This is a genomic window from Acinetobacter sp. NBRC 110496, from assembly GCF_000876115.1.
Lineage (GTDB): Bacteria > Pseudomonadota > Gammaproteobacteria > Pseudomonadales > Moraxellaceae > Acinetobacter.
This window is the reverse complement of record NZ_BBTF01000017.1, coordinates 1-57042: the sequence shown is the minus strand read 5'-3', so window position 1 is coordinate 57042 and position 57042 is coordinate 1. Positions and strand designations below refer to the sequence as shown.

63 protein-coding genes, 2 tRNA genes and 1 pseudogene (1 of these 66 only partly in view) are annotated in these 57042 nt (G+C 43.0%); 20 read left to right on the top strand and 46 right to left on the bottom strand.

All coding sequences use genetic code 11. The features are described 5' to 3' along the window. The 12 genes from Aba26S_RS10475 to Aba26S_RS10420 form a co-directional block, all read right to left on the bottom strand. Positions 1-325 carry the 5' portion of an ABC transporter permease gene (locus Aba26S_RS10475; RefSeq protein ID WP_005240382.1) on the bottom strand. 593 nt of this gene lie to the left of the window's left edge, so 325 of the gene's 918 nt are visible here — the first part of the coding sequence; it begins with the start codon at positions 323-325; the stop codon falls past the left edge of the window. A 9-nt stretch (positions 326-334) separates the two neighbouring features. Continuing rightward, positions 335-1441 (bottom strand): ABC transporter permease, encoded by a 1107-nt coding sequence (locus Aba26S_RS10470; RefSeq protein ID WP_005240384.1) that lies wholly within the window; start codon positions 1439-1441, stop codon positions 335-337. Positions 1442-1469: 28 nt separating this feature from the next. Next, positions 1470-3077, bottom strand: a complete 1608-nt coding sequence (locus tag Aba26S_RS10465) for an ABC transporter ATP-binding protein (RefSeq protein ID WP_005240387.1) — start codon at positions 3075-3077, stop codon at positions 1470-1472. Positions 3078-3175: 98 nt separating this feature from the next. Then, positions 3176-3682, bottom strand: coding sequence for a nucleoside deaminase (locus Aba26S_RS10460; RefSeq protein ID WP_005240389.1), 507 nt, complete (start codon positions 3680-3682; stop codon positions 3176-3178). A 97-nt stretch (positions 3683-3779) separates the two neighbouring features. Beyond that, positions 3780-4688, bottom strand: a complete 909-nt coding sequence (locus tag Aba26S_RS10455; RefSeq protein ID WP_005240392.1) for a hypothetical protein — start codon at positions 4686-4688, stop codon at positions 3780-3782. Positions 4689-5000: 312 nt separating this feature from the next. Further along, positions 5001-5942 (bottom strand): LysR substrate-binding domain-containing protein, encoded by a 942-nt coding sequence (locus tag Aba26S_RS10450; protein WP_005240395.1) that lies wholly within the window; start codon positions 5940-5942, stop codon positions 5001-5003. 118 nt (positions 5943-6060) lie between these two features. After that, positions 6061-6678, bottom strand: a complete 618-nt coding sequence (locus Aba26S_RS10445; protein WP_005240397.1) for a glutathione S-transferase family protein — start codon at positions 6676-6678, stop codon at positions 6061-6063. Next, a complete protein-coding gene (locus Aba26S_RS10440; protein ID WP_005240399.1) occupies positions 6675-7589 on the bottom strand; it encodes a hypothetical protein in 915 nt (304 codons plus the stop codon). Before Aba26S_RS10440 ends, Aba26S_RS10445 begins: the two co-directional genes overlap by 4 nt. Continuing rightward, a complete protein-coding gene (locus Aba26S_RS10435) occupies positions 7582-8238 on the bottom strand; it encodes a Rieske 2Fe-2S domain-containing protein (RefSeq protein WP_005240401.1) in 657 nt (218 codons plus the stop codon). Before Aba26S_RS10435 ends, Aba26S_RS10440 begins: the two co-directional genes overlap by 8 nt. Before the next feature lie 42 nt (positions 8239-8280). Next, the gene (locus Aba26S_RS10430; protein ID WP_005240403.1) at positions 8281-9459 is read right to left on the bottom strand and encodes a BMP family ABC transporter substrate-binding protein; all 1179 of its coding nucleotides are present in this window, start codon (positions 9457-9459) and stop codon (positions 8281-8283) included. A 352-nt stretch (positions 9460-9811) separates the two neighbouring features. Then, positions 9812-10726 (bottom strand): DMT family transporter, encoded by a 915-nt coding sequence (locus tag Aba26S_RS10425; RefSeq protein WP_005240405.1) that lies wholly within the window; start codon positions 10724-10726, stop codon positions 9812-9814. Positions 10727-10831: 105 nt separating this feature from the next. Then, a complete protein-coding gene (locus tag Aba26S_RS10420; protein WP_370538958.1) occupies positions 10832-11485 on the bottom strand; it encodes a TetR/AcrR family transcriptional regulator in 654 nt (217 codons plus the stop codon). A gap of 136 nt (positions 11486-11621) precedes the next feature. On the opposite strand from Aba26S_RS10420, the gene Aba26S_RS10415 reads away from it, so the two are divergent. The 5 genes from Aba26S_RS10415 to Aba26S_RS10395 all read left to right on the top strand — a co-directional run bounded on the left by Aba26S_RS10415 (position 11622) and on the right by Aba26S_RS10395 (position 16556). After that, on the top strand, positions 11622-12854 hold the full coding sequence (locus tag Aba26S_RS10415; protein ID WP_005240408.1) for an MFS transporter: 1233 nt from the start codon (positions 11622-11624) through the stop codon (positions 12852-12854). 266 nt (positions 12855-13120) lie between these two features. Next, entirely contained in the window at positions 13121-14335 is a 1215-nt protein-coding gene (locus tag Aba26S_RS10410) for an MFS transporter (RefSeq protein ID WP_005240411.1), read from the top strand. A 14-nt stretch (positions 14336-14349) separates the two neighbouring features. Beyond that, positions 14350-15123, top strand: coding sequence for a helix-turn-helix transcriptional regulator (locus Aba26S_RS10405; protein WP_005240413.1), 774 nt, complete (start codon positions 14350-14352; stop codon positions 15121-15123). Between the two features lie 118 nt (positions 15124-15241). Beyond that, positions 15242-15787 (top strand): glutathione peroxidase, encoded by a 546-nt coding sequence (locus tag Aba26S_RS10400; RefSeq protein WP_005240415.1) that lies wholly within the window; start codon positions 15242-15244, stop codon positions 15785-15787. A gap of 169 nt (positions 15788-15956) precedes the next feature. Then, positions 15957-16556 carry a hypothetical protein gene (locus Aba26S_RS10395; protein ID WP_043971796.1) on the top strand — a complete coding sequence of 200 codons (600 nt, stop codon included), beginning with the start codon at positions 15957-15959 and terminating at the stop codon, positions 16554-16556. Between the two features lie 78 nt (positions 16557-16634). On the opposite strand, the gene Aba26S_RS10390 is transcribed toward Aba26S_RS10395, so the two are convergent. The 10 genes from Aba26S_RS10390 to Aba26S_RS10345 all read right to left on the bottom strand — a co-directional run bounded on the left by Aba26S_RS10390 (position 16635) and on the right by Aba26S_RS10345 (position 24811). Further along, complete coding sequence (locus Aba26S_RS10390; RefSeq protein WP_004773226.1) at positions 16635-17054, bottom strand: F0F1 ATP synthase subunit epsilon; 420 nt, start codon at positions 17052-17054, stop codon at positions 16635-16637. A gap of 28 nt (positions 17055-17082) precedes the next feature. Next, positions 17083-18477 carry a F0F1 ATP synthase subunit beta gene (gene atpD, locus Aba26S_RS10385; protein ID WP_004656517.1) on the bottom strand — a complete coding sequence of 465 codons (1395 nt, stop codon included), beginning with the start codon at positions 18475-18477 and terminating at the stop codon, positions 17083-17085. A gap of 30 nt (positions 18478-18507) precedes the next feature. After that, on the bottom strand, positions 18508-19377 hold the full coding sequence (atpG, locus tag Aba26S_RS10380) for a F0F1 ATP synthase subunit gamma (protein WP_005240419.1): 870 nt from the start codon (positions 19375-19377) through the stop codon (positions 18508-18510). 77 nt (positions 19378-19454) lie between these two features. Then, positions 19455-20999, bottom strand: coding sequence for a F0F1 ATP synthase subunit alpha (atpA, locus tag Aba26S_RS10375; RefSeq protein ID WP_004773229.1), 1545 nt, complete (start codon positions 20997-20999; stop codon positions 19455-19457). A 42-nt stretch (positions 21000-21041) separates the two neighbouring features. Then, positions 21042-21578, bottom strand: coding sequence for a F0F1 ATP synthase subunit delta (locus Aba26S_RS10370; protein WP_005240421.1), 537 nt, complete (start codon positions 21576-21578; stop codon positions 21042-21044). 11 nt (positions 21579-21589) lie between these two features. Further along, positions 21590-22060 (bottom strand): F0F1 ATP synthase subunit B, encoded by a 471-nt coding sequence (locus Aba26S_RS10365; RefSeq protein WP_004656525.1) that lies wholly within the window; start codon positions 22058-22060, stop codon positions 21590-21592. Between the two features lie 39 nt (positions 22061-22099). Next, positions 22100-22345, bottom strand: coding sequence for a F0F1 ATP synthase subunit C (gene atpE / locus Aba26S_RS10360; protein ID WP_000424060.1), 246 nt, complete (start codon positions 22343-22345; stop codon positions 22100-22102). An 82-nt stretch (positions 22346-22427) separates the two neighbouring features. Beyond that, a complete protein-coding gene (gene atpB / locus Aba26S_RS10355; protein ID WP_005240424.1) occupies positions 22428-23303 on the bottom strand; it encodes a F0F1 ATP synthase subunit A in 876 nt (291 codons plus the stop codon). Positions 23304-23402: 99 nt separating this feature from the next. Continuing rightward, positions 23403-23801, bottom strand: coding sequence for an ATP synthase subunit I (locus tag Aba26S_RS10350; protein WP_005240426.1), 399 nt, complete (start codon positions 23799-23801; stop codon positions 23403-23405). 170 nt (positions 23802-23971) lie between these two features. After that, positions 23972-24811, bottom strand: coding sequence for a metal ABC transporter substrate-binding protein (locus Aba26S_RS10345; protein WP_005240428.1), 840 nt, complete (start codon positions 24809-24811; stop codon positions 23972-23974). A gap of 220 nt (positions 24812-25031) precedes the next feature. Between Aba26S_RS10345 and Aba26S_RS10340 the strand changes: the two genes are divergently transcribed. Genes Aba26S_RS10340 through znuB form a run of 3 tightly spaced genes read left to right on the top strand, consistent with a single transcriptional unit; the run spans position 25032 to position 27103 of the window. Beyond that, the gene (locus Aba26S_RS10340) at positions 25032-25529 is read left to right on the top strand and encodes a transcriptional repressor (RefSeq protein ID WP_004656533.1); all 498 of its coding nucleotides are present in this window, start codon (positions 25032-25034) and stop codon (positions 25527-25529) included. Beyond that, on the top strand, positions 25502-26290 hold the full coding sequence (gene znuC / locus Aba26S_RS10335) for a zinc ABC transporter ATP-binding protein ZnuC (protein WP_005240430.1): 789 nt from the start codon (positions 25502-25504) through the stop codon (positions 26288-26290). Before Aba26S_RS10340 ends, znuC begins: the two co-directional genes overlap by 28 nt. A 3-nt stretch (positions 26291-26293) precedes the next feature. Then, positions 26294-27103, top strand: a complete 810-nt coding sequence (gene znuB / locus Aba26S_RS10330; protein WP_005240432.1) for a zinc ABC transporter permease subunit ZnuB — start codon at positions 26294-26296, stop codon at positions 27101-27103. A 6-nt stretch (positions 27104-27109) separates the two neighbouring features. Here the strand turns inward: znuB and Aba26S_RS10325 are convergent, their stop codons facing one another. Then, on the bottom strand, positions 27110-27736 hold the full coding sequence (locus tag Aba26S_RS10325) for a LysE family transporter (RefSeq protein WP_005240433.1): 627 nt from the start codon (positions 27734-27736) through the stop codon (positions 27110-27112). A 157-nt stretch (positions 27737-27893) separates the two neighbouring features. Here Aba26S_RS10325 and Aba26S_RS10320 point away from each other — a divergent pair, with 157 nt between their 5' ends. The 3 genes from Aba26S_RS10320 to Aba26S_RS10310 all read left to right on the top strand — a co-directional run bounded on the left by Aba26S_RS10320 (position 27894) and on the right by Aba26S_RS10310 (position 31781). Next, positions 27894-28814: a Dyp-type peroxidase gene (locus Aba26S_RS10320; protein WP_005240435.1), complete on the top strand. Its 921-nt coding sequence runs from the start codon at positions 27894-27896 to the stop codon at positions 28812-28814. Positions 28815-28986: 172 nt separating this feature from the next. Then, the gene (argS, locus tag Aba26S_RS10315) at positions 28987-30777 is read left to right on the top strand and encodes an arginine--tRNA ligase (protein ID WP_005240437.1); all 1791 of its coding nucleotides are present in this window, start codon (positions 28987-28989) and stop codon (positions 30775-30777) included. Between the two features lie 389 nt (positions 30778-31166). Beyond that, entirely contained in the window at positions 31167-31781 is a 615-nt protein-coding gene (locus Aba26S_RS10310; RefSeq protein WP_005240439.1) for an SPOR domain-containing protein, read from the top strand. Between the two features lie 56 nt (positions 31782-31837). Here Aba26S_RS10310 and Aba26S_RS10305 read toward each other — a convergent pair whose 3' ends face one another. The 11 genes from Aba26S_RS10305 to Aba26S_RS10255 all read right to left on the bottom strand — a co-directional run bounded on the left by Aba26S_RS10305 (position 31838) and on the right by Aba26S_RS10255 (position 40965). Then, the gene (locus Aba26S_RS10305; protein WP_005240441.1) at positions 31838-32491 is read right to left on the bottom strand and encodes a glutathione S-transferase family protein; all 654 of its coding nucleotides are present in this window, start codon (positions 32489-32491) and stop codon (positions 31838-31840) included. A gap of 97 nt (positions 32492-32588) precedes the next feature. Next, positions 32589-32987, bottom strand: coding sequence for an OsmC family protein (locus Aba26S_RS10300; protein ID WP_005240443.1), 399 nt, complete (start codon positions 32985-32987; stop codon positions 32589-32591). Further along, the gene (locus Aba26S_RS10295; RefSeq protein ID WP_005240445.1) at positions 32984-33931 is read right to left on the bottom strand and encodes a pirin family protein; all 948 of its coding nucleotides are present in this window, start codon (positions 33929-33931) and stop codon (positions 32984-32986) included. Before Aba26S_RS10295 ends, Aba26S_RS10300 begins: the two co-directional genes overlap by 4 nt. A gap of 170 nt (positions 33932-34101) precedes the next feature. Further along, positions 34102-34374 (bottom strand): DUF2798 domain-containing protein, encoded by a 273-nt coding sequence (locus Aba26S_RS10290; protein WP_005240447.1) that lies wholly within the window; start codon positions 34372-34374, stop codon positions 34102-34104. 144 nt (positions 34375-34518) lie between these two features. Beyond that, positions 34519-34827 (bottom strand): DUF3861 domain-containing protein, encoded by a 309-nt coding sequence (locus Aba26S_RS10285; protein ID WP_005240449.1) that lies wholly within the window; start codon positions 34825-34827, stop codon positions 34519-34521. A gap of 144 nt (positions 34828-34971) precedes the next feature. Then, positions 34972-35505 (bottom strand): PadR family transcriptional regulator, encoded by a 534-nt coding sequence (locus Aba26S_RS10280; RefSeq protein ID WP_005240451.1) that lies wholly within the window; start codon positions 35503-35505, stop codon positions 34972-34974. A gap of 197 nt (positions 35506-35702) precedes the next feature. Further along, positions 35703-36968, bottom strand: a complete 1266-nt coding sequence (locus Aba26S_RS10275) for an OprD family outer membrane porin (protein ID WP_370538959.1) — start codon at positions 36966-36968, stop codon at positions 35703-35705. A gap of 68 nt (positions 36969-37036) precedes the next feature. Then, a complete protein-coding gene (locus tag Aba26S_RS10270; RefSeq protein ID WP_005240455.1) occupies positions 37037-38380 on the bottom strand; it encodes an aromatic acid/H+ symport family MFS transporter in 1344 nt (447 codons plus the stop codon). A gap of 108 nt (positions 38381-38488) precedes the next feature. Further along, the gene (locus tag Aba26S_RS10265) at positions 38489-39190 is read right to left on the bottom strand and encodes a fumarylacetoacetate hydrolase family protein (RefSeq protein WP_005240457.1); all 702 of its coding nucleotides are present in this window, start codon (positions 39188-39190) and stop codon (positions 38489-38491) included. Between the two features lie 35 nt (positions 39191-39225). Next, a complete protein-coding gene (maiA, locus tag Aba26S_RS10260; protein ID WP_005240459.1) occupies positions 39226-39861 on the bottom strand; it encodes a maleylacetoacetate isomerase in 636 nt (211 codons plus the stop codon). Positions 39862-39909: 48 nt separating this feature from the next. Then, a complete protein-coding gene (locus tag Aba26S_RS10255) occupies positions 39910-40965 on the bottom strand; it encodes a cupin domain-containing protein (protein ID WP_005240461.1) in 1056 nt (351 codons plus the stop codon). Between the two features lie 154 nt (positions 40966-41119). On the opposite strand from Aba26S_RS10255, the gene Aba26S_RS10250 reads away from it, so the two are divergent. Further along, positions 41120-42013: a LysR family transcriptional regulator gene (locus Aba26S_RS10250; RefSeq protein WP_005240463.1), complete on the top strand. Its 894-nt coding sequence runs from the start codon at positions 41120-41122 to the stop codon at positions 42011-42013. Between the two features lie 80 nt (positions 42014-42093). Here the strand turns inward: Aba26S_RS10250 and Aba26S_RS10245 are convergent, their stop codons facing one another. From Aba26S_RS10245 to guaA, 4 genes are all read right to left on the bottom strand, one after another. Then, positions 42094-43551, bottom strand: a complete 1458-nt coding sequence (locus Aba26S_RS10245; RefSeq protein ID WP_005240465.1) for an aldehyde dehydrogenase family protein — start codon at positions 43549-43551, stop codon at positions 42094-42096. A gap of 347 nt (positions 43552-43898) precedes the next feature. Then, the gene (locus Aba26S_RS10240; RefSeq protein ID WP_005240468.1) at positions 43899-44828 is read right to left on the bottom strand and encodes a LysR family transcriptional regulator; all 930 of its coding nucleotides are present in this window, start codon (positions 44826-44828) and stop codon (positions 43899-43901) included. Between the two features lie 127 nt (positions 44829-44955). After that, positions 44956-45738 (bottom strand): ANT(3'')-II family aminoglycoside nucleotidyltransferase, encoded by a 783-nt coding sequence (locus Aba26S_RS10235; protein WP_005240470.1) that lies wholly within the window; start codon positions 45736-45738, stop codon positions 44956-44958. A 55-nt stretch (positions 45739-45793) separates the two neighbouring features. Next, entirely contained in the window at positions 45794-47362 is a 1569-nt protein-coding gene (gene guaA, locus Aba26S_RS10230) for a glutamine-hydrolyzing GMP synthase (RefSeq protein WP_005240472.1), read from the bottom strand. 441 nt (positions 47363-47803) lie between these two features. On the opposite strand from guaA, the gene Aba26S_RS10225 reads away from it, so the two are divergent. Continuing rightward, positions 47804-49030: a DUF445 family protein gene (locus Aba26S_RS10225; protein WP_171057836.1), complete on the top strand. Its 1227-nt coding sequence runs from the start codon at positions 47804-47806 to the stop codon at positions 49028-49030. 47 nt (positions 49031-49077) lie between these two features. Here the strand turns inward: Aba26S_RS10225 and Aba26S_RS10220 are convergent, their stop codons facing one another. Together Aba26S_RS10220 and Aba26S_RS10215 are read right to left on the bottom strand one after the other, a co-directional pair. Continuing rightward, complete coding sequence (locus Aba26S_RS10220; protein ID WP_005240475.1) at positions 49078-49449, bottom strand: NirD/YgiW/YdeI family stress tolerance protein; 372 nt, start codon at positions 49447-49449, stop codon at positions 49078-49080. A 141-nt stretch (positions 49450-49590) separates the two neighbouring features. Further along, positions 49591-50007 (bottom strand): DoxX family protein, encoded by a 417-nt coding sequence (locus tag Aba26S_RS10215; protein WP_005240476.1) that lies wholly within the window; start codon positions 50005-50007, stop codon positions 49591-49593. 238 nt (positions 50008-50245) lie between these two features. Between Aba26S_RS10215 and Aba26S_RS10210 the strand changes: the two genes are divergently transcribed. Beyond that, positions 50246-50884 carry a DedA family protein gene (locus Aba26S_RS10210; RefSeq protein WP_005240478.1) on the top strand — a complete coding sequence of 213 codons (639 nt, stop codon included), beginning with the start codon at positions 50246-50248 and terminating at the stop codon, positions 50882-50884. A gap of 13 nt (positions 50885-50897) precedes the next feature. Here the strand turns inward: Aba26S_RS10210 and Aba26S_RS10205 are convergent, their stop codons facing one another. The 5 genes and pseudogenes from Aba26S_RS10205 to Aba26S_RS10185 form a co-directional block, all read right to left on the bottom strand. Continuing rightward, the gene (locus tag Aba26S_RS10205) at positions 50898-51488 is read right to left on the bottom strand and encodes a LysE family translocator (protein WP_005240480.1); all 591 of its coding nucleotides are present in this window, start codon (positions 51486-51488) and stop codon (positions 50898-50900) included. A gap of 209 nt (positions 51489-51697) precedes the next feature. Continuing rightward, a complete protein-coding gene (locus Aba26S_RS10200) occupies positions 51698-52087 on the bottom strand; it encodes a hypothetical protein (RefSeq protein WP_005240482.1) in 390 nt (129 codons plus the stop codon). A gap of 13 nt (positions 52088-52100) precedes the next feature. Beyond that, a pseudogene (locus Aba26S_RS10195) lies at positions 52101-52944 on the bottom strand (ParA family protein). Positions 52945-53025: 81 nt separating this feature from the next. Next, positions 53026-53418, bottom strand: coding sequence for a SirB2 family protein (locus Aba26S_RS10190; RefSeq protein WP_010589820.1), 393 nt, complete (start codon positions 53416-53418; stop codon positions 53026-53028). 9 nt (positions 53419-53427) lie between these two features. After that, positions 53428-53736, bottom strand: a complete 309-nt coding sequence (locus Aba26S_RS10185; RefSeq protein WP_005240489.1) for a BolA family transcriptional regulator — start codon at positions 53734-53736, stop codon at positions 53428-53430. 190 nt (positions 53737-53926) lie between these two features. Between Aba26S_RS10185 and Aba26S_RS10180 the strand changes: the two genes are divergently transcribed. Both Aba26S_RS10180 and Aba26S_RS10175 read left to right on the top strand, forming a co-directional pair. Continuing rightward, a tRNA-Gly gene (locus Aba26S_RS10180) sits at positions 53927-53999 on the top strand. A 41-nt stretch (positions 54000-54040) separates the two neighbouring features. After that, positions 54041-54116: transfer RNA gene (locus Aba26S_RS10175), tRNA-Gly, on the top strand. 325 nt (positions 54117-54441) lie between these two features. Here Aba26S_RS10175 and Aba26S_RS10170 read toward each other — a convergent pair. After that, a complete protein-coding gene (locus Aba26S_RS10170; protein ID WP_004674114.1) occupies positions 54442-54669 on the bottom strand; it encodes a helix-turn-helix transcriptional regulator in 228 nt (75 codons plus the stop codon). A 115-nt stretch (positions 54670-54784) separates the two neighbouring features. Here Aba26S_RS10170 and Aba26S_RS10165 point away from each other — a divergent pair, with 115 nt between their 5' ends. The 4 genes from Aba26S_RS10165 to Aba26S_RS10150 all read left to right on the top strand — a co-directional run. Then, entirely contained in the window at positions 54785-54994 is a 210-nt protein-coding gene (locus tag Aba26S_RS10165; protein ID WP_000122748.1) for a hypothetical protein, read from the top strand. 19 nt (positions 54995-55013) lie between these two features. Next, on the top strand, positions 55014-56195 hold the full coding sequence (locus tag Aba26S_RS10160; RefSeq protein ID WP_005155352.1) for a site-specific integrase: 1182 nt from the start codon (positions 55014-55016) through the stop codon (positions 56193-56195). Then, complete coding sequence (locus tag Aba26S_RS10155) at positions 56188-56439, top strand: hypothetical protein (RefSeq protein WP_001084945.1); 252 nt, start codon at positions 56188-56190, stop codon at positions 56437-56439. Before Aba26S_RS10160 ends, Aba26S_RS10155 begins: the two co-directional genes overlap by 8 nt. A gap of 65 nt (positions 56440-56504) precedes the next feature. After that, a partial coding sequence (locus Aba26S_RS10150; protein WP_043971785.1) for a DUF1376 domain-containing protein occupies positions 56505-57042 on the top strand: 538 nt, incomplete at its 3' end.

The window sequence follows — 57042 nt, the reverse complement described above, 5'->3', positions numbered from 1 at the left end:
GCCCCACGAAAGCGGATAACCCTACACCGAAAATGGTTAATGCAAGCCCACATGCAGCCTGATTAGCTGCGAGCGAAAGGGCCAAAATTGCAAAAATGAGTGCAGCACTCGCACCTGCAATGGCCCCTGCCAAAAGTCCTGCCGCAGGCCCTAGACCTGTGCTTGCACAAAAAGCAAAACCCGCAATGGCACCAATCAACATCATGCCTTCAACACCCAGATTAATCACCCCTGTTCGCTCTGCAACCAACTCACCCATTCCTGCAAAAATCAGGGGTGTGCCTGCGGCTAGAGTACCCGCCAAAATTGGAACTAAATCAATCATGTCTAACTCCTAAGCTGTTTCAATGGATGCAATCGAAGATGTATGCTTTTTCATTGTTTCAGACCTGCCAAACCGATAGCGATTTTCGATGAAAGCATCCGCAGCCAATAAGAAAAACAACAACATTCCCTGAAATAATCCTGTAATTGCCGCAGGAAGCTGTAGATTTAGCTGTGCGGTTTCTCCACCAATGTAGAGCAAGGCCATCAAAAATCCTGACAAAACAATCCCGATCGGGTTTAATCGTCCCACATACGCCACAATAATTGCGGCATAACCATAACCTGGGGAAATATTTGGATTGAGTTGTCCAACCGGACCTGCAACCTCACCAATGCCTGCAATACCTGCCATAAAACCTGAAATCATAAGACTAAACCAGATAGCCTGCTTTGCAGAAAACCCCGCGTAGCGTGCAGCATCAGGTGCTTGACCACCGACTTCAAGCTGATATGCAAGAAAACTGCGTTTACTAAACAGCCAGAATGCCAACACTGCAAAAATGGTCACCCCAATCACAGCATTGATTCGTGTGCCTTCAAATAAAATAGGAAATAAAGTTCCACCGTCGAACATAACCGATTGTGGAAAATTCATGCCTTCAGGATCTTTCCACGGCCCGTTAATCAAATACAGTAAAATAAATGTCGCAATATAATTCAGCATTAATGTGGTCAGAGTTTCTTGCGCATTAAAATGGGTTTTTAGTAATGCAGGAATAGCTCCCCATAAGGCTCCGCCAATTGCACCCGCAATCACCATAGAGGGTAAGACCCAGAATGCGGAGGTTCCCTGACAGGCAATGGCTAAACCACCGCCAAAAATTGCCCCCATAATAAGCTGGCCTTCAGCACCGATATTAAAAATACGGGCTTTAAATCCAACAGATAGGCCTAATGCAATTAAAATTAAGGGGCTGGCTTTAATAATCAACTCACTCCAGCCATACCAACTGGATAAGGGTTCAATAAAGAACACCAGAAATGCTTCAAGCGGATTTTTGCCTAAAATCATAAATAATAGGCCACCAATAGAGAATGTTGCCACCAAAGCAATTAAGGGAGAAAGCCACTTCATTAAAATCGATGGATGATCACGCGGTTCGAGTAAATGCATATGTAACCCCAGTTCAAATGATATAGACCTAAGCGGATGCGTCTAAAACGCTTGGACTTTGCGATTGCCGATGCAATCCGGACATCATCAAACCAATCGTTTCAGCATTGGTTTCATTCACAGGTTGAGCTTCACTTAGGCGACCTGCGGCCAAAACAGCAATTCGATCACTGATCTCAAATAACTCTTCCAATTCTTCAGAAATTACAATAATGGCGACACCCTGACGCGACAGATCAATTAGTGTTTGACGAACAAAGGCGGCTGCACCGACATCGACCCCCCAAGTGGGTTGGGCCACCAGCATAACTTTAGGCTGTTGCAAGATTTCACGACCTACGATGAATTTTTGTAGGTTGCCACCCGACAAAGAACGCGCGACAGCCGCCGTTCCAGAGGCCTTTACCGCAAATTTCTGCATACAGTCTTGTGCAAAATGACGCGCTTTTTCGTAATTGACCAATCCATAACGCACAAAACCTTGTCGAAATGCGGTCAGTAAAGCATTTTGAGTTAGACTCATCGCGGGAATAGCGCCTCGTCCCAAACGTTCTTCAGGCACAAAACCAAAACCCAGTGCGCGGCGCTGTCCCGCATTTAAATGGCCGATCGCCCGTCCCTCTAACATTACGCAGCCTTTTGCAGTCGTTATTTCGCCAGACAAGGCCGTCAACAGTTCGGCTTGCCCATTTCCTGAAATACCTGCAATCCCCAGAATCTCTCCTGTTTTCACACTAAGCTGAATATGTTCGAGCGAGGTTCCAAAAATATCAAGTGCCTGAACATTGAGCTGTTTCACTTCAAATATAGGCTTACTCTCGCCTACATAAACAGGATGTTCATAAGCAGGAAGATCACGCCCAATCATCATCTTAGCCAGACTCACGGTACTTTCCTGTTTAGGAATAGCAGTTCCTGTCACGGTTCCACCCCGTAAAATAGTAGCGCAATCACATAAGCTCTGTATCTCATGGAGTTTATGACTGATATATAAAATTGATACCCCTTCACTGGCTAAACGGCGTAACGTTTCAAACAAGATTAATACCGCTTGAGGCGTGAGTACCGAAGTAGGTTCATCTAAAATTAACAATGATGGGTTTTGCAATAAACAACGTACAATTTCAACACGTTGTCGCTCTCCAACCGATAAACTATAAACGGTTCTTTTCGGATCAATGGGCAATCCATACTTTTCAGAGACTGCAATGACGCGCTTGGATAATACGTTTAGATCAAATTTTTCATCCAGACTCAGGGCAATATTTTCCACTACCGTCAACGTTTCAAATAAAGAAAAATGTTGATACACCATACCGATTCCCAAACGTCGGGCCGCAGCAGGACTTTCGATCGTGACAGAGCGACCATTCCAGACAATTTCTCCTTCATCAGCCTTGACTGCCCCATAAATAATTTTCATCAGGGTACTTTTGCCTGCCCCGTTTTCACCCAATACTGCATGGATTTCACCGGGTGCGACCTGTAAATTAATATGGTCATTGGCCACTAAACTGCCATACTGTTTCGTTATATTGATTAACTCCAGACGATTTTTCTGCAAGATAGGTGCAGGTCTGCTGGTGCTCATATTCAAGTCTGGATTAACAGAGATTTTATCGGTCGGTAAAGCCATCAGGTCATCTCTTTAGCTCATGTGATTAGAGAGAAGCAAGGGGCATGCCATGCTGCAATCACTTTATTTTGTGGATCATATTTAAATAAAAAATCTGTTTAGTGACTTAATTCAGTCCAAAACCCTTGATGTGCTTGCGCTGCTTCTTCACTCAAACACGGCCCAATGACCCTGATTTCGCGTTGTCCACTAGCAAATACCTGACGACAAGGTAAAGATAATGTCGGGTTTTCTGGGTGATTCCCTGTAATTTCGAGGAGTTGTGTTTCACTCATGCCATAGACGACCCGACCAATGCCGGTCCAATAAATCGCACCAGAACACATCGCACAGGGTTCAGCATTGGTATATAAAGTACAGTTACGCAACTGTTCCAATGACAAAAGTCGTGCGGCCTGCCCTGCTGCAACAGTTTCAGCATGACGGGTGGGATCACCCGTCGGAGGTAATGAATTATTGCCTGCCTGAGTGACAACCTCGCCTAGTGCATTCACCACAATTGCAGCAAAGGGATGCAAGCCTTGCAATTTAGTTTGTTCTGCCAATTCAAACGTTTTTCTTAGAAAAAACAGATCTTGCGCTGTTGCCTGATCATTTAATGTCATTTTGATGTCTCTTTTAATTCAATAACGATTGATCTTAAAGACGGAGCGTAAGTAAAAATTTTCTATTTAGGCTCTATCTGCATCATTGCCGATATTTTTAAAAATGATAGTCAACCCGAACCATTGGTGTACTGGCCGTGGCACCTTTTCCTGCAAAGCCATCGCTGTCACTGCCAAATTTATTTTTCCAATACTCATAGCCTGCGCCTGCGCGTAACTTGCTGCCTTTTAACCCAATAACTGGGCCCAAGTCATACATCACACTTACATCAATATGGGTTTCAGCTTTTGTATCACCACCAGACTCATTTTTTCCTTTTGAATCAATCCAAAGTGCATATCCTTCAAAAGATAGCGGTGTTTTTCCAATTGGAATGCCCCATGTAAACTGTGCAGCAGCATGAGTGTCATAGGTGTAACGCCCCGAAGAATACCCAAATCGCGGGGTATCTGATGAAGGATCATTACTTTCAAATAATGCCAATACGCTAAAATCTAGAAAACCAGGCACATCAAATTGAATAGTTGGCCCTACGACCCACATACGTTTTTTTGAACCATAACTATCATTTTTAGTGTTCCAGTCCAGCCCCAATGTTAAACCTGCACCACGAATGTAACCTGGTACAGATAAATTTGTTTTAGTAATGGCGCCAACATCCAGATAACGACGAATGACCACATAGGCTTCCTGAGTTCCTTTAGCATTGGATTGAGTGCTATTCGGTTCATCATCTGACTGAAGCAAATCGACATTAAAGAAATTTGAACCATACTTATCACCACTGGCATGGGTCAGATTAAAAATTTGTTTGGTGATATCGGTACGACTGCCATCTGAATCATTTTTATACGGTTCTGCAAATTGTGATCCATAACGCCATCCAATAGAGGTATCGCTCCATGTGGAAGCCTGTACAGATTGCATGGTTCCAATTCCCCCCAGAATAGTAGCCATAGCAGTCATTAGCGTTTTTAATGCATTCTCTTGTTGGAATACCTTCATTGCACATTTCCCCTTATCATGTTCTCAAGATCAAAGCTCACAATATTCATCTCAAGACTCATAATGATGGCTTTTCAAAAATCACGTTTGCCCAATGCAAAACGATCTGACCCTGTGATAAAGGCAAATTTCCTACCAAAGATTGGCATATTAAAAATGTGCAATGTTGCTTATGTTAAAACAGATATAAACAATAAGATGATTGTTTTGAACCGATGTCATGAAATCACAGACAGAATTTAGCACAGGAAAATGAGCGTTATCTTCCTGTGCTTAAGCAGAAGTAATTGAGACAATGAGCTTAGATATTGGTTAATTGACCACATGACTATCGTTTCTCAGAACCGAAATCACCAACTCTCTGAACCAGCGAAACTCAGGAGAACGATGCTGACGTTCATGCCAAAGTAGATAATAGGAAATTTTGGGAAACTGGATTGGCGCATCGGAAATAGTCAAAGGCAATAATGCACTATAATGGCGAGAAAATGAGCGCGGCGCAGAAAAAATCGCGTCAAGTTGTAGCAGCATATAAGGAATCATTCCAAAGTACGGAATAAATGCCACAATATTACGTTTTAGGCGTTCTTTGGATAAATGTAAATCGATAACTCCACGTTGCCCAACGGTATAAGGTGTTGGAGCAATATGATCAGCATTAAGATAATCATCCATCGACAAGGTCTTATGCGCCAGAGGATGTGACTTACGCAGCAAACAGACCACTTCATCCTCGAACAATGGAGCAAGCCGTAAATATTCAGGAGGCTGTGGCCAGTTACCAATCACCGCATCGTACATACCACTTTCCAATGCGTGTGCATAATCTACATTATGTCCCATGGAATGCATGATGACCGTGCAATGGGGTGCTTCAACATGAATCCTGCGAAGAATTTCACCAATCGCGATGGGGTTTAAATAGTCCGATGCTGCCAGATTAAATATCTGACGCGATTGTGCCGGATCAAAATTAACTTGTTGGGTGGCAATTAATTCAAGCTGGCTTAATACCTGACTCACTGGCTCGAGTAAGGATAAACCACGCTCAGTAGGGGTCATGCCATTACGGCTACGCACCAAAAGCTGATCACCTGTGATCTCCCTTAATTTTTTTAAAGCGGTACTAATGGCCGGTTGTGATTGATTTAGTCGTTTGGCTGCATTAGAGACACTTTTTTCTGTTAAAAGCATATATAAAACTTGCAGCAAATGTGCATCTAATGCTTCCCATTTATTTGTAGGATGAATCACCAATCTGTCCTTATCTAAGATCACCCGAGTCCATAGGCAAAATTTATACCATCTCTGGGCTACAATAAGGCAGAACGATTCATAATGATGAAAATAAAAACGATTTTTACGATTTATCTCAGTTGATAGCCAATAAACCAGCCATTGGAATAAATTTTGGTTGATGGCGAATATGATTGATCCAACGACGAATGTGTAAAAAAGGCAGCAAACTTACACCCGCATCCCAAGCCAATGCAACTTGAGGAAATACAATCAAGTCAGCGGCCGTCAGTTGCCCACGCAATAAATAACGGTGTCCGCAAATGGTTTGCTCACATAAATGATCATCCAGCTCACGGAACTGCTGCGCTGCCTGCTGAAGTAATCTTTTCTCATCTGTCAAAAATTGATCCATTGTCAGACCGGCCTGACGTAATTGTCCCAAACTCAGTTTGAGTTTCTCATTAAAATCATGCCACTCCTGTATTTGCGATGACAAATAAACTGGTATCCATTGAGATTGTGTTCCTGTTAATTCAATTAAATATTGAAAGATAAACATCAGCCCAGATATGTTTGAAGAAGAATCTAATAAAACTGGCGATTCAAATTGATTATCGAACTGTTCAACATCTGCATATACAGACTGGTAAGGAAGTTGTAAAAACTCAAGTAACAAACGTACGCTATAGCAATCTGTCGATAATGGATCATCGGCAAAATTTAGAGGCAATGTTGATAGATTCACGTTCATACCACTTGCTCCGTTTGTATGCTTTTATGTACTCCATAGCTCCAATTCTTGGTGATCAGCCATTTGCGATATGCAGTCGCCAGTGCATCAGCTTTGGTCGGAATTTCCAGTTTGTCCAAAGGAAGTTTTAAAGGCACATGATTTTCCAGAATCGGTTTGTCCTGAGTAAAAATTTTCTGCTGAAATAAAACCATATCGGTCATGCTGCTCGTCTGATCATCCAAAATCATCAGCAAATGCGCCCGAATATGAGTTTCACTCAGGGGTTGAATAAAAAGACACACTACATCAGCAGGAATAATCCCCTTAGCCGCAGTATTCACTTTATATAAAATCGCGTTTAAGGGGGAAGCAACGCGATAGATATATTCAGTTTCCTGCGGCTGGGGTGAACTCGGTGCGGCAAGTGGTTGCGTAAAAAAACACTCCGTTGCCCAGATTTCATCGACATCTTCACGCCATTCAACGTGATAGGGTTTGACTGCAGTTTCTGGTTCAGCTCCCAAAATACCAGTATGGACATACGGAAAATGTGCCATATCCAGAAAATTTTCTATGCCACGTAGTGGTGAAGTGCGTACCCCGTAAGCACCACACGGCACACGGCGTGCCTCTACAACCTCATATTCATCAAGCTGAAATAATGGTTTTTTTTCAGTTCCGACACATAACCATACAAACCCAAAAGCCACTTGCACAGCCAAATTCAACATGTCTACATCGAGTGAATCGAACTTCACCTGATAAACATGGACATCATTGATGATATCTCGATGGATCGTTAAAATTTGTCCATCCAGACATGTTTTTATCTGCTGGCACCGAACGAATTCCTGCTCTGACGCAACCACAATCCATTCCCCCATCAAACTAGATGAAATCATCTGCGAATACTGCTGTGTATTAGGCATGGCTGAGTTTCTCCGACTCCAGATTTTCTCGCATCTGTCTTAATAAAGGATAACATTGAGTAGGCTTTGCGCTTTGTAATAGCATGGCATGTACCGTTACAACATTGGTCTGTGTCGGCGTGAGATAAATACGCAATCTACGATCTGCTGCATCATCTCGCCAACTCAATCCATTATGCATAGCGCATTCAGTCAAACCCGCTTCCAATAAATAATCTTGTACTTGAGGGAGTGTGACCGAGATAGTGACAGACCCTGCATAGACTAATTGTATTTCCTCAAATAAAGGATCAATGTCAGGTAAAGCATCTTCGCCATACCAGATCAGGCCTGAATTTTCCATGACTGCATAAGATCTTGCACATACACTTTTCGGTGCGCGCTGTTCAGGCTGAGCAGGAATACGCTGACAATGCCCATCTTCTGCGGCAAACTGCCAACCGTGATAGGCACAGACCAGACTTTCACCCTGTACCTGCCCCAAACTTAAACGCACACTACGATGTGGACAACGGTTTTCCCAGATTTGAACATGACCCTGCATGGAACGCCAGACAGCAACATCTTTCCCCCTCACCAGAACCTGCTCTACCTCACCTGTTTCGATCAGTATAGAAGGGACTAACGGAATCCATTGACCTGTAATCATGCCCATTTTCCTCAATATAACTTAAACCACTTTGCCCAATTTTTATTTTGGCAATACACCTTGCACGCCTTGTACATAGAAGTTCATTTTGTCGAGTTGCGCTTCGGTATAAGCACTCCCCGCCTTAACAAATTCTTTACCTGCCTGTGTATATAGAGGGCCAGCAAATGGATTCAATTTGCCTGCTTTAATCGCATCACGACGAGCTAATACCATCTTTTTGGCATCCGCAGAGACCGCTGTGCCAATATTTTCAACATTGATCGTGCCTTCTTTTACACCAGAGTAGATCGGTGCATTGCTCCATTTTTTCGCAGCAACATCTTTCAGCACTTTGTCGTAAATCGGATCCCAATGTAGTACCGCAGCACCCAATTGCGCATCGCCACCAAATTTACCCATATCTGAGTTCCAACCTAAGCCCCAAACACCTTTTTGTTTGGCTGCCTGAACAACTGCTGGCGAATCAGTATTTTGTAATAACACATCACAACCTTGTGAAATCAAAGCCAATGCAGCATCACGTTCTTTACCCGGATCAAACCATGAACTCACCCAAACCACCTGTGTCGTGATTTTTGGATTAACACTACGCGCGCCAATGGTAAAAGCATTGATATTACGCACTACTTCTGGAATGGGGTAAGAACCGACAAATCCAATTTTATTGGTCTTACTTTTGCTTCCTGCCAATACACCCAGTAAATAAGCCCCTTGATAGGTACGGATATTGTAGTTACCCATATTCTTACCAGACTTATAGCCCGTCGCATGCATAAATACGGTATTCGGATAAGTACGTGAAACTTTTTCCATCGCATTCATATAGCCAAATGACGTTCCGAAGATCACTTTATTGCCTTGCTGTGCTAGATTACGAAATACTCGCTCCGCATCTCCTGTTTCAGGCACATTGGCAACAAAGGTGGTTTTTACTGCTCCTTTCAGATCTTTTTCGGTGCGAATGCGAGATTGGTCATGTGCATATGTCCAGCCATGATCACCTGGCGGACCAATATAAACAAAAGCTGCTTTGAGTGGATCAGCCGCATAAGCTGCAGTCACCATTGTTGCTGTTGTCGATAGAGCCCCTACGGTGAGTAAACCACTACTAGCCGCACAAAATGCGGTCTTTTTAAATTTTGAGAATAATTTTGAAAATAAACCCTGCGGGCTTTGATCGTGTAACGTATTTGGATTTTTGTTCATTTCAATAGGCATCGCATTACCCCAATTTTGTTATGGTATAAACGCCAGAAAATAAAATTGCTCGAATCACAATGATCTATTTTCCAGAATACATAGAGGTAAAATGCAACGTTTGCGCCAACATTCAGTTTAATATTTTTAATTGATCATTTTTAAATAAAGGTTATACAAAAATTAAAATAGATCACTCTTTAAATTAAAAATAAAATTCATAACAATCAAATTGTTAAAATAAATTTTTTTAGCAACCGCTACTTTCTCTTACGGCGCAATAATCGCTCCAAAAAGTAATTTCTTGATCGTGATAATTATTTTGCACAAGTGTGGAACATCTAGGACCCACACCTGCTTCAAAATCGTATTTCTAATTCCGAAGTAACTGCGCTACCTTTGCAGGAGTTTTCTTCTGTGCCATGACAATACCGATCAGAATCATGATCCCACCAATGCTATGATAAACAGTCCAATGTTCCGACAACCACAGGCTGGCAATAATTGCGGTAAATACAGGCATTAAATTCATAAAAATACTGGTACGGTTTGGGCCAATCGCCTGTACCGCCACCATCCATAATAAAGGTGCAATCAGCGATGGAAACACCCCTGCATAGAAAACACTGGCTGCATTTTCAGCATTAATCCCATCTAGGCCAAGCCAGAGTAGAAATGGCAGGTGATACAACAATGCAAACGCAATTTGTACATATAGACTGGTCAGCAATGGCAATTGCAGCTGCCATTTTTTTAGAAAAACCCCATAAAAGGCATAGAACCCGACAGCGAGTACCATCACCGCATCGCCCCAGTGTCCGCCCTGTGCAAACAAACTGGAAATATGCCCTTGGCTCATGACATAGATCAAGCCAGCAAAGGACAACAGACTGCCAAAAATCGCAAAACGGTTTGGTGCATCTTTTAAAATGAAATAAGAGATAAAAATGGTAAATATCGGGACAAAGGCATTCACAATGCCCATATTGGTTGCGGTGGTATAATGCGCTGCGGTATAAGAAAGACCTTGATACAACACCATCCCAAAAGCACTCAACACCGCTAATTTAGGCAGGTATGGCACAATTAAACTGCGCTGTTTCCATACCTTGGGCAACATGAATGGTGTTAAAATCAGAAAAGCCACAAACCAACGATAAAAACTAATACTGACGGGTGAAATATAATCAGCCACATAACGAGTCACCGCAATATTCAGCGACCAAATCAAGACGGCAATCAAGGGCAAGACAAAGGCCCATTTTTGGTATTTACTCAACTGACCCATCATTTTCTCACAATATCTCAGCAATGCTATATTGTGAAAGATGTCCAAAATAATTGAAATATTGAATTTCAGACATTTATATCGCGCTCACGACATCTGTTATGCTTAGAATAGCTCCCAAGCACGCATGGCGTGTTCAACCACCCGATGCAATTGTTCAACCGTCGCACCATCGCGTGCCTGAATAGTTAGCCCCTGCACAACCGTTGCATAAAAGTCTGTCATTTCCTGTAAAGGCGCTGTTGCTGGCAAATCCCCGTTGGCAACGCCCTGCTCTAAACGTTCAAACAGTTTTTGCTTGGTCTGCAAACGTTTTTCCAGAATATTGTGTTGCACCGCCTGTGCATTGTCCGAGCAGTTCATGGTTGCAACCACCAACATACAGCCTGCTGGTTTATTGGGTTGAGCCAAACGTTTGACGTTGTCATATAAATAAAGCTCAAATGCAACTTTGGCGGTTTTGGCTTCTAAAAAAATAGGAATTATCGGGCAAGCTTCATGTGCCAAATAATAATCGATGCATTTATAAAACAGCCCAGCTTTATCACCAAAACTGCTGTATAAACTCGGGGCAGTCAGCTCTAGCGCTTGTGTCAAATCACTGATTGACGTAGCTTCATAACCATGCTCCCAAAATAACAACATTGCTTTTTCCAAAGCCTGCTGCTCGTCAAAACACTTCGGACGACCACGCTTCTTTTTCAAGCTATCATCACATGGTGTTGGCAGAGGATCAGGTGCATTTGTCATAACAGTCACAGGTATTTTCATAACGATCACTATCAAACTAATTGACGCAGCAACATTAATCAACTATTTTATTTTATAGCGATCATTATAAAACTTATTATTTTTAAATTTTATTGTTATCCGACTAACAATAAACGGAATTTTTATGGAAAACTCATCTGCAACTGAGATCAGCTCACTGGAGTCAAACCCTTCGCAAGGGAACTGGCTCGCGCTGCTTTCAGTGACATTCAGTGCCTTTGCTTTAGTTACGGGTGAATTTCTTGCCATTGGCGTACTCAACGACATCGCACGGGATTTCCAGATCTCAGTGGGAACAGCGGGTCTCACGGTTTCGTTAACTGCAATTGTGGGTATGTTCGCTGCTGTGCTGATTCCAATTTCAGCGAAGACACTCGATCGACGTAATTTGCTCTTGCTGCTCACTCTGTTCATGATTGTTGCCAATCTTCTTACTGCATTTGCGCCTAACTTTCTCCTGCTTTTAGTCGGGCGCATTATTTTGGGCGTTGCTGTTGGAGGCTTCTGGGCCACTGCGGTTGCTTTAAGCGGCCGTCTTGCACCCCCTCATTTACCCATTGCCAAAGCTACCGCATGGGTCGCGTTCGGAGTCACTTTAGCCAGTGTATTGGGTGTTCCCATGGGCACCTGGCTGGCTCAATATAATGGCTGGCAAACCTCTTTCACGGCGATTTCATTGATGGGGATATTCCTGTTTATATTCCAGTATCTATACCTGCCTCAATTGAAACCCGCATCTTCCCTACGCTGGAAAGAGCTTCCGATCCTGCTACAACATCAGGCTGCACGTAAAGGACTGATTATCTTTCTTTTTATGGGTTTCGCACATTTTGCAGCTTATAGTTATTTTTCTGCCTTTTTTAAGCATGAACTGGATTTCTCTGAGGGCTTGATTAGCCGTTTACTGCTGGTCTATGGGATCGCAGGGATTTTTGGCAATATTTTTGCGGGCTACCTCGGACAGATCAATATTCGTTATACCTTCGCAGTGAGTGGTATTGCCTTCTTGTTTGCCTTTCTCAGCCTGCCGCTGTTTGGCACCCATATCATCTCTGCAATCATATTGACTGCCGTGTGGGGCTTCGCTTATGGCATTATTCCAACTGCAGTCAACATCTGGATGTTTACCCATGCACCCGAAGCCGTTGAAAAAGGCATGCCTATGGTAACATTGACCTTTTTAATCCTGATTGCGCTAGGCAGTATGTTTGGCGGCATTATCGTTGATTATTTTAATGGTACGATCTTATTTTTTGCCATGCTGCCCTTGGTCTTCTGTTCTCTGGTATTGATCTTTACGCTGGCACGCGGCTTAAACAATCCTAAAAACCATTATCAAAACAATAATACAGGCTGAGATGGAACCTGTCTGTGATCAATGATGAATGGTCGCCGCTATAGTACGATAAGTTAAGGCGACCGTATTGATTGCTTTCTGTTCCAGCATCCATTTCCCCGACCATGCAAATTTATAATAAGCCTTACAGATATTTTTATAATGATCACTATAAAAACATTTGACGACCTTCTATTTATGCACTATTTTATTTTATAGCGATCGTTATAAAAAATTAATCAATTCTTCACCCTTTTGTCATGCTACTGACAAATAAGGATATTCACATGGAACAATCCACCTCTTCAGACACCCGACCCACTGAAACTACACAAGGAAGCTGGTATGCAATTTTAGCGGTAGCTGTTGCTGCCTTTGCACTGGTCACCAGTGAATTCTTACCTGTGGGCGTCCTCAATAGTGTCGCGACCGACTTGAATATTTCAGTAGGCACAGCGGGATTAATCATTACCTTACCTGGTGTTATGGCTGCAATTGCAGCGCCGCTCTTGCCCATTTCCGTGAAACAGCTTGATCGACGCTATGTATTGATCTTGCTGACCGCAATTATGGTGATCGCCAATACCATTACTGCTTTTGCAGATAGCTTCAATGTGTTATTGCTTAGCCGCTTGGTACTGGGGATTTCAATTGGCGGCTTCTGGGCCACCGCCATCGCGTTAAGTGGCAAACTTGCACCCGCACATTTGCCAATTGCCAAAGCTACTGCGATTGTCATGGCTGGTGTTACTTTTGCTACTGTACTCGGTGTTCCAATCGGGACTTGGCTCAGTGAATTCTATGGTTGGCGCAGCGCCTTTGGAATTACCGCTGCCATCGGCTTAGTGGTGTTAGTACTGCAACTGATTTTCTTACCTGCACTAAAACCTGAATCTGCCATTCATTTACATGATCTGCCCGCCCTACTCCGTACACCAAAGGCGCGTAGTGGTATGTTGATTGTCCTGTTAATTGGTCTAGCTCACTTCTGTGCCTATAGTTATTTAGCGCCTTTCTTTAAAAATATTGCAGGCTTTGATGGTACCACCATCAGTTCATTGTTGTTGCTCTACGGTATTGCAGGTATTTTTGGTAATGCATTTGCTGGCTATAGCGGCAATTTAAATGTGCGCTATACGCTCGCCTTTGTCGGGATCTGTTTTGTAATCGTATTTTTCGGCTTCCCGATTTTCGCGACTCACCAGTTTGGGGCAATTGTATTGACTGCTTTATGGGGGTTTGCATTTGGTGCTTTCCCGACTTCAGCCAATATCTGGATGTTCGTGCATGCCCCTCACGCTGTTGAAAAAGGTATGCCGCTATTTGTAGGGATGTTCCAAGTGATGATTGCCACGGGTTCATTACTCGGCGGCTATGTGGTTGATCATTTCAATGAAAATATCTTAATTTATGGTGTAATTAGTTTTGTTGCCTTGGCATTGATCAGTATCTTCACTTTGGCCAAAGGCTTGAATAACCCCAAAGTGACTTTCGAAAATTAGCATGAGATCCTCAAATGAAGCGTGATGTTGCTGAACAATTTCCATTCTTGCACGGTATAGAAGTCCATGAATTTCTGTATCAAAAGGATGATATTGTCACACCTCATTCTTCACTTTGGGGCGATTTCAATTTCAGTCTGAATGGGACTTTAGAGTTTGATATTGAAGGTAAATATTACCTATCACCCCCCTGTTATGGATTATGGTTACCCCCACGAACCGAACATCAATCACTGCCGGTTGAGCATGAAATTCATTATATCTGTATTCGTCTACATCCGAAGTTTGGCGATTTTTTGGGTGCTGAATGCCGTTGTTATAGTATCGAACCATTTTTGCGGGCCTTGGTACTGCAGATCCTTGAGCAGCAAAAACAGGCTGCTGCGCCTGAATATCGTGAACATCTGCTTCAAGTTCTGTTGGATCAACTGAAACAAGCACCCGCTTATTCTCATTACCTCCCACAAAGTAGCCACCCGATCTTGGCTCCTATTCTGGAAAGACTGGCAGATCCAGATCAATTTAATCAAAGCCTGCAACAGCTCTTACAACAGTTTCCAGTCAGCGAACGACATGTATTACGCCTTAGTCAGCAGGAATTACAACTTTCATTATCTGAATGGCGTAATCGCGCCAAAATCATTTTTGCCATCAATCAGATTCGGCAAGGCATGACCATCAAGCAACTGGCTTTTACGCTGGGCTATCATCATAGCTCCAGCTTTATTGAATTCTTCAAACGCTATACCGGGCAGACGCCAATTCAACTCAAAAATTCAGCAGTCTAAAACAAATCTTTGGTTTTACTTATTATTTGTATGGATTCATATCAAGAGGATTGCACTCTGAAGCAATAGCAGTTAAAACAAACAGGTCTTGTCACAACAACAAATTAGGACGCATTCCATGAGCCAGTCGGTTTATCACATTCCTGTTAAGGACATCAAAGGTCAAGAGGTTGATCTTGCTCAATATCAAGGCAAAGTTCTGCTTATCGTTAACGTCGCATCAAAATGCGGTTTAACCCCACAGTATGAAGGTTTAGAAAAACTCTATCAGGCCAAGAAAGAACAAGGCTTGGAAATTCTGGGTTTCCCTGCCAATAACTTCTTGGAACAAGAACCAGGTACGAATGATGAAATTCAACAATTCTGTTCTTTGAATTATGACGTGCACTTTCCGCTATTTGCCAAAATCTCGGTTGCAGGTGATGACAAACATGCATTATATCAAACCCTTACTCAAGCCATTCCTGAACGTATTGGCGAAGGGCCATGGTGGAAAGATCTCGTGGATTATGGTTTAACCCCAAATAATCCGCCAGAGGTGTTATGGAATTTTGAAAAATTTCTCGTGAATAAACAGGGTGAAATTGTCGCTCGTTTTGCACCAGACATCACTGCAGATGACGAGCGTATTGTCAGTGCCATTGAAGCTGAATTGGCCAAATAAACTTTAAAAACATATAAAAAAGAGCAGTTGATCTGCTCTTTTTCTATTTGAATTCCCTCTCTCCATATGATCGTCTGCCATCAAACTGTTGCAGAATTGCAAAAATCACTTTTTTCTCCACACTTTCTCACTATAGTGACTTCCCTCTTATAATCTGGTGTGTTCAGCCATGATGGAAAAGCGATCTATCAAAGCCATTCTCACAACATCTACACTTGCCGCAGTGCTTGCCTTGGTCGGTTGTGACCAAACACCACAGGACAATCAACAGGCTGAACAATCCACTGAGCTGGAGCAATCCATCAGCACACCAGAAGATCAACAAGGTCACAGCTCAACTGCGCAGCAAAGCCAGAATTTAAGCCGTGGCAATATGCTCAATATTGCCCGTGATATTGCCAAGCTTCAGATCGAAACCGATGACTATGTCACGCTGCTGAAACAATCGCAAAGCAATCTAGAGCAGGCGATCCAGGATAAGAATGCACAGAAGTTACAAAGCACCACAGGTGAGTTAAATCAGCAACTGCATAACTTGCACGACGCCTTATTGTCATTGAATCTCAGAAGTGATGAAGTCGATCAGATCCGCCAAAGCCTATTGGCTGCCAATCAGCAGCTGTTAAATATGCCTCTCTTGCATGGTCAAACCGACCTTTCAAAAATTGATTTTGCCAAGATCGAGAAACAGTTTAATAGCATTCAAATGGACATGGTGAAACTGGCCACTTTGATATTGGGCAATCATAAAGCCGATTCGAATGCCTAGAGATTAATTCTTTTAATTTTCAATTTGCGATAAAAAAGCCACCTGACGGTGGCTTTTTTAATCTCGAACCTGCAGTAATTAAAGTGCGCGGTTTTTGATTTTACGAATTGTTTCAAGCTGGCCTGAGATCTCTGAAAGAGATGCCAATGCCGCAGCTGAGTCCAAATCACTCTTTTGATTGGCTAACAATGCTTCAGCTTGTTTACGAGCTTCCATAATTGCAGCTTCATCCAAGTTGTCAGCGCGAATTGCAGTATCTGCAAGTACGGTCACAACGTGAGGTTGAACTTCTAACACACCGCCTGATACATAAACGATTTCTTCTGTACCATTTTCCAACTGAACACGAATCGGGCCCGGTTGGAGCAAAGTTACGAGTGGCGCATGTCCTGGTAAAATACCAAGCTCACCGCCCGCACCTTTTGCGATTAACATCGTAACTTGTCCAGAGTAAATCGACTCTTTAACACTTACAACATCACATTGCATAGTCGCCATGAGAATCTCCTTAAATTAGAGTTGCTAATTAAAGTTTCTCGGCTTTAGCAATCACTTCGTCAATACCACCAACCATATAGAACGCTTGTTCTGGGATGTGATCGTATTCACCAGCTAATAGACCTTTAAAGCCACGAATCGTTTCTTTAAGTGGTACTAATTTACCAGGCGCACCCGTAAATACTTCAGCAACATGGAACGGTTGAGAGAAGAAACGTTGGATTTTACGTGCACGGTAAACAACCAATTTATCTTCTTCAGCTAACTCGTCCATACCCAAGATTGCGATGATGTCTTTAAGCTCTTTATAACGTTGCAATACGTTCTGTACAGAACGTGCAATTTCATAATGCTCAGCACCAACCACTAATGGGTCTAACTGACGTGAAGTTGAGTCAAGTGGATCGATCGCTGGATAAATACCAGAAGATGCGATGTCACGGCTCAATACAACAGTAGCATCTAAGTGAGCAAACGTTGTTGCAGGCGATGGATCTGTTAAGTCATCGGCAGGTACGTATACTGCTTGGATCGATGTGATCGAACCAGATTTAGTCGACGTAATACGCTCTTGAAGAACACCCATTTCCTCTGCAAGTGTCGGTTGGTAACCTACTGCAGATGGCATACGACCTAACAATGCTGATACTTCAGTACCCGCAAGTGTATAACGGTAGATGTTGTCGACGAATAATAATACGTCACGACCTTTACCATTTTCGTCTTTTTGATCACGGAAGTATTCAGCCATGGTCAAACCAGTCAACGCTACGCGTAAACGGTTACCTGGTGGCTCGTTCATCTGACCGTAGACCATTGCTACTTTGTCAAGAACGTTAGAATCTTTCATTTCGTGATAGAAGTCGTTACCTTCACGAGTACGCTCACCAACACCAGCAAACACAGATAAACCTGAGTGAGCTTTCGCGATGTTGTTGATCAACTCCATCATGTTAACGGTTTTACCAACACCGGCACCACCGAACAGACCAACTTTACCACCTTTCGCGAACGGGCAGAGTAAGTCGATGACTTTAATACCAGTTTCTAAAAGATCAGTCGAAGCTGCTTGTTCAGCATAAGAAGGGGCTTGACGGTGAATCGGCAAACGCTCTTCAGTCGCTACAGGACCTGCTTCATCGATAGGGCGACCCAATACGTCCATGATACGACCAAGTGTCGCTGGACCTACTGGAACAGAAATCGGTGCATTTGTGCTAGTTACATTTAGGCCACGTTTAAGACCTTCTGTAGAACCCATTGCGATGGTACGAACAACACCATCGCCAAGCTGTTGCTGAACTTCTAATGTAGTTTCAGTACCGTCAACTTGGAGAGCGTCATAGATCTTAGGAACGCTATTGCGCTCAAACTCGACGTCGATAACCGCGCCGATGATCTGAATGATACGACCGCTACTCATTGCTGTCTCCTCAATTCAAACTTAATAATGTTAAACGGCAGCGGCACCGCCAACGATCTCGGAAATTTCCTGAGTAATCGCGGCTTGACGCAGCTTGTTGTAAATGAGCTGTAGGTCTTTAATCAATTGTCCTGCGTTGTCTGTCGCTGCTTTCATCGCGACCATACGAGCTGACTGCTCACATGCAACGTTTTCAATCACACCTTGATAAACCATAGACTCGATATAGCGAACCAACAAACCATTTAACAATTCTTCTGCTTCTGGTTCGTAGAGATAGTCCCAACCATAAGTACGGTTGAGGTCATCGCCTTCTTCTGCCGGTGCTAAAGGAACAAGTTGTTCAACTTTAGGCTGCTGAGTCATTGCATTGACAAAGCCATTTGATACGAGGTAGATACGATCTAATTCGCCCTTATCAAATGCATCAAGCATAACCTGCACTGAGCCTGTTAACTGTTCCAAACTCGGCGCATCGCCAAGTTGGGTCGTTGCACCAAGCACTTTACCGCCGTAATTCTTAAAAAACGAAACCGCTTTTTGACCAATCAAAGCAAATTCAACTTCAATTGACTGCTGTTGTTGTGCTTTGACATGCTGCACAACTTTCTTGAACAAGTTAATGTTCAAGCCACCTGCCAAACCACGATCTGAAGACACTACGATATAGCCAACACGCTTAACTGGGCGTTCAACCATATAACGGTGTTTGTATTCAGGGTTTGCTTGGACCAAGTGAGCAATTACACGGCGCATATTATCGGCATACGGACGGCCCTGAGCCATGCGCTCTTGCGCACGACGCATTTTCGAAGCAGCTACCATTTGCATCGCGCGAGTAATCTTTTGCGTGCTCTTGATACTAGCTACTTTGGCGCGAATTTCTTTTAAATTTGCCATACGCTTAACCTAGTATTCGAAAGCTCTTTCGAGCTTCCGAAGGTTGATCCGTGAACCAAACTTAACTAAAGATAAACTTAGTAAGTTTGAGTCGCTTTGAAGCTCTCAATACCTGATTTGATTGCTGCTTCGATGTCTTTGTTGTAATCACCAGTTTCATCGATCTGTTGCATTAACGCAGCATATTCAGAGCGGAAGTAAGAGATTAACGCAGCATCAAAGTCTACGATTTTCTTCACTTCTACGTCAGCCATATAGCCTTCGTTCGATGCATATACAGAAACAGCTTGGTCAGCAATTGAGTATGGAGCATATTGTTTTTGCTTCATTAACTCAGTTACACGTTGACCATGCTCAAGTTGCTTACGTGTTGCTTCATCAAGGTCAGAAGCAAACTGAGCAAACGCAGCCAATTCACGGTATTGTGCTAGAGCAGTACGGATACCACCAGACAATTTTTTGATGATCTTAGTTTGAGCTGAACCACCAACACGTGATACCGAGATACCCGCGTTCACAGCAGGACGAATACCTGCGTTGAATAATGATGTTTCTAAGAAGATCTGACCGTCAGTAATCGAGATTACGTTGGTTGGTACGAATGCAGATACGTCACCAGCTTGAGTTTCAATGATCGGTAATGCAGTTAAAGAACCAGTTTGACCTGTTACAGCACCGTTCGTGAATTTCTCAACATAATCAGCTGAAACGCGCGAAGCACGTTCAAGAAGACGCGAGTGAAGATAGAATACGTCACCTGGATACGCTTCACGACCTGGTGGACGACGTAACAATAATGAAATTTGACGGTAAGCAACAGCTTGCTTAGACAAATCATCATAAATGATTAACGCATCTTCACCACGATCACGGAAGTATTCACCCATTGTACAGCCAGAATACGGAGCTAAATACTGCATTGCTGCAGGATCAGCGGCCGCAGCTGCGACAACAGTTGTATACGCCATAGCGCCAGTTTCTTCTAGCTTGCGTACTACGTTTGCAATTGTTGATTGTTTTTGACCAATCGCAACGTATACACATTTAATGCCAGAGTTTTTCTGAGCGATGATCGCATCGATCGCCATTGCTGTTTTACCAGTTTGACGGTCACCAATAATCAACTCACGCTGACCACGACCTACAGGGATCATGGTATCAACTGATTTATAACCAGTTTGAACAGGTTCGTCGACAGACTGACGCCAAATTACACCTGGTGCTACTTTTTCAACAGCATCCGTTAGTTTTGCATCAATCGGGCCTTTACCATCAATTGGGTTACCCAAAGCGTCTACGACACGGCCAAGAAGTTCAGGACCAACCGGAACTTCTAATACACGACCTGTGCAACGAGCTTTTTGACCTTCTTGCAGGCTTAGGTAGTTACCTAAAACAACGGCACCCACTGAATCCTGTTCTAGGTTCAGTGCCATACCAAATAAGCCGCCGTCGAATTCGATCATTTCACCGTACATTGCATCTGCAAGACCGTGAATACGCACGATACCGTCAGATACCATGACGATGGTACCTTCATTCTTCGCGGTCGCGCTGGTGTCCAGATCGCCGATACGCTGTTTAATGAGCGCACTGATCTCGGATGGATTCAGTTGTTGCATTGCGCTATTCCTCAATCTTTTTTAAGTTCAGTCTTTTTGCTATTAGGCAAGAAGACGAGTCCGCATTTTTTCAAGCTTGTTAAGCGCAGAGTCATCTATCACTTGGTCGCCTGCACGAATCACAACACCTGCGATTAACGCTGGATTAACGTTAACAGTGACATGAACTGTTCTGTTAAAACGTTTTTCAAGCGCGTGAGCTAAAATATGCTCTTGTGTCGCATCCATTGGAAAAGCAGATTCAATCTCTACTTCCAATGTGTTGTTGTTCTGCGATTTAAGTAATTCGTATTCTGCTGCGATTTCAGGCAATAAAACCAAACGATCGTTGTCTGCAAGCAAGGTCAAGAAATTTGACACTGATTGAGACTGATCTTCACCTAAAACCTTCGCAAAAAGACCTACTTGTTCCGCAGGAGTCAGCTCAGGGCGATTTAAATAAGCGGAAAATGCTTCGTCTTGCACCGCAGCACCGAGCAGTTGTAACGCATTTGACCAAGCGTCAGTTGCATTCTGCTCAGATGCATAAGCAAATGCTGCTTTGGCGTACGGGCGTGCTAACGTCAAGAGTTCAGCCATATTCGCCTCGCTTAAAGTTTAGCAGCCAGCTGATTCAGCATGGCATTATGAGCTTCTGCGTCAACTTGTTGGTTCAGAATTTTTTCTGCGCCAGCAACTGCCAAAGCAGCAACTTGTTGACGTAATTCTTCGCGAGCAGAATTGATGTCTTGATCAACAGTTTCTTTCGCCTGTTGACGAATACGCTCACCTTCAGCAGATGCTTGGGTACGCGCTTCTTCGATCAATTGTGCTGCACGACGGTTCGCTTGTTCGATCAATTGAGCCGCTTGTGCTTTTGCTGCGTCTAATTCTGCCTTAACTTGTGCTTGCGCATCAGCAAGGTCAGCTTTTGCTTTTTCAGCAGCATTTAAGCCATCAGCGATTTTACGCTGACGCTCACTAATCGCATTGATTAGTGGTGGCCAAACAAACTTCATGCAGAATGCGACAAAGATCGCAAATGCAATTGCCTGGCCAATCAATGTGAGGTTGATATTCATTTCGCTATTCCTCAATATGTGGATTTAGGAATTAAGCTATTAACCTACAAATGGATTAGCGAAGATGAAGAACAAGCCAATACCAACACCGATCATAGGCACAGCATCAAGAAGACCCGCAATTAAGAACATACGAGTTTGAAGTTGTGGAGCCAATTCTGGTTGACGAGCAACAGCTTCTAAGAAGCGACCGCCTAAAAGACCGAAACCAATCGCAGTACCTAAAGCACCGAAAGCGATCAAGATAGCAGATGCAATTGCAACTAGACCTAAAGTGAGTTCCATGAAAAATTCCTCAGAGGTTAGGTTATTACCAAATTAAACTAAAATTTAAGCCCAACTGTCAGGTGACAATCAGGCAATACCATTAATGCTTTTCGCTTGCCATGCTCAAGTAAACGATGGTCAGCATCATAAAGATAAATGCTTGCAGCGTGATTACGAGAATGTGGAAGATAGCCCAAGGCACAGATAACGCCCACTGGATCCAGAACGGCAATAATGCGATCAAGATGAAGATCAACTCACCCGCATACATGTTACCGAACAGTCGTAGAGCCAACGAAACTGGACGAGCAAGGAAAGTTACTAATTCCAAAATTAAGTTCACTGGAATCAATAACGCTTTTGCAAATTTGTTACTTGGGTTGAATGGGTTAAGTGCCAATTCACCGACGAAACCGCCGATCCCTTTCTCACGAATACTATAGAACAAGATTAAAACAAATACAGACAACGACATACCAAGGGTAATGTTCGGGTCAGTAGATGGAACGATCTTGAAGTAAACGTGGTGAGGGTCCATGCCAAATACGTTTGCACCAATCAATTGAGCTGTATACGGGATCCAGTCAACTGGGATTAAGTCCATTGCGTTCATGAGGAAAATCCACACGAAAATGGTTAATGCCAAGGGTGCAATTAAGCGTGATTTGCCGTGGAAAGTATCACGAACACTTGAGTCAACAAACTCGATAATCATTTCAATCGCTGACTGAAATTTAGTTGGAACACCTGCATTCGCAGCTTTCGCAACTGTCCAGAACAACAAACAGAAAATAACACCAAGTCCGATAGACCAACCCATTGAATCCAAGTGAATTGCAGTGAACCCCATCGAATGAGCTTCTTCAGCAGTCTCAGCCAATTTCCATGTACCGTCAGGCATTTTGCCATAGGTCATATTGGTCAAGTGATGCTTGATATACTCGGTCGAAGTCAGGGCATGTTCTTCAGCAGCCATAAATCACACCTGGTCAATGTCAATCATTAAAAAGAAGAGAAACGAATCATGCGGATGGCCATAATTCCGCTTCTACTTCCAAAAATCTCAAAATGTGCCTTACCCTCGTTTTTGTAGACGTGCCACCCAAAATGGCGCGACCCACGACATCGCTTGTACGAGAATAAATCCACAAAACAATGCAACCGGTGACAGCGGTTTAACATTGCTCAAAATTAATATAAAACCCACGATCACAATCGCAAACTTACCGAGCATTCCTCGGTACATATTCAGCATGACTTGTTTTGATGCTCTTGCGCCTGCCGTTCTAAACGACTGCCAAGCAAAATAACAGTGTGCCAACCAACATACCAAAGCCCCAAGCGCAGCACTCAAAGCAGCAGTTGTATCTTTTATTGCCCATGCAAGCAACGCTGCAACAGCAATCATACACGCTTGTAAGAAGACCAAAGCTTTTGCTAATCGTCGGTCAATCATGCGACTAGTTTGGCTCATTTTTTACCCACTTACAGCAGAACTGCTTGACAAGTTTTAATCATGATCGTTTCGAATCGCAGGCATTATAGAGTTACACCCCTGAACATGCAATCTTTTCTCGACTTAAGTCGGGTTTTTTCGTTACCATATTTTCTGACGATAGAGTCAATTGATTTTTATTTTTTTGATCAATTTTGTGCACTTATTACGCATTTATCGGTTTTTGAAGCCAATTTTTGCCACGCTGTTACAAAATTGTCTTCGCCACGCATGCTTTCATCGACCGGTTGGAAAACTACTGGGTTCATTTTTTGGTACTGACTGGCACTCGCTGTCGTTTCAGCCAATAAGCACATTTTATTTTGTGGGCGATTATCTCTTAAATACTTGATTTGGGCTGCAGTCGGAGCAATGTGCGGATCATCCGTTAATGCGCCTGCAAATTTCAAGTTTAAGGCCCGCTCCAAGTATTGATAGGCATCATGATAAGACCAATAGTTCTTGGTTTTGGTTGAACTTTCATATTGTTGAGAAGCCTGCAACATTTGCTGTGAAAATTCTTTGGCATTGGCCATATATTTGGCCCGATTTTCGGGATATTGCTGCGAACGTAAGGTCGCGATAAAAAATGCGATGCGAACTGCATTATTCGGATCCAACCACACATGACTATCTATAGTATTTGGCATAGACGCACCACGCAAATTACGTAGTGGCAAAGTGGTTAAAATACCTGAGTCCAATAAAGCAATCGCTTTACGGTTCGAGCTCAACATTTTTTCCAGTGGCGCTTCATGGGATTTACCCAACCAGATGACCAATGACGCATCTTGAATCGCTTTACGATGAGCAGGGGTAAGTTGTACATCATGACCACTCTGGTCTTTCAGGAGCAGAACAGGTTGTTCTACTCCATCTGTGACTTGTTTGGCAATCAAATAAATTGGATGTGTTGAAACCACCAAGCTTTGTGTCCAGCCCCATGTGCTTAACATCGAAAACAAGACAAAAACAATTAGGCGGGACATTTCAACATTACTCACGAAATAAAGCATGTTATAATATAACAAAAGTTAAAAAATGCCTATGTCTATTTTAAGATTCATAGCCCGATCGACCACGAGCTTAACTTATATATAGCTCGTTATATTAAATTGCATGTTATGATAGTAAATCTATTGAAATGTCATAAACCTTTATGACCCACTGAAACATCGATAGATTTTACAAAAACAATGAGGTCAATCTATGAGTTCTTGTTCACATGAACATGACAATGCCTTACATGGTGTTCATGGTCATCATGACATTAAAGCGCGACTTGCTGAGGCAGAACTGTTATGTACTGCAACTGGCGCTCGCCTGACACCTTTACGTAAAGAAGTGCTTGAACTCATTTTAAATGCCTCTGGCCCAATGGGCGCCTATGATTTATTGGCGAAAATCAAAGGTCAGGCAGACCGCCCTGCTGCACCACCAACAGTGTATCGTAGCTTAGACTTTTTATTAGAAAAAGGGTTGATTCACAGGCTGACTTCAATTAATGCCTATATTCCTTGTTGTCACCCGCGTGAAGGACATCAAGCCGCGTTTCTCATCTGTACAGAATGTCATTCCGTCAAAGAAGCATCTGCACAAGGGCTGATCCAGCAGCTTGATCAACTCGCCGCCTCAGACCAATTCTTAGCGCAGCACAGCATTATTGAAATTTCTGGAAAATGTCATCAGTGCAGCACACGCCAATAAGCACTCCACTTATTCAACTGGAGAATATCTCAGTTCGGCGAGACGAACGGGATATTTTGAGAAATGTAGATTTTGCTTTGCAGGCAAAAGAGATTGTGACGCTGATTGGTCCCAATGGCGCGGGTAAATCTACATTAATCAAAGTACTGCTTGGCATCATGTCCCCCAATAAAGGCAAGATCCACTGTGCTAAAAAATTAAAACTGGCCTACGTGCCGCAAAAGTTTAATCCATCTGCCAGCTTGCCTTTACGAGTACAAGATTTACTGGATCTGGAAATCTGCACAGCAGATTTACGTGCAGAGATTATTCGCGACACAGGCATCCAAAAATTACAGGCATCCAAAGTACAGCAGCTGTCAGGGGGTGAACGGCAACGGGTGTTACTGGCTCGCGCCTTACTGCGTCAGCCTGATATTCTCGTCTTGGATGAACCGATGCAGGGGCTGGACATTCAGTCCGAAGCTGAACTGTATGAATATGTACGTAGCTTACCTGAACGTTATGGCTGTGCTGTGCTGATGGTGTCGCATGATTTGCAATGGGTGATGCAAGGGACGCACCGTGTGGTCTGCCTGAACAAACACATCTGTTGCAGCGGTCTACCTGAAAGCATTCAACAGCATCCAGAATACCAAGCCATTTTTGGTACCCAAAGGATGTTCTACCAGCACCATCACAACCACTGTGGCCATAGTGATCATGCTGAACCGTGTTCCCACGATCCGCGTCCTCATATCCACCCAGAACCAAAGGTCTAAGCCATGATGGAATGGTTACAACTCCTGTTACCTGCTTGGATCATGGGGTCATTGCTGGTTTTCCTGACCGCTCCACTCGGTTGCCTGATGCTGTGGCGCAGAATGTCTTTTTTTGCCGACACCATGGCACATGGTACCCTGCTCGGTGTGGCAGTTGCAGGTATTCTGAATTTACCGTTCTGGCTCGGTGTAGCCTGCCTCGCCCTATTGCTGGTTGCCCTGCTATGGGTGCTGCATGATTCACGCTTACCCAATGATGCACTGCTCGCTTTAAGCTCGGCCACCCTACTCTGCTCTGGCCTACTGTTAATTCAGCAAGTGCCAAGCCTACGCCCGGAATTATTGAGCTATCTATTTGGTGATTTACTCAGTATCGAGTGGTCTGATTTACCCATGTTTGCAGTGGTGATCAGTGCTGCACTGATCGTGCTCTATCGTTCATGGTCAGCTCAGATTCAGATTGCAATTGATCCTGATATTGCGATGAGTGAAGGGGTAAATGCCAACTGGCAACGTCTGGTCTTTATGTTGTTATTGGCATTGTTTACGGTACTGGCGTTACGTGCGGTGGGTTCACTCTTGATGGGCGCGCTGCTGGTCATCCCAGCCCTCAGTGCCCGTTTACTGGCACACTCTCCTAAACAAATGGTGATCTGGGCATTTGTGTTAGCACAGTTTGGCGTTACCGTTGGCTTATGGTCAAGCGCTGCTTTAAATATTGCAACGGGGCTAAGCATCGTTTTATGTATGGCGCTGTGTTTTGCTGCCATTTTTATCGCACAAAAATTTAAAAGCCAGTCACAATCTGCCTAACACGATTTAGGCCGATTGCTGAATTACACTCAATAATAAGGCTGCACCACTAAACATCACGGCAAACCCACGATTTAAATATTTTTGCTGTGTCGGTGAGCGAAGCAGTCTCAACACTTTCGATGCCAGTCCGGTATAGCCCGCCATGACAATCAAATCAATCGTCACCATTGTCATTGCCATGATCAGGTATTGCAGCCACTGTGGTCGATTTAAGTCCAAAAACTGCGGTAGAACAGCCAATAAAAATACGATTGCTTTGGGGTTGCTCATATTCACCACAAAGCCTTTAAACACCAAAGCCAAAGCAGATTTATCATTCTGTTCCTGCTGAATCTCGATGTTTTGGATAGGTGCTGTCCACTGCATATAAGCTAGATAGAGCAAATAAATCACACCAAACCATTTCACCACCTGAAAAGCCCAAGGAGTCGTGGCAAATAGGACACCAACGCCCGCAGCGACAATCAAAATTTGTAGAATCAGGGCCACTTGCAAACCGATCGCATTCCAATAGCCATGCTGAAAGCCATAGTTGAGACCACTCGACATTGAGGCAATTGCACCAGCCCCTGGAGAAATACTAATCACCCAGCAAGCCAACATAAAAGCAAACCAAATATGCAAAGACATAGAAGTCGTGTCTGAAAAAAACGGAAATTATACCGTTTTATCAAGCTATCATGATGATATTTTGGACAATAAAATTTCATAAATAAGCTACTCAGCCTTCATCACATCAGGCACAATTATTCTTTTTGTCCCTTAAAAAACAACTAAGGAGATTTTAATGACTGCGCAATCTGTCATTCTTCCACTACCTTCTGACCATGCCCGCTTTATTGTTTTACGTTTAAAAGATTTAAGTGTTGCCGAATTAAAACAACAAATTGAAGTTCTACTTTCAACACGTGATCGCCTGATCACACAGCATCCCAATGACCAGATCAAAACTGCGGTTGCATTTGGCCCTGAACTCTGGTCAAAACTCTATTCTCAAACTCCAGAAGGCTTTAAGCAACTCGATCCGCAACAAGGCGCCTTCAATATGCCTGTAGTTCCTGCCGATGTGTTTATTCATATTGCCAGTGCCCGTGCAGATATCTGCTTTGCCATCAGCCAAGCCTTCTTTCAGGGTATTCAAGATAAAGTTGAGGTTTTGGATGAACGTGCTTGCTTCCGTTTCTTTGATGGCCGTGACATGACCGGCTTTATTGATGGGACGGAAAACCCGCAATTCCCAGATGACCGTGCTGAAGCCGCCCTACTCCCAGAAACAGCCGAAGCTTTTGCCAATGGCAGTTTTATCTTTGCACAACGCTATGTTCATGATCTGGCAAAATGGCAAATGCTCAAAGTCGATGCGCAAGAGCATGTCTTTGGTCGTACCAAACTAGAGTCAATTGAACTAGATGATGAGATCAAGCCAGAAAACTCACATGTGGCACGTACCGTGGTGGAAGATGATAAAGGGGAAGAAATGGAAATCTTGCGCCACAGCTTGCCTTATGGAGATGGCAAAGGTGAGCAAGGTTTATTTTTCGTCGCTTATACCAACAACCTCAGTATTATTGATGAAATGCTGAAACGCATGTTCGGCACCACAGGTGATGGTATCCATGACCGCTTATTGCATTTCACTACTGCCATTGATGGTGCTTATTATTTTGCGCCAAGTGATGAATTATTAGCACAACTTTTAGAAGACTAAAACACCAAGATGCTATATCTATCAAGGGTATAGCATCTTTAAAACCCAGCTTTAAAACATGAACTTAAAAAGTTTTATAGGAATATGTTAATTCCAGATCAATCCCACTCCCCCTAAGCCGATAAAGTTTGCTATATTGTTCGTTTTTCCGCGACATTTATTTTCGGTAACTATGAATACGGCAATACAAGCAGCTCTTGATCATGCGGTACAAACTCTGCAACAGCAAGGTGTACTTCCTTCAGATTGGACCAACACGAGCCATTTAACCCGTACCAAAGACCGAAGTCACGGAGACTTCGCTTCAAATATTGCCATGATCGGTTCAAAAGCCGCGGGCATGAAACCACGCGATCTTGCTGAAAAAATCCTGGCGGCCCTCCCTGAAGTGGCGGACATTACTAAGTCAGAAATTGCAGGTCCGGGTTTTATCAACTTCTTTTTAAATGCTGATCAGCGCTATGCAGTGCTCGACCAAATTCAAGCGCAAAAAAATGATTATGGTCGCAGCCAAGCCAATGCAGCTAAAAAAATCCAAGTCGAATTTGTCTCTGCCAATCCAACTTCTAGTCTGCATGTCGGACATGGTCGTGGTGCAGCCTATGGCATGACTGTTGCGAACTTATTAGAAGCAACAGGTGCATCCGTTGACCGCGAATACTATGTCAATGATGCAGGCCGTCAAATGGATATTTTGGCCACTTCAACTTATTTACGTTATTTAGAATTGACTGGTCAAACTTTAGTTTTTCCTAAAAATGCCTACCAAGGTGACTACGTCAAAGAAATTGCACAAGAAATTATTGATAAAGATGGCAATGCCCACGTTCGTGCCGTTGCTGACATCTATAAAGATGTACCCGAAGATGTTCAATACGCTGAACAACTCGATGCAGAAGGCAATAAAGTTATTCTTTCTGGCGACAAAGAAAAGCACATTGATGGTTTGATCGCAAACTCACAACAACACTTGGGTGCGGACTACCGTGTTTTCCATCAAGCAGCTTTACATGCCATCTTGGATGATATCAAAGATGACTTGGCAGACTTTGGTGTAACCTTTGACAAATGGTTCAGTGAAGACTCCCTGACCGACAAGATTGACGAAGCGCTTGAGACATTAGACCAACGTGGTTACCTCTATGAAAAGGACGGTAATATCTGGTTTAAATCGACCGAGTTCGGTGATGAAAAAGACCGTGTAGTGAAACGTCGTAATGGTCAAACCACTTACTTTGCTTCTGACATTGCTTATCACTTGAATAAATTACAACGTGGCTATACTGACCTGATTGATATCTGGGGTTCAGACCACCACGGGTATATTGCACGTGTGAAAGCAGCGATTGATGCCATGGGTTACGACTCCAAAAAACTGACCGTACTTTTGGTTCAGTTCGTAAGTTTGTGGCGTGGTGGCGAGATGGTACAAATGTCATCTCGTTCAGGTCAGTTCGTGACATTGCGTGATCTTCGTAAAGAAGTGGGGAATGACGCGGCGCGTTTCTACTATGTGATGCGCAAGTCTGAACAACACATCGATTTTGACCTCGATCTTGCCGTCTCACAAAGCAAAGACAATGCAGTGTATTACATTCAATATGCACATGCCCGTATTTGCCGTATGTTAGAAAAAGCAGCCACTACAGGGATCAGTTTTGATGCTGTTGCGGCGCGTGAACAAGCCAACCGTTTAGAACTTGACGCTGAAACAGAAATTTTATCTAAGCTTGCTGCGTATCCAGATATCTTGGTTCGTGCAGCCAATGCCTATGAACCGCACCAGATTGGTAACTATCTGAAAGAATTGGCGGCCTTGTTCCACGCATGGTACAACGAGCATAAAGTATTGGGTGATGATGTGGCTCTGACTCAAGCACGTTTATTGCTTTCAATCAACGTACAGCAAGTTCTACATAATGGCTTAGAATTGCTTGGTGTCTCCGCTCCTGAGACCATGTAAAAAAAGTGAAGCGAAAGCTTCACACATGGTCGCAAGACGAAGGGCTGTGCCCGAAGTAACCATGTAAATAGTGAAGCGAAGCTTCACACATGGCTGCAAGACCGAAAGCTATGCTTGAGGTGGGCTGTAAAATAGCAAAGCAACGCTTTGCACATCGTCGCAAGACCGAAGGCGATGCCTGAGGTACCGATGTAAGCAAGCCCTCTTTGCATCGGAGGGCTATGCCTAAGGTGAACGGTAATGAGTAAAGCAACGCTTTAAACCCATGTAAACTTAAGCCATCATTGTTAAACAATATGGTAAACAAAGCATTATTTTTAAACATAATGCTTTGTTTTTAAGCAGATTCAAGTTACAAATAAACCAATAGGATCAAGAGGAATTTTCCGGTGTTTGGAAAAACGCAACGTGGTGTATCTGAACGACCAAACAAGCCTAAAAAACCGCTCATTCCAAAGTGGTTAGGAATGCTTGTCGCCATTCTCGCGATTCTATGTGCTGCGGTGATGTTGATGCTTTGGCAACCATGGCAGCCCGTACCTGCGAAAAATCAGGTGACCTCTGAACATTATCAAGAAGAAAATACCAATAAAGACTACCGTTTTTATGACTTGCTTCCTCAACAGCAAGTAACCCCAATTCCTGAACAAGCGGTACCTGAGACCAAAACTCAAGGAAATGTAGTCATTATTGAATCACCAAAACCACAAACCACCACAACTCAAGAGCCTGATAGCGGAATCAGTGCAACTGAACAACCCACAGCACCCGCACATGCGACCTACATTTTACAGGTTCGCAGCTATCCTGACCCAGACAGTGCCGATGCGCGTCGTGCAGAAATTATTCTAAATGGTTTATCTGCTGATGTGGTGAAAAGCGTTGAAAATGGTCAGACTTGGTACCGTGTATTCTCTGGACCTTACGATAGTCAGGAATCTGCACTGGCCGCACAACAAACCTTGCAACACAGCGGTATTGACTCTATTGTGATTAAACGCTAAGGCAAAAATCCATTAAAAAAGGGAACCCATGGTTCCCTTTTTTAATGCTCAAAATTCTATGCGCATTGCGAATGTAAGGTTTTTTGTTCAGCACGCTGAAAGGCTGGACGTTGTTGAACCCGTTGTACAAAAGCTTGAATATGCGGATATTTACCATGTAAACGATTTTGTATGGCGATCAACGGAAAGGCCATTTGAATATCTGCAAAAGAAAAGTCGCCTGCAAAATAATCATGTTTTGCCAGATAATCTTCAAGATACAAAATATGTTCTTTGACGCGCGGACGCACAAAACCTGCTTTGACACCATCACTAATTTTTTCAGCGATGGGACGAATCACCCAAGGAACATGTTTACTGACATTGTTCATCACCAAAGTCATGACCAATAAAGGCATTAATGAGCCTTCTGCATAATGCATCCAATAGGAATATTGGCGTTGATCAGCAGCTTGTTGCGGTTTAAATTGATGTTGCAGATCATACTGTTGCTGCAAGTAGTCTAAAATGACAGCAGATTCAACAATCACATCGTCACCATCCACTAAAATAGGTGCTTTACCCAATGGATGGATCTGTTTGAGGCTGTTGGGTGCTGAGAAATTGGCTAACCTTTGATAATACTCAACTTGGCAATCCACACCAAGTTCTTCTAATGCCCACAAGATACGGAACGAACGTGAACATTGTAGGTAATGTAAGGTAATCATTTTTGTGCCTGCTTTTGAGCTGCGTAACCATGGTGTTAGTCCCTCTCACGGTTACGCTTAGAATTTTGTTTTGCCCAAGCACAATAGCACTTTAGTCTTAAAGAATCATGGTGTGAATGTCTAAACTACGTAACAAAGTTTTAGTTACTGGTGTTTTGCTACAGACATTAAGAAGTTTTTCTTGCAAATCCTGTGCAACAGGTTGCTTAAACACAACTCGACGTTCTATACGCTCCTGCTGCTCGCGATTGATATGAAAATCCACCTCAACCTTGAATTCACCTAAATCGATTTCCTTATGCTGCGCATACATACGCAAGGTGATCATGGTACATGAAGCCAAACTTGCGGTGAGGAAATCATAAGGTGCAGGACCTGTATCATGTCCTCCAAACTGTTCTGGTTTATCGGTAAGGAATTGATGCCTGCCACTGTGTACCTCACCCTTCCAAGGTTCTGGCAAAGTCTGGACGGTTGCACTTGCAATCATACTCATTTTGATGCCCTCATTTGATCGGGTAACACAGGGGCTTCCAAACGTTTGCCCTGATAATCTGGAATTTCGCCGAAACGTGCATCATGGTTCACCCAGTCTTCACGCGCTTGCTTTAACTCTTCCATCGTTCGGCCTACGAAATTCCACCACAGCAAAATCGGCGATTGAAACGGTTCTCCGCCAATCAGCAACAAACGATGCCCTTGGGTAAGTTCTACCTCAATTTCCGTCAGCCCAGTTTCCAGTACCACCATGTTATCGGCAGTAAGTTCATGACCATTAACGCGAGCGGTACCTTCAAGTGCCATAAACGCATATTCAAACTCTGGGTTTAATGGAATACGGGTCTTGGTATCGGCTTGTGCGGTAAGATCTACACCCACTAAAGGCGTATGCACCTGCACAGGTGAAGTTGTGTCGAGGAAATCTCCAACCAGTACGGTAAATTCAACCTGATCTTTATTTACAATTGGTAATTCTGGATAGTGTTCAAACTTAGGCTGTATATTCAGTTTGTCATCAGGCAAGGCAATCCATAGCTGAGCAGCGTGCATTTTAGTTTCAGTATCAGGTGCAACTTCAGTGTGTGAAATCCCACGACCGGCGGTCATCAAATTGACCTGTTTCGGACGGATGAGTTGTTTTGAACCCAGACTATCGGTATGCATCATGGTGCCTTCAATCATCCATGTAAAAGTCTGCAAACCAATATGTGGATGCGGCCCCACATCCAGACCATCACCTGCAGGAAAGCTCACAGGCCCAGCATGATCGAGAAAACACCATGCCCCGACCAAGCGCTTTTGTCGACTCGGTAAAGCACGTTTAATCACGGTTCCCTTGCCAATTTCGGCCGAGCGAATAGTAAATTCTTGAATAAATTGATTGATATATGTTTCGCAGTCTTTTGAATCAGAAATATCGTAGTCGTTATTATTGCTCATGATATTGCTCTCTGTTACCTATGCTAATGCAATGAGTTGATATCTTGATCTTAACAATACATACATTCAGCAATATAGTCTTTTCGTAATACACAGAGTGCTATTCATAGGACAATCCTGATGAAAATTCAAGAAGCGTTGCCCTTCTAGATAATGCCGCCTCATCCAGTTTATGGCTTAGGTTGCATATCCACAATCAGACCTGTTAATCGCCGAACTACGGGCAATAAAATCAACACCAAAGGATAGGCGATCAGCCAGGAAAACATCCATGTCTCTAGCCATATGATCAGAAAACCTGGAATAAAACCTGTCCTCATCCATAGATTAACCAGTGACAGCGTCCCACTCATAAAAAAGGATAGAATCAATGGTAATATCCACATCGCATACTTGGCGGGCAATTTCGCAATCCGCCAAGAGCTTGCTTTCAATTCCTGCATTTTCAGCCTATTTTAATAAAAAAACTCTTTAGTTTATTTTAACAATTTAAAGCTTCGTCGACACCATATATTGCTGATACGCAGAGTGCTATCTATGCAACAACCTGTTGTCAAATTGACAATACCTCTTGTTTTAAATTCGTCTTATTCCAGAAGATCTTGTTTCACCTGCTGTTTTAAATTTTTCATAAATTGACCAAATTGAGGTAAGAACGTTGCGAATAATGGATGATCTTTATTTTCTAACATCACCTCACTAAATAGTTTTAAACCCACTGCAAATGACTTGGTGGTTTGATCATCAAAAAAATCTGCTTTCTTCAAACGTTCGACTATCTCGAAGAGATCGTCATGATTGCCCGTATAAAACTCTAGACGCTCACTATAGGTTGAGACATGCCCTTTCGCATCTTTTAAATGTTGCACCGTGACATGATATTGATGTTGTTTCATACTTCTGCTCCAAGGTGCTGCTCAGCACTCTCTTTGATTTCAACCTCTATCAGATCGACTTTAAATTGATGAAATACCGCAGCCAAAGACTGTACAAACGGTGCCCGCTTGTTTTGTGTTGTAGCTCTGACAACTCGCCCCAACTTATAAACGTCCGATTGCGATGGCGGCCTGATCAATTTTTTCCGCAATTTGATGGATCTGCTCTTGTTGCAAATCCGCGATATTCAGTTTTAAGCGCAATGCCGTCTTGAGGTTCTCCATGGCGCGGTGGATATCAATCAGCTGATCATTATTGTGAATTTCACGTCTTAGTCGTAGCTTTTGTAGAAGTGCCAATAGCATGTCTTGCTGCTCTTTTAAATAACTGTCGCCATAGTCGGTGATCTGGTATTGCTTACGTTCGGCATCCAGCAGGCGAATCAAATTCATTTCTTCCAGTGTGGTCAGCGTTGGATAAATCGTTCCTGCACTTGGGCTATAACCATCACCGACCAGATCGCTAATTTCTTTAATAATTTCATAACCGTGTTTGGGGCTTTGCTGAATCAAATGCAACACCAACAGTTTCATGCGACCTGATTCAAATAAGCGACCACGGCGGCCTGAACGAGGATGTTCCCGATGGAATAAAGCCGCTTCGGCTTCATCATGAGAATGCTCGGATTGATATTTCATCTGTTATTTTTCTCTATATTTGCTTAATTTGCGACAATTAAGATATATCTTAAATAGTCTTATAGCAAGTTAAGATATATCTTTAAATTTTAATATTTAGATAATCAATGAATTATTTATTCTTTAAAAAGCGCTTGAGCAAAATTAAGCAATAAAAAAGAGTGCTCAGGCACTCTTTTTTATGACTTTGCATGCAATTAGAATCGTTTCGTATAATTCACAAACAGACGATCTTCACCAAAGTCATTGCCATGTTTGACTTTGTAATCAACACGTAGATATTGAATGGCAAAGCCCTTTAAATAAGGCTGCTGAAAAGCATAATTGACCAAGACATTCGATTCAGTTTCATGGTTTTTCACACCATCGGCTGTTTTAAAGTCATAACCATAGACATATTTCACCATAGCATTTAACCCTGGTACGTAGTCCTTAAAATCATAGCCGTACATCAGATGATAGGACTTTTCATTCTGCTTAAAAAAGCCTGTGGCATTCCAGTTGATAAAATACAACTCAGGTAAAAATCCATCGGGTAAAGGATAGGCTGATTCACCCATAATTTGCTGATAACCCAAACCAAAACTCTGATTGTTTACTTTCAGCATTTCCAACACCCCGATATTCTGGGCATCGATCTTAAAATTGTCGCCATCATTTTTGGCATTGAAATATTTAAACTTGGAGTTCAGTGAAAAAGTGGGCTGTTTCCAGGTATGCTCCAGACCGAGATAGTGTTTGTTATATAAATCTTCTAAATTGCCAAAGTAATATTCAGCTTTGAGCGAGGGGGTCAGCTGATAACGTAGGTCAAGATAATTCAGGCCATCGGAATAGGCCGTTTTACCATTCGAGCTGAAGGAGAACTTATGAAAGTTATCTTCATTACGTGGAGACACTTTTGTCACCCGACCCAGTTCAGCATAGAGTTGATCCGAAATCTGTGATTTTAAACTGCTGCCCCAATAGGAGGTAATTAACTGACGACTGGCATCCGAGCTGGTAACAGGCAAGTCCAGCCATAGCTCCCCAACACTCAATAAAGTTTTGCCATAGCCTAGTTTCAGGGTTGCTCCATACTTTGAATAATCAGCCGCTTGGGACTGGGTCTGCCGATCAAAAGGCAATACCATATCACTGACGTGTCGATCTGCGCTTAACCGTACTGCATATTGTACCGAAGCATCCGCCCCGATCCGAATTGGCTTGTCTGCGATCACGAAAGGGGTATCGTATAAGTTTGAGGTATAAAACAAAGATACCCCTTGAGACCAACTGCCAAAGTTTTTTGCATTGCTATTGGCATAATCACGGTATAGATAGGCATTCTTCAGGTTAAATTTCCATTCGTCTTGAATGGGCTGGGTGGGGTCAGCTGCCCATACGCCCGAACTTGCCCCAGACATTGGCAGCAAGATACTCAGCGCTACAATTTTCACATTAAAGTGGTGCATAGAATCAATCATCCTGTGTTGAGTTGCCGTGCCATCCACTGGCACAGCGATCTATTTTTATTGGCAATGGCTTGAACTCAGCCGAGAGTTGTCACAACGCTAGGCTGTTCTTTTTTAAGACGTTTAATCAACAACAATGAAACTGCGGCACAAAAAGCGGGAATGGCGAGCAGACTGAGAATAGCAAAGTTAGAAAGATGCAATGACATCAGCCAGCCCCCCATGATCGAACCCACCACAGAACCAGCACGTCCGACCGCATTGGCCCAACTCACGCCTGTTGCACGACAATGGGTGGGATAAAAACTGGAAGAAAAGGCATTGGCACCGACCTGTGACCCACTGATTCCGGCACCGACACCAAACATGGCAAACATCAGCAATACCGTGTTGGCTTGTTCGATTCCCAAACCGAGACAAATCAGAAATAGACCACCAAATGCATAAGCGGTGCTTAACACTTTGGTGGCATCCAGCTTGTCCATCAGCAAGCCCAAGACAATGGCACCAATCGTCCCGCCAATCTGGAAAATCGAGGTGAGCCATGAGGCGTTGGATAAGTTAAAACCGGCGTTGGTCAATAAGGTTGGCATCCAGCTTGAGATCATATAAATAATCAGAAAGCTCATAAAAAAAGTGAACCAGATCAGAAATGTTCCCAAGGCAAAACCTTTGCCGAACAAATTTTTTAAACTCGATTTCGCAACTTCATTTACGGTGGGTACTAAGTGTGGAATCTCGCTGATCTGTGGTGCGATACGACGGATAATGCTTTCAATTTTTTCGGTACTTTTTTGTTTCAGCACAAGAAACCGTAACGATTCAGGCAGTAAATAATATAAAAAAGGGACTGTGCATAAAGGAGCAATCCCACCAATCAGTAAAATGCCATGCCAACCAATATGTGGCAGCAATTGAGCCGACAAAATCCCACCCAAGGCAGAGCCAATGGTAAAACCACAAAACATCATGGTGACCAGATTTGAACGTCGGGAAGTTGGTGCATATTCTGAAGTTAAGGTAATCGCATTGGGTAAAGCACCACCCAAACCTAAACCTGTCAGAAAACGCCAGATAATCAGGGTTTGTAGGTCTGAAGAAAAGGCTGCAAATAGACTGGCGCAACCAAACATGATCACTGAGCCGATCAAAATCGGTTTACGGCCTAATTTATCGGATAACGGTCCAAAAACCAGTGCACCTGCCATCAAACCAAATAAGCCTGCACCAAATAACGGTGCCAGATCGGTGGGTTGTAGTCCCCATTCGGCTTTTAATGCAGGCGCGATAAATCCCACTGCTGCGGTATCAAAACCATCAATTGCAACAATCAAAAAGCACAGCCACATGATTAATTTTTGCAAAGCTGAAAGCGGAATTTCATCGATGAAACTTTGCACATCTATTGTTTTTTGAGACATAACGACTCCTTTTGCCAATACCTTGGCCGATGCAATCCTTAGCAAAGGTGCTCAACTTTATTTGTTCTTCAGCTTGAGCACCTGTTTAAACCACTCAGATCAAGTGCGTTATTTCACATTCACGGTAATGCCAGTCAATCCGGTAATCTCAGCACGCATCACATCACCTCGAACCACAGCACCCACCCCTTCAGGTGTTCCTGTAAAGATCAAGTCGCCTGCTTTGAGTTCAAATAAGGTCGATAGATTGGCAATGGTTTCAGCAACTGACCAGATCAAATGGCTAATATCACTGCGTTGCTCAGTTGTACCGTTGACGGTCAAATGAATATCCGCCTGATTCATTTCACCTGTTTCGGTGATGGGATGAATCGGACCAATCGGCGCAGAAAAATCGAATGCTTTTCCAATTTCCCATGGACGCCCTTTTTCACGCATACTCATTTGCAGGTCACGGCGCGTCATGTCCAAGCCCACTGCATAACCATAGATATACTGTGCAGCCTCTTCGACTGAAACATTCTTGGCATCCCGACCAATCGCAACCACCAACTCAATTTCATAGTGATAATTTGAGGTCTCGCTTGGATAAGGAATATCTACCGCCTCTTGATCAACAGGTACAATCGACTCTAAGTCATTCGGTTTGCAGAAAAAGAACGGTGGTTCACGATCTGGATCAAAACCCATTTCACGCGCATGGGCAGCGTAGTTACGTCCGACACAGTAAACTCGACGGACTGGAAATTGTTGATCTGAGCCGTGGATAAACAGGCCTGCTGGTGTCATGGGTTCAAATATAAAGCTCATGGCATATTCCTTATTGATATAGGTGGATCAGCAACTTAAAACGCATCTGCTTGCTGTTCAGGTGCAGCTTTCTGAAATGCTTCAAGCGTCATACAATGCTGATAAATTTCATTAATTTGGGGATAGGCCGATAGGTCGACCTGAAAGCGTTGTGCAGACACTACCTGTGGAATCAAATAGGCATCGGCTAGGCTAGGTTGATTGCCATAGCAGAACTTTTTCCGCGTAGGATCTTGTGCCAAGATCTGCTCTAAAGCCGAAAAACCATCTTGAATCCATTTAGCACACCATGCATTGATCTGGTTCTGATCCAACCCAAGCTGGCGTAAATGTTCCAGCACACGTTTATTGTTTAAGGGATGAATATCACAGCCAATCAACGCCGCAATGGCGCGTACTTTTTCTTTACCCAATGCATCTGCTGGTAACAAAGCAGGCTCTGGATATTGCTGTTCAATCCATTCGATGATGGCTGGACTTTGTAGCAGCAGACCAGATTCAGTTTCCAATACGGGGACAAAACCCTGTGGATTCAATCTCTTAAAGTCCAGCTGTTGATGCTCATTTTTAGCCAGTGAGACATAACTTATCTCATAATCCAAACCCTTTAAATTCAGAGCAATGCGGGTTCGATGTGATGTACCACTACGAAAAAAACTATAAAGTTTCATATACTCGCTCCTCAGCAGCATGTGCTTTCACCACAGCTGAGATTAAAATTATGGACGTGCAGCAGTTCGCTCACGGATTGAATACAGGCCCAACTTACGCTGCAAAGGAGCTTCATCTGCGATAAAGACATAGCATGGCTGTTCGGATGTATTGATTAAATCAATAACAGCAAAACACGGTGCACAGGCGGTATCGGCTTTACTCAAATGAAAATCCTGTTGATCGATCTGGATCGTTAAGCCCCCTTCAATGACATGAAACACCTGTGGGGTGGAACGTAAAGGCAGAGATAGTGTTTCATTCGGACGCAGCAGCAGTGCTGAATAGCCTAGAATATGTTGACAATCTTGACCCGTTTCAGGATTGACATAGGCCACTTGTAACGGGTCCTGATAGCCTGCTTTTTTTGCTAAGGCATCCAAGACCTTTTTAGTATCCTTCCACGCATAACGCATCATCGGATATGCGGCATCTTCACGACTAAAATGCGGGGTCGGTACAATACCTGCTGCATATTGGGGGGTAGAACCTTGATTGATTCGATCCACTTCTTGACGACGGCCCTCTTCCACAAAAGAGGCTTCCATATAGTAAACCAGTGGTAAATCAAGGATATCCATCCAGATCACAGGTTGGTCACCATCATGTCCATGCTCATGCCATAACCCAGAAGGGGTAAGGATCATGTCACCATGTTCCATAATGCATTTTTGCCCTTCAACAGTGGTGTAAGCCCCTTCACCTTCAACAATAAGACGTACTGCATTCGGTGCATGGCGATGTGCAGGTGCCCACTCTTTAGGGAGCAGCAGTTGCATGCCTAAATACATGGCTGGACTGACCTTCATATTGTCCAAACCATGCCCTGGGTTAGCGAGTGCCAACACTCGACGCTCTGCCTTTTCGATCGGCGTTAGCTCCCCAGCTTCTAGTAACAGAGGCTTAATCTGATGAAAATACCAAGCGGTTGCAACTGTTTGTGGTCGTGGTTTATTGGGTGGGATAAAGCTTCGTAAATTAGGCCATAACGGCACCAGATTTGACGCATTCAGCTCCTCTCGATAACGTTCGGGTAGCTCTTCTAGCGTGCCTAAAGGTTCCATATGTCATTCCTTTTTCTGCCCATGGAGCACAATAATAATGACGATAATTTCATCAATATTCGGTGTTGGCTCAATGTAACAATCAGGATGTGTTGAATCTATGCACAAAAAACAATAGGCTGTATTGATAAAATCAATACAGTGGGTCAGTGCGATGTTTGATCTGGATACAAGATTGCTGAAAATTTTCTTTGAAATTTATCAGCATAAAAGTATTTCTAAAGCCGCGGAACAATTGGGTATTGGTCAACCAACCTTAAGTATTGCACTGAATAAACTCCGCACCCATTTTCGTGACCCACTGTTTGTACGAATTGAAAATAAAATGCAACCCACCGAACTCGCCCAGCAAATTTATCCAATGGTGGTGGAAATTCTCAACCGCCTAAAATTGGTAGAAAACTATAATATTGAGTTCGACCCACAAACCTCAACCTATCAATTTCGTATCAGCATGACTGACATCAGTCACTTGGTATTTTTACCGCGCCTGATGAATTACATGCGTCAGCATGCCCCGTCAATTCGTCTGGACATTCTGCCAATTGATAGCCAGACAGCCCCGATGATGTCGAATGGACATATTGATCTCGCCATTGGATTCCTCCCCCAACTGGAAGCAGGTTTTTATCAGCAAACCTTGTTTCAGCAGCATTACACGTGTTTGGCTAGTCAACAACATCCTCGGCTAACAGGAACCAGCCTATCCGCTCTAGAGTTTGCTCAGGAATTACATGTCGATATCTTGGCAACAGGAGGACATTATGTGGTGGAGCATGAGCTACAAAAACACGGCGTCAACCGCAATATTCTGGTGCGTTTACCCAGCTATTTGGGTGTCGGTCTGATTGTCAGAGATACCGATGTAATTGCCACTATTCCCAATTATCTGGCGCAGGTGTTAATGACTCAAGGCGGGTTGAAAACCTTAGAGCCTCCCTATCACTTTCCACAATTCAGCGTTAAGCAACACTGGCATTCGCGTGTCCATCAAACCCCAAGTAATCAATGGTTAAGACAAGTGTGCTTTAAACTGTTCTCGACCTAATTCTAACTCAGGCTAAAATAAAAACAGCGTATCGAAATCGATGCGCTGTTTGTAGTGTCATTCAATGCTTGACCAAATCCCTAGTCCGCTCCAGAAACACCCGTTGAAATGGTAATATGCTTATATTCAATGAAGTCATCCATTGCCGCCATCCCATTCATTCGCCCAAGACCAGAGTTTTTAAAACCACCCTCCTCAAACTCATCATAAACCACGGCCCAATCATTGATCCACACGGTACCCGCTTCCATTTCAGTCGCAACGCGTAATGGTAAATCTACATCACGACTCCAGATTGAAGCCGCTAAACCATATTGGTTATCATTGGCAAGCATAATCGCTTCTGCTTCGGTATCAAACACTTGCAAAGTAAGGACTGGCCCAAAAGTTTCTTCCTGAATAATATCCAAGCTGTTGTCATTCACTTCAAGTAAGGTGGGACGATAGAAAGCACCTTTGGCCAGTTCACCTTCGGTAATCGGGCCACCACGAACAATCACCTTCGCTCCTTCTGCAATCGCTTTTTCAACCACAGCATCAACACGTGCCACATTATTTTTATCGATCAATGGTCCCATATCACTGCTAGGATCGGCAGCCGGGCCGACTTTGACGGCTTCCAAACGCTGCGCCAGTTTCCGTTTCAGCTCATCTGCCAGCTCACGCTGAACCAGTAAGCGTGAACCTGTCATACAGAACTGCCCCGCAAAGATGGTCAGGGCTTTTTCCAGTTTAGGTAACACCAGATCAAGATCGGCATCCTTAAACACGATCATCGGCGTTTTACCACCCAATTCTAGACCAAAGCGTTTTAGATGCTGCGCGCCTGTCGCTGAAATAGCTTTACCTGTTGCTGTGCTGCCCGTAAAACTAATCACTGGGACATCGGGTGATTCCACCAGTAAACGCGACCCACCTCCTGTCGACTCACTAAATAAATTAATCACTCCTTGCGGTAAAGAAGTAAGCTCAGAAAAAATTTGGGAGATTATGGCATTGGTTTGTGCAGTTTGACCTGGCATCTTAATCACTGTTGTGGTGCCCGCGGCTAATGCAGGTGCCAGTGAACGAATCATTAAAACCACGGGAGAATTCCAAGGTACAATAATCCCAGACACCCCCATCGGCTCGCGTATAACCATCGAATAACTACCCGGCTTTGGCTCTAATGCTCGACCATATTCAGTTAAAGTCAACGCTGCGTAATAGCGTAATTTAGCGGGAACCATCGTCACTTCAAAGGTGGCTTCGGGCTTAATCTTTCCATTTTCAGTGGCAAGAATCTCGATCAACTCATCGGTATGACGTTCGAAAGCATCCGCCATTTCATTCAGTACTTTTGCCCGTAAACGACGATCACGCTTCCAATCTGTTTCTTTCAATGCTTTCTTTGCGGCCCATATCGCACTTTGCACCTGCTCTATCGTGGCATTGGCATATTGTCCGATTACTTCATATGTTGCTGGATTAATTGACTGCATATGCTGATGAGAATCTACCCACTCACCATTTATCCAGTTCTTAGCTAGTCTATTCATCTGCATATCCTAAAAGTAAAAATCAAAGAAGATCGACATTGGGATGCTGTCTAATATTAATCCACCAAGACATTCAATTAATATTTTGATAAATATCATAATCTTAAGTATTCAACACATCTCCCCCACGCTGTTTCTAAACCACACTTGCAAGTTACTTGAGCTACATGGGTTGAAAATGTGATAACAGCAAATCGCGAGGGTAAATGCTCAGTAACATATCGATCTTCTCAGATCACCCGATATCAATCGGTGTTAAAAGAGAGGCAAACACCCTAACAAATGATGTTTTTTGTTCGCTAGACCAAAAAAAGCAAAACTATGATTCGCTTTTTCCGAACAAGGTCTTATGACTCCTGCCGCAGCATATTCTGAATCTGGCTATCCCACGGCGCAGGATGACCAATTTTTGTGGATAGAAAATCAACCAAAGTTTGAATTTTAGGGGAGGCTCGATTGGACAAGCGGTAAACCACTGAAATATTGCCTCCCGAAGGAGAGAACTCAGGCAAGATCACCTTGAGTTGCTTTTGGCAAATTGCTTCTGCAGCAAGAAAGCTTGGCAGAATTGCAATCCCTAAACCACGCTTGGCAGCCGCCAGTAATTGATGACCACTATCTGTGCGTAGATAAGGAGATATTCGGAAAAAGGCCTTTTTTCCGTCCACAGGAAGTTGCCACATCCCATGTGGTTCTCGAGACAAATACAACAATCCACGATGTCGCAACAACTCATTAGGGTGAGTAGGCATCCCATACGCTTTTAAATAATCTGGACTTGCACAAATATAGTGGTGATTCTGTGCAACCGTCTGACTAATCAGATTGGAATCAGCTAACTCTCCCATCCGAATCGCCGCATCATAATGACCATTATTCAGATTGACAAAATGATCACTCGACTCAATATCTAGCTTTAATTCAGGATACAGTTGCACGAACTCAGCCAAATAAAGGGCGAGATATTGAATATTAAATGCCTGTGGTACCGATAAACGAAAACTACCACCAATATGATCATGACGCGCGCTGATAGATTCTTCTAGCTCACTTAACTCCACCAGAATCTTGCTCGACTGCTGATAAAACTCCTGTCCAGCCTCGGTTAACAGCATACTTCGACCACGATGAATCAGCGCAGCAGACAAACGCTGTTCCAGTTGCTGAATCCGCTGACTCACTACTGATTTAGTAATGCCTAGGCGTGTCGCAGCATGGGTAATACTTCCCGCATCAACCACGGCAATGAACGTTTGCATTTCAACAATCTGATTCAAAAGGCACTCCCGATCTGGGCTTTATCATGAACAAATGTTAGGTCTAATCGAGATGGCCTGAATAGCCTGTTCTTGCAATACTAAGTTTTATCTATGCAACAATCCAAGTATTGTCCTTTACTGTTTATTATTTATGTATTTTATGTTTTAAAAGTGCAGTGATCTTCATATTAAGAAAGTCAACAATCGCTTGCAAAGTCAGATGCTCACTTGGCCAGTGCTGCTTGCCAATCTCACCTTTATATTCTTGGCTCATACGCTGTAAAACAATTTGATGCTGCTGTTGTAATTGAGGGATCACCCATTGTGCAGCCTGATCTTTCGGTACAATATCATCCATAACCAAACTAAAATAAATTCGGCATAAAGCCAAAATCTGGTTGCGTTCATCCGCATCCTCATCCCAATGCGCCACGATCGATGGATAGGTGTCTGCCATCGCTTGCCAAAGCTGTTGGTTTGGAATTTCAGTTGACCACTGTGTCAGACTTGGCCCCAGCAAAGTACGATGATGCATTTGTGCTTTCTTGAGCAAAATACTCAGATCGGGGTCTGCATGTGTACTGAGTATAGCGCCTTGGCTTAACTCATCACGCAACCATTCACCAAATTGTAGCTCGTAGCTGAGCGGGTAACTTTCTGAAAGAATCTGCTGTTTGAGTACGATGGTGACTTCAAGTGCTCGTTGTACAGTACCGATCGGATGAGAAATGTGTAATAAGGTTTCTGCCAGTTGCTGTCTTTGCTGGAGCGTCAGTACTTGGTTGACGACAACCAAAATATCCAGATCGCTTTCTGGACCTAGGCCGCCATCGATGGCCGAACCATAAAGATAAATAGCAAACAGTGATTCGCCTAAAAGCTGCTGTAAGGCTGTTTGTAACTCATCTAATTGCAAGGTCTCCAACATGCTTCACCTCTTGATCAATCATAAAAAAGGCAGGATTTTCATCCTGCCCTTTTTCTTATTCCCACTCGATCGTTGCGGGTGGTTTAGATGACACGTCATAAACAACACGTGAAACATCTTTAATTTCATTCATGATACGGGTTGAGATTTTATCAACCAAGTCATACGGTAAGTGCGCAAAACGTGCTGTCATGAAGTCAACGGTTTCTACGGCACGAAGTGCAATCACCCATGCATAACGGCGACCATCACCCACCACACCCACTGATTTTACTGGTTGGAATACCGCAAATGCTTGTGCAGTTTTGTCGTACCAACCGCTATCACGTAGTTCTTGCATGAAGATGTCATCAGCAAGACGAAGAATATCTGCATATTCTTTTTTCACTTCACCCAATATACGCACGCCCAAACCTGGACCTGGGAATGGATGACGGTAAATCATGCTATGCGGTAAGCCAATGGTTGTACCTAATTTACGTACTTCGTCTTTAAACAAGTCACGTAATGGCTCAACCAATTCAAATTCCAAATCATCAGGTAAACCACCCACGTTGTGGTGTGATTTAATCACGTGTGCCTTACCTTGTTTGCTTGCTGCAGATTCGATCACGTCTGGATAAATCGTCCCTTGCGCCAAGAATTTCACGCCATCAAGTTTACGCGCTTCTTCTGCAAAAACTTCAATAAATTCACGACCAATGATTTTACGTTTTTTCTCAGGATCAACTTCGCCCGCCAATGCAGACAAGAAACGTTGTTCAGCATCAGCACGAATTACACGGATACCCATGTTTTCTGCAAACATTTGCATCACTTGATCACCTTCGTTTAAACGAAGTAAACCATTGTCTACAAATACGCAAGTTAACTGATCACCAATGGCTTTATGCAATAATGCTGCGACTACAGATGAGTCCACACCACCCGACAAACCTAACAGAACTTTTTCATCACCAATTTGCTCACGCAACTGTTCTACACGCAGGTCAATGATGTGCTCAGGGGTCCACAGACCACGGCAACCACAAATCTGATGGACGAAATTCGACAGTAATTCAGCACCTTTGGCCGTGTGCGTTACTTCTGGGTGGAACTGAACACCATAGAAACGACGTGCTTCATCACTTACTGCAGCGAATGGGCAGCTTGGTGTGCTTGCAGTCACTTGGAAACCTTCTGGAATCGCACTGACTTTATCGCCATGACTCATCCACACATGTAACTGGTTTTCACGGTCTTGCAAGTGACCAATCAATTTATCACGAACTAGAATATCAACTTCTGCATAACCAAACTCATGTACTGTACCCGGCTCTACTTTACCGCCAAGCTGTTCAGACATGGTTTGTAAGCCATAACAGATACCCAACACTGGTACGCCTAATTCAAATACAACTTGCGGCGCGCGTGGGCTTCCTTCTTCATGTACGCTCTCAGGGCCACCTGACAAAATAATCCCGTTCGGATTAAACGCACGAATGTCTTCTTCAGACATATCGAATGCATACATTTCAGAATAGACACCCGCTTCACGTACACGACGTGCAATCAGCTGGCTATATTGAGAGCCGAAATCCAAAATAAGGATACGATCTTCAGTAATTTGAGTATTGGTCGTCATGGTTCATCATAAAGGCAAATGAATTAAGCGCCATATTCTAACATTTTTCACGCTTTGGCGCATCGCAATTCATCATCTATCTCGTTTTTTCCTTAGGCATGTCAATGGGCACTGATATTTAAACTAAAATTCTCAAGTCAAGCACAAAATAAGGAGCGTTCAATCAACAATTCTTGCCCATTCTGCTCAACACAAAGCAAAAATTGGTGCTAAGATGACGAATCGAAAAGGTATTACCAAGGAAAGGTATGCTCTCGGCTACATCGTTGCCTTTTATACGATGCTATGTCCTCACCCAAAGGAATAAATCAAAAGGCAACTACAACTCTAAAGGCCTTGGCTTATCGTCAATGCCCTAAAATATTTTACTATCATCTAACGCTTGTCCGACCACGAGCAACAATTAGGACTTGAAGGACCAATAAAATAATGTTTCAAGAAATGATTGCGGATTTTCAACAGAATTTCTGGTTGTATATTTCAATCCCTTTTATCAGTGGCTTTATTGGTTATGTAACCAAAGTCATTGCCATTCAAATGATGTTTTCACCACTTGAATTTAAAGGATTGCGCTTATTTGGTCTTCCACTCGGATGGCAAGGGATTGTTCCCCGTAAAGCAGAGAAGATGGCCACCACGGCTGTGGAGTTGATGACCTCCAAGCTGATCAAACCCGAAGAAATTTTTGCCCGACTCGACCCCAAACGGATTGCCCAAGAAATTGAAAAACCATTAATGGCAGCCGCTGAGGACATTACCCGCGAAGTGGCACAGCAATACCAACCTGGCTTATGGGAAGGTATGCCGGAGTTTGCACGACAGAAACTAATTAAACGTGTTCAGGCCAAAGCGCCAGAAATTGTTGAACATATCATGAGTGAAGTACAGAAGGATGTTGCCAAGTACTTTGATATCAAACATATGGTGATCAACAATCTGCTCAAAGACAAACGCCTGCTCAATGAAATCTTTAAAAAAGTTGGCAAACAGGAATTCAAATTCTTTAGTAACGTCGGTTTCGTGTTTGGTTTTGCGATTGGTGTAGTGCAAATGCTGTGCTGGATCGTGACTCAAGGTAAATATCCATGGATGCTGCCAATGTTCGGTGGCTTTGTCGGCTTCTTTAGCGACTGGATGGCCTTACAAATGATGTTCCGCCCGTTATACCCAAAAAAGATCATGGGCTACACTTGGCAGGGTTTGTTCATCAAACGTCAGAATGAAGTTGCTGCCGACTATGCTGCATTGATTTCCAAACAATTACTGACTTCACGCAATATGATGGAAGAATTGTTTTCAGGCACACATTCGGACAAAGTCATTGAATTGGTCAGCCGCCAGGTAAAACAAGAAATTGACTTACAGGCAGGTATTGTGCGTCCATTGGTGGTCTATGCCATTGGCGGCGAGAAATATCAGAACCTGAAAGCCGAAGTCGCAGAGCGTATTCTGAAACAGCTTCCAGATACCATGCGCTATGTTGAGTCTTATGCTGAAGATGCCATGAATGTGCGCAATACACTGGTTGAACGTATGCAGAAACTCAGCCCGGAAGAGTTTGAAGGGATGTTACGCCCTGCCTTCAAAGAAGATGAATGGTCACTGATTATTGTTGGTGCGGTGTTGGGTTTCCTCGTTGGGGAAATGCAGATTCATTTTATGCTCTAAAAATCTGAGTGATAAAAAAGGAAGCATCTGCTTCCTTTTTTATGCTTTTATCGAGATGTATATTTTTCAATTTTAATCACTTCAATATCGGTTGCTTTATAACGATGGGTATCTACCTCACCCACCAAACGCACATGATCACCGACTTTTAGCCCTGCCTGACGCCAAAGATCATCATCAATTTCTACACTGATCGTACCACTCCGATCTTTAAATTCATAATGATCACTTTGCAGATGCTTTGTGATCTGGCCTGTCAGCGTGACACCCGTTTCATCTGCCAATTTCGCCACTTGGCTCACGGTCACCATATTCTTTGTCGCTTCCTGTAGCAATACATGATCATCCTTACCCGCCCATGTCAGCGTCGAAAGACCAGTGAACACTACGATCCCGCAACCCAAAAGCACTTTTTTCATTATCATGTCCTATTTGTTTTCACCAATTATGATCTAAACAGAAATAAGCACAGATGTCGGCTTTTGTTTGTAAGCAAGCAAATACGATCGGCAAAATTTAGCCCCACTATTCACAGTGGGGCATTAATAGCGGCCTATAGTTTATTTTTCAATCAAATGATCAAGACTAATACGACCTGCACCATAAAGCATTAACATGAAGAAACCACCTGCCATGGCAAAGTTTTTCATAAAGTTAATGGCATCCTCTGCACCACCATGGAAGATAAAGGCGGTGATAATACTAAAAATACCTAAGCCTAAAGATGCAAAACGTGTTTGGAAACCAAACAATAAGGCTAAACCACCACCAAACTCAACCAAGATTACGAGGGGTAACAACGCGCCTGGAACACCCATTGATTCCATATAACCAGCCGTGCCTGCATAGCCCACGATCTTGCCCCATCCAGCAACAAGAAAAATATAAGCCAACAACAAACGCGCAATCAAAGTTACGACATTAGCCACACCAGACTGTGTTACGATATTTTTTACAACAACATTTGGATTAAACATAATCAATTTCCACACTGTTCGTTTTTTAACATGTTAGCAAGTTTATGCATCTTTAATTTTGCAATAAAGTCCTATTTAGTTAACATATCGTTCCTATTTTGCAACAATAACACTATTTTTCTCGCGTCAATCTCCTTTGAATATGTGCTGAAAAGTTACCAATTAATTTGCTTTTTATACTGACTTTCTACAGATGCACTGCTAGGATTTAGTCCACATTCATAGTGTTAACACCTTCATGGAACTGATTGATTTTATTCTGCACGTTGACGAACATCTTTTAGAATTTATTACCAATTATGGTGTATGGATTTATGCCATTTTATTCCTGATTATTTTTGTTGAAACCGGTTTGGTAGTAATGCCTTTCTTACCTGGCGATAGTTTATTATTTGCTGCAGGTGCATTGGCTGCTTCAACAGGTGCAATGGATCCATGGATATTGGGTATTTTACTCTTTCTTGCTGCGGTACTGGGTGATACCTTAAACTATCATATTGGGCGTTATATCGGGCCACGTGTGTTCGAAATTAACTCGCGTTTTATTAATAAACAACATCTTATTAAAACCCAGCAATTCTTTGAACGCCATGGAGGTAAGACCATTATCTTCGCGCGCTTTGTTCCATTTGCACGTACTTTTGCCCCATTTGTTGCGGGTGCAGGTAGTATGAATTATAAGTACTTCCTTAGCTATAATGTCGTTGGTGCATTCTGCTGGATCGCCTCCTTCATCACGCTTGGTTATTTATTTGGTAATATGCCAATCGTGAAAGATAATTTCACCCATCTGATTTTCGGTATTATTATTATCAGTATCTTACCAGGCGTGATTGGCTTTATCCGCCAGAAAATGAAGGGCACGAAAGCCCAATAAGTCGAGCGTTCTGTTAAAAGAAACGTAAGATCATAGGCAGCATACAAATCAGTAATAGCATGGCCGACCCTTTATACAAATGGTCGGCTTTAATTCCAATCAAACTTCCCGCCAGCAATGCACGTCCAAATAACATCCAGAAAATACTAACCGGGATCAGAATAAGACTAAAAATGGCAAAAACCAAAGCAGCTTGCTCAATCGAATTCCACGTTTCACTCGGAAAAACCCCTGAAGCCAGCAGTACTGTTTTTGGATTTTTTAAAGTCGATAAGAATAGCTGTCTTTTACGAATTTGCTGATGATGCTGATCGTGCTTTTGTAGATGTGAACCTTTCCAGAGATGAAAAGCCATCCACAATACGTAGAGTAAACTGAGCGTATGTAAAATCGCGCCAATCGCAGGCCAGATCGGATCAAATAAATGAATGAATAGCGCCCATAAACTAATCCCGTAGAGATAGCCCAACCACTCAATTGGAATAAACGTGATGGTTTTAGGAACACCGTGTTGGTGTGTTGCACTGGCAAGCAAAGCATTGGTTGGACCAGGTATCAATAACACCGCCAACATCGCCAAAACAAAAAACCAACTCTCAATCATAGATATACCGAACAACTAGACATGGGCGCCACCTTAAACGAATTTAGGGCAAAAATACAAATTTGAGCGAGATGCAGGCAAGGGAAAAATCAATGATTTAGTGGATATAATTTTTTAATATATTGAATTTTTTTATTATTTTACGAAACATTTTGCCATAATTTAGTTGCTGACCATCATCCTGACAGATGACGGTCAGTTGTCAAAATCTATGATTTTGGACGTTGTTTGACAATAATCGGGCAGCCTTTAAATTTTGCTGCCTGTACAATCGCATCTTGTTGACCCAGTACATTGGCCAACTCAGTGTTCTTGGTATTCATTGACTGTCCCATATTGAGTGAGATCGATGGACCAAAGCCCCACCCCCCTCTGCCCCAGCCACCACCAAGCCCAACACCAACGCCCATACCTGTACGTTTTGGCGTTTGTACACCATTTTCAATATAAAGCTGAATACGGTTGTATTCTGCTTGTAACTGTTGGCAATTCAATGCTTGATATTGTGTAGGCGACACATAAGCGGGTTTAACCGTTGATGCACATGCACCCAATAACAGACTCGCTGCCAAAACAGGCATCCAATATAAGCGTTTCATAAGATTCTCTTATTTATTTCTTTGATTCAATCTCATTGAACAGGGTCACATAAGCGACGGTCAATTTATGGTCAGATGCCAAATGAATCAAGGGTAAATTCTTTTGATGTGATTCTTTCATCAAGATCGAGGGGGGGTAACATGCTCTCTAGCACTGGTAAACCTTCATCTTTGAGTTGTTGAACCACTTCACGGGGTAGTTTTGCCTGAGATTGGAACTGATTGACCACAATTCCTTCAATCTCCAAGCGATCATTATGATCATCTTGGGTTTCGAGCACATTTTCAATCAAAGTTTGTAACGCACGTTTTGAGAACACATCACAATCGAATGGAATTAATACCCGATCCGCAGAGATCAAAGCAGATAAAGTAAAGAAATTAAATGCAGGGGGTGTATCAATAAAAATCCGGTCATAACGTGCACTCAAGGATTGGATCGAGTCACGCAATTTATAGATTTTATGCTTGCTTTCCAGTGCATGTTCAAGAGCCCCCAAACTTGGACTGGCAGGAATCACATCCAGATTATCAAAAGTAGTACGATGCACATAACTGTCTAAACCTTTACCGCGCGGTGCTTTCAGAATGGAGCCAATAGCATTGCCAAGCAGTCCTTTTTGCTGCGTACTGCCTAAAATATCCTCGAAGAAATTTTCGATGTTTGGCTCTAATGCGGCTTTATCGGCAGAATAGGTTGCATCTTCACCCAAAAGATACTGGCTTGAATTTGCTTGCGGGTCCAGATCAATCACCAAGGTTCTTAAACCTTGCTGCGCACTAATGGCCGCTAAATTCACGGTAATACTTGATTTCCCCACACCGCCTTTCTGGTTAAACACCACACGCGTTAACATAATTTCCCTCTAAATATTTTTGTAAACTGCATGCAGTTTAACCTAGCGCTATAACTATTACTTACACAATGTGTCAAACAATCAGGTAAAAACCGGCTGAATCATGACAAGGCCTAAAATACCGACCAGAGCAACCGTTCCGATTAATAAACCTGCGCGACGTTGTACCAATAAAATGCTGCTGTCCTGCTTGTAGGTTTTGATCAATGAAGACCAGAACACAAAGAACAAAATCACTTTGGCATAGAACCAAGGCTGTACTTCAAAATTGTTCATACTGAGCAAGATTGCACCCGTCACAATAATCAAGGTCAAAGACAAATGTTGTAAACCAACCAGACCTTTACGGGCTTTCGCATTGGGTTGCTGATCCTGCACACCTACAAATAAAGTCGAAGCACGTAATACAAAAGCAATGATCAATAAGCTCACTGCTGAGATATGCACAATTTTAGTAAGTAAATGAATGTCCATCATCGATTGTTAACCTTTGGGTGCATGTGCGCATTCCGGACTGGCAGGTGCCTCACCCTGCCACTCACTCGGCACATAGGCATGAATCGCTAACGCGTGGATGCGGCCCGGGCTCATTAACTCAGCAGCAACCGCATAAATTTTTTGATGACGCTGTACCAGACGTAGGCCTTGGAATTCTTCACTGACCACAATCACTTTAAAGTGTGACTCTTTACCAGGGAAATAACCGCCATGTCCTGCCGACTCATTGATTACTTCAAGATGGTTGGGTGCAAGCGTGTTTAAACGTTCAATCAACTGTTGTTCTAAGTTCATCGGTCACTCTGTAAGGTCAGATTGAGATAGCTCATTAGTATACATGAGCGCAATCTGAGGGAAACTTTTGTACAAAAATTTGCTATATCCTGCTCTTTTTGCATGAAAGTGCTTTAATTTTATGCAAATAATCAATTTCTTTGCATAAAATTATTGACCCTATTTTTGCATAATGTATTATACACGGCATGCGGGAATAGCTCAGTTGGTAGAGCATAACCTTGCCAAGGTTGGGGTCGGGAGTTCGAGTCTCCTTTCCCGCTCAAATTTTTCAGTGTAAGTTTTCGTAAAAACTGCTCAATAAGCGGGAATAGCTCAGTTGGTAGAGCATAACCTTGCCAAGGTTGGGGTCGCGAGTTCGAGTCTCGTTTCCCGCTCCAAATTTAAAAGGCCCTAGTCGAAAGATTAGGGCTTTTTTCTTGTTGATTTTATTATATTTTTTAAAATTCCGCCTTCCTTTGTGATTCAATTCAATAAAAAATATTCTTAATGTAATTTGTATTTTGTGACCAAGATGTGACCATGGCGTGCCCACGACAATAAAAATGGTCTTAATTGATCTCAAATGTCCTCAATCGATCACCACTTTCAGAGCTTTTTTGAAGGCAAAAAATCACCCTGTTCTCTTCCAAACAAGGTATTTTTTACCAAATGATCAATAATTTGTGACCATTTCACTTTTTGATGTGACCATTTGTGACCAAACTACTTACTAACAGATTGTTCTTTATTGTCTTTTTCAAAAACAAATAAATCTCCTACCTGCACATCCAAATAATCGCAAATACGATCGATAGTCTCTAAATCAATTCGAGTCAATTCGCCATTATAAAGCTTATGCAAAGTTGTCTTGTTAATGCCTGTGCCACGAATTAAGTCAGCTACACGCATTTTTCTTTCAGCCAACAATATTGGTAGTTTACAAATAACCATTAATTTTTCCTCTAATACAATGAAAATTTAATTGCATTTAATTAAATTTGAGGTTATTTTAGGTCTAAGGATGAAAAATTCATTACATCCGATGAATTACGCTAGGAATACAATTATGTCATATACCTATCTCACAGCCCAGCAACTGGCTGAAAAAATCCAGTACGACGCTCGTACTATTCGCAACCAGCTAAAGGACAGTGTCTTTATCGAAGGTGTTCACTACATCCGTCCTTTTGGTGGCCGCAAAATTCTTTTTGTTTGGGAACGCATTGAAACTGAAATGCTTAAATTCACTGGTTTAAGCATGGATGCCCTGCAATAAGGCTTAGGAGGTTTAACTGATGGCTACCATCCGGGAACGAAGTGGCAAACTGATTGCCGATTTTCGCTACATGGGCATTCGTTGCAGAGAAACAACTAGTCTTGAAGACAATGCCTATAATCGTCGTATTTTGAAAAAACGTCTCGAGCAGCTGGAGGCGGAAATTACTTTGGGAACTTTTGAATACGAAAAGTACTTTCCAAAAAGTAACCGTGTTGAGGAGTTTAAGGAAAAAAGAAGTAAGCAAATTGCTGTACAGACCAAAGTTCCTCTTTTTAAAGAGTTTACTGAATTGTGGTTAAAGCAGAAACAAGTTGAATGGAGAACCTCATACCAGCAAAAGGTTTCAATTGTGATCAAAAACTATTTGATTCCTGCTTTTGGTAATCAGGTTCTCTCGAAAATCAAGAAGTCAGACTTGCTGAACTTCCGTGCCTCTCTCGCCAAAGTGACTCACGGAAAAAATCAGACAAGTCTGAAAGCATCGAGAATCAATCAAATCATGACGCCTTTACGTATGATACTCAATGATGCGGCTGAACGATACGAGTTTGAGTCGCCTTATAAAAATATTAACAATCTGAAGGAAAGCAAGATTGAAGTCACACCTTTTTCTCTGGAAGAGGTGCATAAAATTCTTACCACAGTGCGTGAAGACTTCCGCCCCTATTACACCATTCGCTTTTTTACGGGTATGCGTACCAGTGAAATCGATGGTCTGCAATGGAAAAATATCGACTTACAGCGTCGTGAAATCCATATCAGAGAAGCGTTAGTGAATGGTGTGCTTGGCGGAACCAAAACTTATGGTTCTGACCGCACGATCCAGATGAATGACCGCGTTTACCAAGCCTTTATGCAACAGAAAAGCTTAAATAATGGTAAATCAGAGTTTGTTTTCTGCAATCGTGATGGTGGACCTCTCGATTACCGTCTGGTGAATAAACGTGTCTGGCATCCGATCTTGCGCTTTCTAGGATTGAAGTCTAGAAGAGCCTACCAAACACGTCATACAGCAGCAACTCTATGGCTGTCAGCAGGAGAAAATCCGGAATGGATCGCACGTCAATTGGGACATTCAACGACTGAAATGCTATTCCGGGTCTATAGCCGTTACATCCCCAATGTTACGCGCCGCGATGGCAGTGCATTTGAAGCCATGCTGGAAAAACTAAATACAGAGGAGCTTGCACATGAATAGTAAAGCTTTCTTTGGTGGTGTGGTCGTCAGCCCTGAAGCAGATATGGTCGCTCGTGAACTCATTCATGAGTTACACATTCCCAAACTGCACAATCTGGCCTTTTTGCTGGAAATCAATAAATGCTTCGATGACCACCAAGCATTGAGACTCTGGTTACAGCGAATGCTGGATGAAGGGCAAGCTCATTACGATGACTTGGCTCAACAGGCCCGTCTCCGCTTAATGAGTCTCGCTCACTCATAAAACAAACATAAAAGGTCATCAAATCGATGACCTTAGCCCCTTTATACCTATAAAAAGGTCAACATATGAATAAAGATATTTCAATTTGGATGCCACTCTATATTGGCGACCTACAGGCGAAATTTGCACGAATGACAGCAGAACAAATTGGTGCGGCACTGCTGTTAATGATGGATTTCTGGAAAAATGGTGCCATTCCTCATGATTTAGCAACGGTATGCAGCATCACGAAATTACCGCAGCACACCAAGGCTAAAACTTTGTTAAATACGCTGATGGCCCTAGAATTGTTTGAAGTCGAGTCTGAGCAGATTCATTCAAATTTCTTAAGCAGTTTAAAAAGCCAGGCATTGCAAAATCAGCAAATGAAATCTGATAAAGCTAAAAATGCAGCTCAAGCACGTTGGGGGAAATCCGCTAGTAATGCTCAAGCATCAACCAAGCAACGAAAAGTAAATGCTCAAGCAACTCCTGAGAAGAGCTCGAGTATTACTCAAGCCATGCTTGAATCATGCCCTTCATCTTCATCTTCATCTTCATCTTCATCTTCATCTTCATCTTCATCTTCATCTTCATCTTCATCTTCATCTTCATCTTCATCTT

What these genes read in the sequence shown, in the direction of transcription:
- maiA (WP_005240459.1), bottom strand. Translation starts at nt 39,861, where the DNA reads ATGAAACTTTATAGTTTTTTTCGTAGTGGTACATCACATCGAACCCGC.
- Aba26S_RS10215 (WP_005240476.1), bottom strand. Translation starts at nt 50,007, where the DNA reads ATGTTTAATCCAAATGTTGTTGTAAAAAATATCGTAACACAGTCTGGT.
- Aba26S_RS10390 (WP_004773226.1), bottom strand. Translation starts at nt 17,054, where the DNA reads ATGGCGACTATGCAATGTGATGTTGTAAGTGTTAAAGAGTCGATTTAC.
- atpD (WP_004656517.1), bottom strand. Translation starts at nt 18,477, where the DNA reads ATGAGTAGCGGTCGTATCATTCAGATCATCGGCGCGGTTATCGACGTC.
- Aba26S_RS10235 (WP_005240470.1), bottom strand. Translation starts at nt 45,738, where the DNA reads ATGTTGGAGACCTTGCAATTAGATGAGTTACAAACAGCCTTACAGCAG.
- znuB (WP_005240432.1), top strand. Translation starts at nt 26,294, where the DNA reads ATGATGGAATGGTTACAACTCCTGTTACCTGCTTGGATCATGGGGTCA.
- Aba26S_RS10265 (WP_005240457.1), bottom strand. Translation starts at nt 39,190, where the DNA reads ATGAGCTTTATATTTGAACCCATGACACCAGCAGGCCTGTTTATCCAC.
- atpE (WP_000424060.1), bottom strand. Translation starts at nt 22,345, where the DNA reads ATGGAACTCACTTTAGGTCTAGTTGCAATTGCATCTGCTATCTTGATC.
- znuC (WP_005240430.1), top strand. Translation starts at nt 25,502, where the DNA reads ATGTCATCAGTGCAGCACACGCCAATAAGCACTCCACTTATTCAACTG.
- Aba26S_RS10435 (WP_005240401.1), bottom strand. Translation starts at nt 8,238, where the DNA reads ATGATTACAGGTCAATGGATTCCGTTAGTCCCTTCTATACTGATCGAA.
- Aba26S_RS10400 (WP_005240415.1), top strand. Translation starts at nt 15,242, where the DNA reads ATGAGCCAGTCGGTTTATCACATTCCTGTTAAGGACATCAAAGGTCAA.
- Aba26S_RS10300 (WP_005240443.1), bottom strand. Translation starts at nt 32,987, where the DNA reads ATGAGTATGATTGCAAGTGCAACCGTCCAGACTTTGCCAGAACCTTGG.
- Aba26S_RS10405 (WP_005240413.1), top strand. Translation starts at nt 14,350, where the DNA reads ATGAAGCGTGATGTTGCTGAACAATTTCCATTCTTGCACGGTATAGAA.
- atpB (WP_005240424.1), bottom strand. Translation starts at nt 23,303, where the DNA reads ATGGCTGCTGAAGAACATGCCCTGACTTCGACCGAGTATATCAAGCAT.
- Aba26S_RS10395 (WP_043971796.1), top strand. Translation starts at nt 15,957, where the DNA reads ATGATGGAAAAGCGATCTATCAAAGCCATTCTCACAACATCTACACTT.
- Aba26S_RS10160 (WP_005155352.1), top strand. Translation starts at nt 55,014, where the DNA reads ATGGCTACCATCCGGGAACGAAGTGGCAAACTGATTGCCGATTTTCGC.
- Aba26S_RS10460 (WP_005240389.1), bottom strand. Translation starts at nt 3,682, where the DNA reads ATGACATTAAATGATCAGGCAACAGCGCAAGATCTGTTTTTTCTAAGA.
- Aba26S_RS10165 (WP_000122748.1), top strand. Translation starts at nt 54,785, where the DNA reads ATGTCATATACCTATCTCACAGCCCAGCAACTGGCTGAAAAAATCCAG.
- Aba26S_RS10455 (WP_005240392.1), bottom strand. Translation starts at nt 4,688, where the DNA reads ATGAAGGTATTCCAACAAGAGAATGCATTAAAAACGCTAATGACTGCT.
- Aba26S_RS10365 (WP_004656525.1), bottom strand. Translation starts at nt 22,060, where the DNA reads ATGAATATCAACCTCACATTGATTGGCCAGGCAATTGCATTTGCGATC.
- Aba26S_RS10220 (WP_005240475.1), bottom strand. Translation starts at nt 49,449, where the DNA reads ATGAAAAAAGTGCTTTTGGGTTGCGGGATCGTAGTGTTCACTGGTCTT.
- Aba26S_RS10430 (WP_005240403.1), bottom strand. Translation starts at nt 9,459, where the DNA reads ATGCCTATTGAAATGAACAAAAATCCAAATACGTTACACGATCAAAGC.
- Aba26S_RS10465 (WP_005240387.1), bottom strand. Translation starts at nt 3,077, where the DNA reads ATGGCTTTACCGACCGATAAAATCTCTGTTAATCCAGACTTGAATATG.
- Aba26S_RS10345 (WP_005240428.1), bottom strand. Translation starts at nt 24,811, where the DNA reads ATGTCCCGCCTAATTGTTTTTGTCTTGTTTTCGATGTTAAGCACATGG.
- argS (WP_005240437.1), top strand. Translation starts at nt 28,987, where the DNA reads ATGAATACGGCAATACAAGCAGCTCTTGATCATGCGGTACAAACTCTG.
- Aba26S_RS10190 (WP_010589820.1), bottom strand. Translation starts at nt 53,418, where the DNA reads ATGGACATTCATTTACTTACTAAAATTGTGCATATCTCAGCAGTGAGC.
- Aba26S_RS10305 (WP_005240441.1), bottom strand. Translation starts at nt 32,491, where the DNA reads ATGATTACCTTACATTACCTACAATGTTCACGTTCGTTCCGTATCTTG.
- Aba26S_RS10410 (WP_005240411.1), top strand. Translation starts at nt 13,121, where the DNA reads ATGGAACAATCCACCTCTTCAGACACCCGACCCACTGAAACTACACAA.
- Aba26S_RS10470 (WP_005240384.1), bottom strand. Translation starts at nt 1,441, where the DNA reads ATGCATTTACTCGAACCGCGTGATCATCCATCGATTTTAATGAAGTGG.
- guaA (WP_005240472.1), bottom strand. Translation starts at nt 47,362, where the DNA reads ATGACGACCAATACTCAAATTACTGAAGATCGTATCCTTATTTTGGAT.
- Aba26S_RS10245 (WP_005240465.1), bottom strand. Translation starts at nt 43,551, where the DNA reads ATGAATAGACTAGCTAAGAACTGGATAAATGGTGAGTGGGTAGATTCT.
- Aba26S_RS10290 (WP_005240447.1), bottom strand. Translation starts at nt 34,374, where the DNA reads ATGCAGGAATTGAAAGCAAGCTCTTGGCGGATTGCGAAATTGCCCGCC.
- Aba26S_RS10250 (WP_005240463.1), top strand. Translation starts at nt 41,120, where the DNA reads ATGTTTGATCTGGATACAAGATTGCTGAAAATTTTCTTTGAAATTTAT.
- Aba26S_RS10185 (WP_005240489.1), bottom strand. Translation starts at nt 53,736, where the DNA reads ATGAACTTAGAACAACAGTTGATTGAACGTTTAAACACGCTTGCACCC.
- Aba26S_RS10340 (WP_004656533.1), top strand. Translation starts at nt 25,032, where the DNA reads ATGAGTTCTTGTTCACATGAACATGACAATGCCTTACATGGTGTTCAT.
- Aba26S_RS10155 (WP_001084945.1), top strand. Translation starts at nt 56,188, where the DNA reads ATGAATAGTAAAGCTTTCTTTGGTGGTGTGGTCGTCAGCCCTGAAGCA.
- Aba26S_RS10270 (WP_005240455.1), bottom strand. Translation starts at nt 38,380, where the DNA reads ATGTCTCAAAAAACAATAGATGTGCAAAGTTTCATCGATGAAATTCCG.
- Aba26S_RS10170 (WP_004674114.1), bottom strand. Translation starts at nt 54,669, where the DNA reads ATGGTTATTTGTAAACTACCAATATTGTTGGCTGAAAGAAAAATGCGT.
- Aba26S_RS10440 (WP_005240399.1), bottom strand. Translation starts at nt 7,589, where the DNA reads ATGCCTAATACACAGCAGTATTCGCAGATGATTTCATCTAGTTTGATG.
- Aba26S_RS10445 (WP_005240397.1), bottom strand. Translation starts at nt 6,678, where the DNA reads ATGAACGTGAATCTATCAACATTGCCTCTAAATTTTGCCGATGATCCA.
- Aba26S_RS10415 (WP_005240408.1), top strand. Translation starts at nt 11,622, where the DNA reads ATGGAAAACTCATCTGCAACTGAGATCAGCTCACTGGAGTCAAACCCT.
- Aba26S_RS10370 (WP_005240421.1), bottom strand. Translation starts at nt 21,578, where the DNA reads ATGGCTGAACTCTTGACGTTAGCACGCCCGTACGCCAAAGCAGCATTT.
- Aba26S_RS10225 (WP_171057836.1), top strand. Translation starts at nt 47,804, where the DNA reads ATGATTGCGGATTTTCAACAGAATTTCTGGTTGTATATTTCAATCCCT.
- Aba26S_RS10350 (WP_005240426.1), bottom strand. Translation starts at nt 23,801, where the DNA reads ATGAGCCAAACTAGTCGCATGATTGACCGACGATTAGCAAAAGCTTTG.
- Aba26S_RS10425 (WP_005240405.1), bottom strand. Translation starts at nt 10,726, where the DNA reads ATGGGTCAGTTGAGTAAATACCAAAAATGGGCCTTTGTCTTGCCCTTG.
- Aba26S_RS10295 (WP_005240445.1), bottom strand. Translation starts at nt 33,931, where the DNA reads ATGAGCAATAATAACGACTACGATATTTCTGATTCAAAAGACTGCGAA.
- Aba26S_RS10210 (WP_005240478.1), top strand. Translation starts at nt 50,246, where the DNA reads ATGGAACTGATTGATTTTATTCTGCACGTTGACGAACATCTTTTAGAA.
- atpG (WP_005240419.1), bottom strand. Translation starts at nt 19,377, where the DNA reads ATGGCAAATTTAAAAGAAATTCGCGCCAAAGTAGCTAGTATCAAGAGC.
- atpA (WP_004773229.1), bottom strand. Translation starts at nt 20,999, where the DNA reads ATGCAACAACTGAATCCATCCGAGATCAGTGCGCTCATTAAACAGCGT.
- Aba26S_RS10285 (WP_005240449.1), bottom strand. Translation starts at nt 34,827, where the DNA reads ATGAAACAACATCAATATCATGTCACGGTGCAACATTTAAAAGATGCG.
- Aba26S_RS10255 (WP_005240461.1), bottom strand. Translation starts at nt 40,965, where the DNA reads ATGGAACCTTTAGGCACGCTAGAAGAGCTACCCGAACGTTATCGAGAG.
- Aba26S_RS10320 (WP_005240435.1), top strand. Translation starts at nt 27,894, where the DNA reads ATGACTGCGCAATCTGTCATTCTTCCACTACCTTCTGACCATGCCCGC.
- Aba26S_RS10325 (WP_005240433.1), bottom strand. Translation starts at nt 27,736, where the DNA reads ATGTCTTTGCATATTTGGTTTGCTTTTATGTTGGCTTGCTGGGTGATT.
- Aba26S_RS10280 (WP_005240451.1), bottom strand. Translation starts at nt 35,505, where the DNA reads ATGAAATATCAATCCGAGCATTCTCATGATGAAGCCGAAGCGGCTTTA.
- Aba26S_RS10200 (WP_005240482.1), bottom strand. Translation starts at nt 52,087, where the DNA reads ATGAAACGCTTATATTGGATGCCTGTTTTGGCAGCGAGTCTGTTATTG.
- Aba26S_RS10205 (WP_005240480.1), bottom strand. Translation starts at nt 51,488, where the DNA reads ATGATTGAGAGTTGGTTTTTTGTTTTGGCGATGTTGGCGGTGTTATTG.